The sequence below is a fragment of the Paenibacillus germinis genome (assembly GCF_013141785.1).
GTDB classification, from domain to species: domain Bacteria; phylum Bacillota; class Bacilli; order Paenibacillales; family NBRC-103111; genus Paenibacillus_E; species Paenibacillus_E phytorum.
Genome location: NZ_WHOC01000183.1, coordinates 230686 through 288356 on the forward strand (window position 1 = coordinate 230686; position 57671 = coordinate 288356).

The following is a 57671-nucleotide window of genomic DNA, read 5'->3' on the forward strand; positions in this document are numbered from 1 at the left end:
AGCACATCTCGAAGAACAGAAGCAAGCGTTTAAATAAATTAGGCTTACGATGCCAGTTTTTCTGGCGAAAAACTCAGCTTAAGCTTACGAAGCAAGTTTTCTCACGAAAACAATTAGGAGGCACGGAGAAGTCATGGCACAAATGACGATGATTCAAGCGATAAAAGACGCAATGCGCGTTGAACTGGAAAGAGATCCTAATGTAATTTTGTTCGGCGAAGACGTTGGCCATGTTGGTGGCGTATTCCGTGCTACGGAAGGTTTACAAAAAGAATTCGGCGAAGATCGCGTATTCGATACGCCTCTTGCTGAATCTGCTATTGGCGGACTCGCTGTTGGTCTTGGGATTCAAGGCTTCCGTCCGATCGCTGAAATTCAATTCGTAGGCTTTATTTATGAAGCGCTTGACCAAATTTGCGTGCAAGCAGCTCGTATGCGTTACCGTTCTGGCGGACGTTACAACTCACCAATCGTATTCCGTACACCATTTGGCGGCGGTGTAAAAGCGGCTGAGCTCCATACGGATGCACTTGAAGGCTTACTTGTTCAAACACCAGGTATTAAAGTTGTTGTACCTTCCAACCCTTATGATGCGAAGGGACTGCTCATTTCCGCGATTCGCGATAATGACCCTGTCTTCTTCATGGAGCATTTGAATTTATATCGCGCATTCCGTGCTGAAGTACCGGAAGGCGAATACACCGTTGAGCTTGGTAAAGCGAATGTTGTTCGCGAAGGCTCCGATGTAACGATTATTACTTACGGGGCTATGGTTCACACATCTGTGAAAGCCGCTGAAGAGATTGAGAAAACACAAGGTGTGAAAGTTGAAGTTATCGATCTTCGTACCCTAATTCCGCTTGATATCGAAACCATTGTAACTTCTATTAAGAAAACAAACCGTGCGATTATCGTACAAGAAGCGCAAAAAACATCCGGGGTAGCCGCAGAAGTAATTGCACAGATTAATGAAAAGGCGATTCTGCATCTAGAAGCTCCTGTTTTGCGAATTGCTCCTCCAGATACAATCTATCCGTTCGCACAAATCGAAGACGCTTGGTTGCCTAGTCCAGCAAGTGTCATTGCAGGCATTAATCAAGTACTCGAATTCTAATCACAGTCGAAGGTAATAGGAGGTTGTGCACGTGGCTTTGTTTGAATACAAGTTCCCAGAGCTTGGTGAAGGCATTCATGAAGGCGAGATCGTAAAGCTGTTGGTTAAAGCGGGTGACACCGTAACAGACGAAACGATTCTTATGGAAGTACAGAACGATAAAGCGGTTGTTGAAGTTCCTTGTCCGGTTGAAGGTAAGGTTGTTGCTGTTGCCGTTAAAGAAGGACAAGTTTGTAATATTGGCGAGCTCGTTATGACGATTGAAGTGACAGGCGAACTGCCTGCTGAATCGATGCATCACAAGACCGACAGCCACGCTGCGCCTGCAGCGGCTCCAGCTCCAGCTGCTGCCCCTGTGGCGGCAGCACCGGCACCTACAGCAGCGCCTGCAGCAGCCGCGCCAAGCGCAGGCGCAGGCCGCGAAGTGCTTGCGACGCCTAGCGTACGCAAGCTGGCAAGAGAGCAAGGCATCACACTCGCAGAGGTGACGCCTACAGGTAAGCACGGCCGCGTAACACGTGAGGACGTGCTTGGCTTTAACGGAGCGGGCACGGCCGCAGCTCCAGAAGCAGCAGAACCAGCTGCGTCATCAGTAGCAGCTGGTGAAACGGCACCTGCGGCGGCAGCGCAGCAGGTTGTCGTAGGCGATCGCGTTGAAGAGCGGGTTCCGTTCAAAGGAATCCGTAAAATTATCGCGAACGCCATGGTTAAATCCGTGTACACGGCTCCGCACGTGACATTGATGGACGAAATCGACGTATCGGCACTTGTCGCTCTGCGTGAGCGCACGAAGCCACTCGCCGAGAAAAAAGGCGTGAAACTGACTTACCTGCCTTTCATCGTGAAAGCATTAGTTGCGGCTTGTCGCCAATTCCCAGCGCTCAACGCGATGATCGACGAAGAGAAACAAGAAATCGTCTACAAAAAGTACTACAACATCGGAATTGCAACAGATACAGACAACGGATTGCTCGTTCCTGTTATCCATGATGCAGACCGCAAAAATATATGGTCGATCGCTTCTTCGATTAAGGATCTAGCCGTTCGCGGACGCGAAGGCAAATTGGCTCCTAACGAAATGAAGGGCGGGACGATCTCCATTACGAACATTGGTTCCGTAGGCGGTATGTTCTTCACACCGGTTATCAACTTCCCTGAAGTTGCAATCCTAGGTGCAGGCCGTATCACAGAGAAACCAGTTGTGAAAAACGGACAAATCGTTGCAGCACACGTTATGGCGCTTTCCTTGAGCTTCGACCACCGTATCGTGGATGGGGCGACAGCACAAAGCTTCCTGAACTACATCAAACAGCTTCTGGCTGATCCAGAGCTTCTCGTCTTGGAGGTGTAACAGCATGGTAGTAGGAGATGCTTCTTTAGATATTGATTTGTTGGTCATTGGTGCAGGTCCCGGCGGTTACGTAGCCGCTATCCGTGCTGCTCAGCTTGGGCAAAGCGTTCTGATTGTTGATAAAGCGGAATGGGGCGGCGTGTGCTTGAACCGCGGCTGTATCCCTTCCAAAGCTTTGATCTCTGCCGCTCACACGTATGAACATGCACAGCACGCTGACAGCATGGGTATCTCAGCCCAGAACGTGAAAGTGGACTTTGCGAAGGTACAAGCATGGAAAAATAGCATTGTTGCTAAACAAACAGGCGGCGTTAGCGCGCTGCTCAAAGGCAACAAGATTCAAACGTTCCAAGGCGAAGTGATGTTCATTAATGAGCATGAAGCACGTGTGTTCAATGATGCAGAAGCTCCTCGCTACCGCTTCAAGCATTGCATTATTGCGACGGGTTCCCGTCCGATCGAGCTGAAAGCATTCCCTTACGGCGGAAGAATCATCTCTTCCACGGAAGCGTTGAACTTGCCTGAAATTCCGAAAAGCATGGTCGTTATCGGCGGCGGCTACATCGGAATCGAGCTCGGTCAAACGTATGCGAAGTTCGGTACAAAAGTAACCGTGCTTGAAGGCTCCGATCATGTGCTTCCAGGCTTCGAGAAAGAATTGACGAAGCTTGTAGCGCGCAATCTGGATAAAGTCGGCGTTGAGGTTCATACCGAAGCACTGGCACAATCCTGCACGAAGACGGAAAACGACGTTACTGTCACGTTCACAGTAAAAGGGGAAGAGAAACAAGTAACAGCGGATTACGTATTAGTAACCGTTGGTCGTCGTCCGAACACAGATGGCGAGCTTGGTCTTGATCTCATTAACTTGAAACTGACAGATCGCGGTTTGATCGAAGTCGATAACCAAGGTAGAACGAGCATTCCCCATATTTTCGCGATTGGTGATGTTGTACCTGGTCTTTCATTGGCACACAAAGCTTCCTATGAAGCTAAAGTGGCTGCTGAAGCGATCGCGGGTCACTCCAGTATCGTAGATTACAAAGCAATGCCTGCTGTTGTATTCTCGGATCCGGAAATTGCTGGCGTAGGTCTAAGTGAAACAGAAGCCAAAGCACAAGGCATCAATGTTACAATTGGTAAATTCCCTTATGCCGCTAACGGTCGCGCTAACTCTTTGAACGCAGGTCAAGGCTTCGTGAAGCTTGTCGGCGACAAAGAAACAGGCCAACTGCTTGGTGGCCAAATCGTTGGCCCAGAAGCATCGAACTTAATCGGAGAGCTTGCTCTTGCGGTTGAGATGGGCGCTAACTTGGAAGACATCGCACTTACGATTCATGCACATCCAACATTGACAGAAATGATCATGGATGCCGCGGAAGGTGCGCTTGGTCACCCGATTCACCAACTTGGCAAATAACTAGCTTTATTCCTTTATTTTCCCTTACCTTTAGATAAAAAGTCCCGAGAGTTAGGCATTTGCCGCTCTACGGGACTCTTTTCTTTTTATTCTTTAAAGCTTGGGTTTTTGATACCCTGCAGCAGCTTCTCAACCGTCTTGGCGACTCGCGCGCTGCGTGTTTCCTCACGTTTGGCTTCTGTAATCCACTGCACGTATTCCTTGCGGTTGCTGTAGGAAAGCGTTGCAAAGAAATCAGCTGCATTAGGATTCTCGCGAAAAGCTCCTGTAAGATCATCCGGTACAATAACCACTTTCTCACCGGGAGCTGATTCTGCTTTAACATTTGCCCAGTTAGCTAATCGTTCGCTGCGCGGCGTCTTAACGAGGCCGATAGGGCGAAAACGCATAGCTGACCACGTCTCATCAATGGACACCAGACTCACGCCTTCAAACTGTAAATCGGTGACCGTTTGCCAACCAGAGTCGCGATTAATGTCCGTTTTTATTTTAGAGGTTCCTTTGGGATAGTTAATCCATAACATGCCCTCAGGTGTTACGGCCTCAATGGCTTTGGGAGCCAGCTGCTGGACCTCAGTAAGCGTGTGGACGAATACCTGGACAAAGTCATAAGCCTCACTGCCTTCTATTTGGTCCGTCAGAAGAATGCCTTCAGGGAGGGGATTCAACATGTCCAGATACCCCTCCGGCGCGTTCATGATGAGTGCTCGTTTACAACTTCCTAAACGTAGCTTCTTAGCGAGTGCGTTTTCCACTGAACTTCCTCATTTCTTAATGATCTAACCATTTCTTCGCGCAAAATCTACCATGAAATCAGCTAAAGCCTGACAGGCTTCAAATGGAACAGCATTGTATGCCGAAGCACGCAGCCCCCCTACACTTCGATGACCGGCTAAACCTTCAAAGCCGTTAGCTTCTGATTCTTCGATAAACCGACGTTCGATTCCTTCATTGGCCATGCGCCAAGTGATATTCATATGCGAGCGATCGTTAACTTCAATGATTCCGTTGTAGAATCCGCCGCTATGATCAATAACATCATAAATTAAGCCAGACTTTATGCGATTAAGCTGTTCTAATTGCTCTACGCCGCCTTTATTCACTACCCATTTAAGTACTAAATTCATCATGTAAATGGCATGAACAGGTGGCGTATTGAACAGTGATTTGTTTTTGGCAAATGTTTCATAGCGCATGATCTCAGGGATCTTCTTGGACGCTTTCTCCAGCCAATCTTCACGGATGATGGCAACTGTGACACCTGCTGGTCCCAGATTTTTCTGGGCGCCGGCATAAATCATCGAAAACCTCTCTAGATCCAGCTTTCTGCTGAGGATTTCACTCGTTAAATCGGCTACAAGGGGCGTGCTGCCCACCTCTGGAATTTCATTGTACCGGGAACCTTCAATCGTGTTGTTCATGGTGATGTGAATGTATGCCGAATCAGGTGCTAGTTGGGCTGCAGATAACTCAGGAATACTGCGCCATTGCTGGTCTTTGGAGCTTGCCGCGACATGTGTGAGCCCGAGATAAGCAGCTTCCTTATAAGCTTTTTCCGAAAAGCTCCCAGTCAATGCATAGTTGGCCGTCTGATTCGTGTTTAAAAAGTTTAATGGAAGGAGAGCGAACTGTGTGCTTGCCCCTCCACCCATAAAAAGTACCTCATACCCGCTAGGCAGGCCGAGTAGTTTCAGAAGAAGCAGCTGGGTTTCTTGATTCAGCTCCTCAACCGTGTGGCTTCGATGAGACATTTCAAGCAAAGAAATACCTGTCCCTTGATAGTCCACAAATTGCTCTTGTGCTTCTTCAAGTACCTCCAAAGGCAGTGCAGCGGGTCCTGGGTTAAAATTGTACAGTCGTTTCGTCATTTTAGTTACCTCCCGAATGTAAGTGGTAAAACGAACAAAAAACGCCCTCATCCATATTGGGACGAGGAGCGTTTGCTCGCGGTGCCACCCAATTTAAGAAACATTCTGGTGAATGCTTCTCCACTTGGTTCCGCGGTAACGGGCGGTGCCGGTTAACTTAGAATGACTGACTTTGCTGAACGCAAAGGGTTGTTCTTGGCGAAAACGCCTCCGAGTTGGAATCTCTTCATAGGCACGGTCAGGTATGGATATTGAGTAGAAGTATAAGCCTATTCGCAGAAAAGGTCAATCATTTTTGAGAGTTTCTGGACGTTCCGTTTTTCGTACAGGGGTTGAAGTTCATACTATTGTCCTGTACTCTTGTCATTGAAGAGAATACTTTGGATAAAGATAATTACGATTGAAATAAACGGAAGGAGTGAGGTTATGTTCAACTTACGAAATCGACTACAGAACTATTTACTTGGAACAAGCCTTCAGAAAAAGCTCATTATCCTATTCCTTCCGTTAGCTATAATCCCCTTATCTATTCTGGGAACCTTCTCCTATTACAAATCGTCACAGGTCGTACAAACGCAAGTGAGTAAGACGATTCTTGAAAGCTTGTCTCAAGTGAATTACAGCTTGAACTATTTCGTTAAAGATATCGAACAGTTGACTATGTACATTTATAGTAACAGAGAAATACAAGACGTACTGTCTAAAGATCAGGGCAGAACGCTAGCGGAGAAGCAGCAGGATGAGAAAAGGGTCAATGATATTCTCGATACCTTCCTGGGCTTCAAAAACTGGAATATCGCCATTTACTTGCTTGGGGAGAACGGGGATCGTTATTTTACAGGTAACCTTCTGCCTAATCAGTACGACGATTATAACTTGAATTGGGGATTGTTTCGTAAAATGCGGCTAGCAGGCGGCAATATCATCTGGGATACGCATTACAGCATGAAGAAGACGGAGGATTTTGGCATTGTTTTAAGCAGTGGCAGGCTGCTGAAGAAGATTGAAACGAACAAACCGCTTGGTTTCATGGTCGTGGATATTATGGAAAATGCTTTGGCGGACAAGTATAACAAGGCCCATTTACAACCAGGCGGACAAATGTTGCTGTTGGACCGCAATGGGTATGTCATTTCGAGTACGCCATCCAAGCATATCGTGGGTACGAAGTTAAACGAACCTTATTTAGATAAAGTATTAACAGGTAATAAAGGTTTTTTTGAACCAGCTAACAAAGGCTCTGCTCCTGTTATGGTCGTGTATGATACTTCTGAGATTACGGGATTTAAGCTGGTTAGTATTGTGCCGGTTGCCGTTTTGACAAAGGAGAGCAGCAGCATCCGCAATTTGATGTTATTTATTATCATCTTGTTCGGCGTTGTGTCCTGCTGGGTTGCCTATGTGTTATCGGTGACGATTACGAATCCGCTGCGCAAGTTGAAATCTCTGATGTATCTAGTGGAAAACGGCAACATGGACGTAGCATTTTCTTCTAAATATAGGGATGAAGTTGGGCAGCTAGGTCTCAGTTTTAATAAAATGGTACAGCGGATCAAGCAGTTGATCGATGAGGTCTACAAGAAGCAATTAATGTTGAAGGAGGCGGAGATCAAAGCGATTCATGCCCAATTCAACCCGCATTTTCTCTATAATGCTCTGGATTCGATCAATTGGATGGCACGTATAAATAAAATGACGGATATTAGTCAAACGGTTATTTCACTTGGAGAGCTGCTGCGGTTTAGTATCCGCAAAGGACAACCCTTCATCCAAGTGAAGGAGGATATGCATCAAATCCGCAATTTTCTTTTCATTCAACAGATGCGCTATGGAGATAAGTTGGAAGTCGAGATTCAAATCGATGAAGAAATCGAATCCTTATACACGCTCAAGCTGTTGATTCAACCGATCGTGGAAAATGCCATCACACATGGATTAGAGATCAAACCCGGAAAAGGGCAGCTTTCCATTAGGGGATGGCGGGTCCGGGAATGTGTCCGCTTCGAAATCCGAGACAACGGTGTAGGTATGTCATCAGAAATGGTGGAACGTGTCCTTAGCGGCAAATACGTATCGGATAGTGAGCAGAATACGGGTATTGGACTGGAAAACTCGATCAAACGGCTTCAGCTATACTTCGGCTCGAACTATCGTTTCGAAATCGAGAGTGAGATCATGCAAGGAACGACAATTCTTATCGAAATTCCCATTATGCGCTCAGGAGAGGATCATCGTGTATAAACTATTCATAGTGGAGGATGAGTGGCTCGTCTTGCAAGGGCTGAAACTAACAATTCCTTGGGAAGAAATGCGCTGTAACGTGATTGGCGAAGCAAGGGACGGACAAGCAGGTTTAGAAGGAATTATTGCTAACCCGCCAGACATCCTACTGACGGATATTCGGATGCCTGCGATGGACGGCATTCAGCTTGCTGAGAAAGTGGCGGAGCTTCTGCCACAAGTGAAAATTGTATTTCTTACCGGCTTCGATGATTTTATATATGCCCAGAAGGCAGTTAAGCTGGGGGCTGCTGATTTTGTGCTTAAGCCCACCAATCCGGATGAGCTCATCCAAGTTATTGGACGCATTACGTCAAAGCTTGATGAGGAACGTCGATTGCAATCACAGCAGGAGCGATTGAAGCTTAAGTATGGTTGGGAGCAGCCGCTGATTGAAGAAAAGGTTCTCTATGATCTTATGCTGGATTATGCGGGAACGCTTGAAAGAGAATGGTTTGTAGAGTTTGGCACGGGTATAAAAAATAATGAAGACGGAGCTGTTATCCCTCCTTATCGCGTTTTACTGCTTCAATTGGACGGTCTTAAGGATATGGGGACGGATAGCACCAAGCTTCGGGATCAGATCAAGGAACGGATCAAAGAGCTGTCCACCCTTACTTTGGTGCGAATAAACGAGACGCGATATGCGCTTTTGGCCAATCGTCAAGTCGAACGAGACGATCTGGCCGTCTTACTTGATAACTTAATGGTGTTATTGTCTTCCTTTGCGCAAAGATGCGTTCTAACGGTCAGCCACTCGTTTACAACGATCGATTTGATTCCAGCTGCCTATATTCAAGCCATGCGTGCCTTGTATCAAACTGTTTTTTTAGGCGGCGAGAAAATGATTTGGTTTGAAGATATCGAACGGCAGCAAGAAACGGTCAGTGTAAATCACACCGTACTTAAGGAATTGATCGAATTGGTCAAATGGGGAAGTCCTTCATCCATCGAAGCCCAAACACGGTTGTGGTATTCTCATCTCATACACCTCCATGCAGATGGACTTACGGCAAGAAGAAGCTTTTTCGAATTTATCGTAACGTTAAATTCCCTCCTGCTGCGAGATAACGAATTGCATAACATCGTTATTGATAGCGGATTTCTCTTAACATCAGCTGAGCGAGTGGATGACTCACTTGAACAATGGCTGATTCGCTTAAACGAAACGTTATTTGAGTGGAACCGGCAATGTACAGAGCAATCCGATCCTCAGAAGAAGAGCGGGTTCGAAGAGATCGAGCTGTTTATCCGAGAGCATTACGCTGAGGATATTTCTCTGCAAGGTATCGCGGAGCGCTATCATATGAGTGAAAGCTACTTCAGTAGACTGTTTAAAAAGCAGGTTGGAACCAGCTTTCTCGAATACGTGACTTTGATTCGTGTACGACAAGCAAAGGAGCTTCTGACGAATCCCCGTCTTAAAATTTATGAGGTCTCCGTACAAGTCGGTTACCAGGATCCGCGATATTTCAGCCAACTATTTCGCAAGTATACAGGGGAAACTCCTACAGAGTTTCGCAAACGGCTTGGGATTGAGAGCCTTCCGCTATAGGCATAATAGGAATTCTCCACTTCATCACTTGGTGGAGTTTTTATTTTGAACAAAAATTTCAACAAATACGAAAATTCGTCACATTGAGAGTGCTTTCATCTGAACGTATAGTAAAACTAGAAAGATAAAGACACAAAACATATGGAGGGTTAACAAAATGAAAAAATCACTAACCAGTCTTCTATCCCTGCTGCTTGTCGGTTCTCTGATCGGATGCAGTGCAAAAGAGACCCCAACGGCGAAACCGACAGATAGCTCTGGACAACCTGCGACTAGTAAAACCTCACCAAAGACAGGCGGAAAGCTTACCTTGTATTCCCCGAATGCAGCTGAGCTCAATAACCCGATTATTAAAGAGTTCCAGGATCGTACAGGCATTGAGGTACAGTTGATTTCCGGTGGTACAGGTGACCTCCTGAAGCGTGTACAAGCCGAGGCTACCAATCCGCTTGGCGATGTATTTTGGGCTGGCGGTGCTGATTCCCTCGAAGCATATAAAAAATATTTTGAACCTTACAAAACAAAAGAATACGACAATATTTCTCCGCAATATGTAGACAAAAACAATGTATGGACTCCATTTGCTGCACTGCCAATGATCATCATGTACAACAAAGAACTGGTTAAAGCAGGCGAAGAGCCTAAAGGCTGGACAGATCTGACGGATCCGAAATGGAAAGGGAAGATTGCTTATGCGGATCCTGCAAAGTCCGGTTCTTCCTATACGCAATTAATTACCATGCTGACAGCAAACGGAAAAGACCAAGGGTGGGGTTTTATTAAGAAGTTTGTAACCAACCTGGATGGTAAAGTATTGTCAGGTTCCGGCCAGGTTTATAAAGGGGTAGCTGATAAAGAATTTGCGCTTGGAGTTACACTCGAGGAAGCCGCGTATCGTTATGTTGAAGGTGGCGCGAAAGTCGGCATTATTTATCCAACTGAAGGAACTTCAGCTGTACCTGATGGAGCTGCAATCATCAAAGGTGCTAAAAATATGGAAGATGCGAAGAAATTTATCGATTTCCTAGTAAGTAAAGACGTGCAGTCTCTCATTCAAAAGGAATTCAAACGCCGTTCCGTTCGTAAAGATGCGGAAGTGATTCAAGGTATCGCACAAGCCAAGGATATCAAGCTCGTCGACTATGATTTTGATTGGGCTTCCAGCAAGAAAGACGAAAATATTAAACGTTTTGGCAAAATTGTATCTGGACAAGAATAAGATTTGATCAAATGAGCGGTGCCTTACTTTAACGGTCTGGCACCTTTTTCTTAGACATCGGAGGTAAATAACATGCAAAAAATCGTCTTTGACCACGTGACCAAATATTTCGGAACCGCCAAGGCGGTCAATGATGCTCATTTAACAATCCAAGAAGGGGAATTCTTCACCTTGCTTGGACCAAGCGGATGCGGAAAAACAACGCTGCTAAGGACAATTGCCGGTTTCTACCGTCAAGAAGAAGGCGATATTTACTTTGGAGATCGTAAGATAAATGATGTGCCGACGCATGAAAGAAACATTGGGATGGTTTTTCAAAACTATGCGATTTTTCCACATATGACCGTGTTTGAAAATGTGGCTTATGGATTAAAGGCTCGGAATGTGAATAAGAAAGAAACGGAACAGCGCGTAATGGAAGCGTTGGAGATGGTTCAGCTGCAGCACTTGCGAGATCGTGTTCCTTCTAATATGAGCGGCGGTCAGCAGCAGCGGATTGCATTGGCACGAGCTATCGTTATTCGTCCAGGCTTGCTGTTAATGGACGAACCTTTGTCCAATCTTGACGCCAAATTACGCATCAAGATGAGATCGGACATCCGGAGACTGCAAAAGGAACTGAACATTACAACGATTTATGTGACGCATGATCAGGAAGAAGCTTTGGCTGTTTCCGATCGCATTGCCGTAATGAGTGAAGGTATCATTCAACAAATTGCTCCTCCAGAGGACATTTATGCCTATCCAGCTAACCAATTTGTAGCTAACTTTATCGGTACATCGAACTTTATCGAGGCTGAGTGCCGCGGCAGTAAAAGCGATCAAAGCGAAGCGGAGATTCGGCTGCTTGGAACGTCCTTTCGACTGCCTATTTTGAAGCCGTACGAAGGAAAATCGATGTTCTCTCTGCGTCCCGAACGTATTCGGCTTGAATCCGAGAACACAGGCGAGAATTTGATTCGAGGTACTGTCGAATCTGTTACTTTCCTTGGAGAAAAAGTAAGCTATTTAATCGAGCTTCCAAATGGTTTTGTGATCGACGTTCAAGAGCATGCTGTTGAGCCCCATCAGCTGCGTAAGGTGAAACAGGTTGTTTATGTGAATTTACAGCTAGATAAAGCAACGATGTTTGATGAAAGCGGCAAGGAGGCGGTCTACCGTGCAAGCCGTTAAGAGAAGCCGGTGGTTCTCCTTCAAACAATGGGACTTCTGGTCTTGGGTGACATTGTTTGTGTATCTCTTTCTACTCGCTTTTATCGTTTACCCTTTGTTCTCCTTGCTATTCAACAGTTTTTTTAATGACCAAGGGATGTTCTCATTAGCTAATTACGCGAATTTCATCAAGCTGAAGTATTATTACAGTGCGCTGTGGAACAGTTTGAAGGTATCCGTACTTACAACTGTGTTCTCTATCCTAATAGGTGTTCCTCTCGCGTATATCACTACTCGCTATAATGTGAAATTTAAAGGCATTATTCAAATTCTTGTTATTATGTCCCTACTTTCCCCTCCTTTTATCGGAGCTTATTCTTGGATTTTGATGTTAGGGAATAACGGATTTCTAACACGCTTCCTGCATGATATTGGGATTCCATTTTCCTCTATATATGGATGGAAGGGCATTGTGTTCGTCTTTACACTTCAGTTCTATCCGCATATTTACTTATATGTTTCTGGTGCACTGAAAACGATTGACACTTCGCTCGAAGAGGCGGCAGAAAGCTTGGGACGTTCAAGCTTCCACAGGCTGCGTACGGTTACGATTCCGTTGATTTTTCCTACACTGTCAGCTGGCGCATTAATGGTTTTCATGGCGTCGTTTGCAGATTTTGGTACGCCGATGCTGCTGGGCCAAGGTTTCAAGGTATTGCCAATCTTAGCTTATGAGCAGTTCATCAGTGAGATGGGCGGAAACCCAGCCATGGCTAGTACGTTAAGCGTGATCCTTATCATTTGTTCTACGAGTATTTTGTTTCTTCAACGGTACTTTGTCTCCCGCAAAAACTATACGATGACGGGTATGCGTACACCGAAAGTTGAATTACTGGGGCCGCTGAAGAAATGGCTGTTTACTGGCTTTGCTTTGTTGGTCGCATGTGTATCGATTATTCCTCAGGCGACGGTCATTGTGACCTCCTTCATCAAAACGAAGGGACCGGTATTTCAAAATGGATTTAGTTTAGATAGTTATAAAGAAATTTTGTTCCGCGTACCAAAGGCTATCTTGAATACGTATACTTACTCCTTAATATCCATCGTGATCATGGTCGGAATGGGGATGCTCGTAGCCTACGTGTTGGTGCGCAGGAAATCGAAGTTGACGGCGATGCTTGATTCCTTGATCATGATACCTTATGTCATGCCGGGAACTGTTCTGGGGATCAGTATGATTATTGCTTTTAATAAGCCTCCTGTAGTTCTAACGGGGACATGGGTCATTCTAGTCATCGCTTACGTGGTGCGTAAGCTGCCATACACGATTCGTTCCAGTACGGCGATCCTGTATCAATTGGATCGCAGCGTAGAAGAAGCTTCAATCAGCCTTGGCGTTCCACCGATGAAGACATTCTTCAAGACCACGGGACGTTTAATGGCACCCGGCGTTTTGTCCGGAGCCATTCTGAGCTGGGTCACGACTATTAATGAATTAAGTTCTACGATTGTTCTTTATTACGGGGCGACAGCAACCATTACTGTGACGATTTACAGTGAGGTCTTTACCGCTAACTACGGTACAGGTGCAGCTCTAGCATCGATTCTGTCCCTCACCACGTTAATTTCTTTGATCATAGCTAATAAGCTAAGCAAGAAGGGGCTGCAATTGTAACGGTTTGCGTGAGGAGCCTCTTTCATGAAGGCTCATGATTTCGGGAACTTGTCGTGCTACAATGAAAATGATTGTCATGATGAGCTTACCGGGAGGAACCATGAAGCTAAATAGATGGATAATTTGGGGCATAGCAGTACAACTGATCCTTATAATTGCAACCTCTTTTATGTTTAATAATAAGAAATTGACGACTACAAGCGGAGAATCTGTTCGTGGAACGGCTCTATCCATCTGGGTTTACAGTCAAAGCTTGGAAACCTCTATTAATGAGTTTCATCAAACCTATCCGAATATTGATGTGGATGTGAGATACTTCCGCTCGAGTGATCATTTATTTACCGAGTTGATGGCAGCAATATCCGCTAATGCTGCGCCACAGATCGCTGAAATTAAAAGTTATTATGGGATTGCCCAGCTAGTGGATGCCGGAGCGGTGCTTCCCGTAGATAATTTAACCATACCGGAATGGAAGAGCCTGCAGCCTACGTTTACCGAACCTTTTCATTATTCGGACCTGGATTGGGCAGTGCCGATCGGTGGGAGCATACCAATGCTTTATTACCGGGAAGAACTGTTAAAAAACTCTCAAAAAGGCTCGTTTACCGGATGGGATGAAGTGTCGAATGCTGCATTGGAAACAAACCTGATTGGGAACGACGGAGGTATCAAGGGGCATTGGGGAATTGCCATCGACAAGGAATTGCCTTGGTATCTGGAAAGTTTACACGTAAAGGAAAACCATGGCGAAACCGAGGAATATGGTAAATTCGACTCCGCTATATCCATGTGGGGAGAGTGGGTTCATAGCTTGCAAATTATGAAGCCGCTCACTCACCGTCGGGCTGCGAGTGATTTTATTAATGGAAAAATCGGTTTATTCCTAAGTACTTCTGAAGAGCTGATGACCGTAGAACGATATATTGGAGGTAAGTTCCAATATAATGCCCAGTTGTTACCCGGGTTGGAGCAACAGGGAATTGTGCCTAGCATCGATGGGATGATTGTTTTAAATTCAACAGCAACCAAAGTGAAGGCGGCTAACAGCTTTATTTCTTATATGATCCATGAGAACACGCAAAATGCTTTATGGCGCAGCCATGGTTTAATTCCTTCGCGGTCCGATGTTCTACTAAAGCTGCAAGAAGAAGGACAGTGGAATGCGAGTCAAAAGATGATTCTTGATTCGGTGCGTATGTTCTCGGCAAAGAGGCCCGCAAAGATGGACTTCGAGCGGTGGAGTTACACCCAATCCATGCTGGAGCAATTAGAACAAGAACCAAATGATACGAAGGAAAAACATTTTGAGGATGAATACGAGACTTGGTTTCGCAAATAGACGAAGAATATACAGACATGAGATGAAGGTGGCGTACAACTATGCATGTAGAAAAAATATCCTTACCGGGTAGCGGTGAATGGAATGAAGATGCACTCGTTGACAATGAACAGTTACATTTATTTGGGGTACTGGACGGTGCAACTTCTCTGCATCCCTTTCGTGGTCCTAACAACGAAACGGGGGGGTACTTGGCCTCACAAGTGATCAAACAGTATTTGGAGTCGCTTCAAGCGGAGGATGTCGCTGATTTGGATCTCAAGCAGCTGGTTGTTCAAGCTAATATCCGGTTGAGGGAGAAAATGGAAGCAGCCGGGATCCATACATCGGATAAAGGTGCTTTGTGGACGAGTTCGCTCGCTCTCATCCGAATTGAGGATAACTATATCGATTATGCACAGGTTGGAGATTGTATGATCGTGGCAGTTTATCAGGACGGGTCGCTTCGGACGATATCGCGTGATCAGGTCGCACATATTGATCTTGAATCCAAACACATTTGGGAGCAAGGCATCGAGAATGGCATTGTGAAGCGAGAGGACCTTTGGGAACTCGTTAAACCGATCATTTTGCAAAATAAATCGAAAATGAATACGATGGCCGGCTACTCTGTTATGAGTGGTGAACCGCATCTGGCCGAATTCATCGAATACGGTAGAATCAACCGTATTCAGTTGAAGTCATTGCTGCTTGTTACTGACGGTCTTTTCCCGCATACAGAACGCGGAGGCGAGCCGATTGACGTCATTCAGGAGTTAACTACTTCCATTACAAATAGCACATTGGCCGGTTATGCGGATTGGTTGTTCAATCTTGAATTAGATGATAAGGATTGCCTGCGTTACCCTCGTTTCAAGGTGTCGGATGATAAGACAGGGATATGGATTCAATTTGAATAGAGTGAGCAGCCATTTTATTTTATGAATAGAAGGTAGTTGATATATGAGATTATCTGTCGGAAAAAAAATCATGCTCGGGATTGCCATCATTTTTGTGTTAATGCTTATCATGGCTCTATTTTCAATCAATCGAATGAATATCATGAAGGAACGGATTGATTCTATAACGGCTGTTTCTTTGCCCGGCGTAGAGTTAATCAATGAGTTGAATTTCGAGGTGGAGCATGTCATGCGGTTGACCGTCATGCATCTAGATGAAACGCTTAAGACTGGTAAAGACAGACAGGAAAGCAGTATTGCTCTCGTATACCGTAAAATCGATCAGACATTGGCCGAGTATGAAAAAAAGGCTGTTATGGAGGAAGATCGCAAAAATCTGGATGAATTTAAAGACAAGTGGAAGGAATTTAAAGACGTCAATAAACAGACTTTAGAAGCAAGCCAAGCTAAAAACGGCGCCAAGGCTGCGCAATTGCTTGCACAAGCGGAAGAGTTGAATGTGACGATACAGGCTATCTTTGACAAAATGAAAATATACAACGATAGCGAGGCCGTCCATGCAACGAATGAAGCAATCGGCGCCTTCTCTTCAGCGAAGACAGGTCTGACCTTATTGTTGATCTTTAGCTTGCTTGCAGCGGCAGCAGTCATTGTGAGTGTTCATCTGCTAGTTTCCAAAACCTTACATAAGGTTACTTCCCATATTGTCCAAGTAGCCAAAGGGGAACTAGATGTACAGCCTTTAAAAGTAAGAAGCAAGGACGAGTTGGGGCAATTAGCCAAAGCAGCGAACGACATGGTTGTTCATTTGAGGGAAACTTTGCAGCAAACGGCAACAACCTCCGCTCAGGTTGCTGTTTTATCCGAAGAGCTTGCAGCAAGTGCTAATCAGACAGCAGCCTCGTCGAGACAAGTGGCCACCGCTGTTCAGGAAGTTGCTGGAGGGGCCGCCGATCAGCTCATCAGTACAGAGGAAGCAGCTAAGGCGATGGAAGAAATGGCAATAGGAATCGGACGAATTGCAGAAACGTCTTCCGTCGTTTCGGAAAAGTCCGTTGAAACCTCGACACAGGCTGAGCAAGGAAATGAAGCTATCCGACAAGTCGTTACTCAAATGGGATTCATTCAAGATTCAGCAACCACAACGGCAGAATTTGTTGGGCGGCTGGGGCAGCGATCAGAGGAAATTGGCGCGATTGTATCGATGATATCTGACATTGCAACCCAGACGAACTTATTGGCACTTAATGCCTCCATTGAAGCAGCAAGAGCGGGTGCAGGAGGAAGAGGGTTTGCGGTCGTCGCGAATGAAGTGAAAAAATTATCTGCACAATCTAGTTCATCCGCTAACGAAATTGCTGCGTTAATCCATGAAATTCAATCAGAAACAAGGCTTGCTGTAGAAGCCATACGATCCGTTACTCGTGAAGTTACGATAGGGATCTCTGTGGCTGAAACGACTAGTGAAAAGTTCGGCTCTATACTCGATTCCATTCAGCATATCAACAACGAGATTCAAGAGGTTTCAGCTATCTCAGAGCAAATGGCTGCTTCATCTGAGGAAATTACTGCATCTATTATCTCTACTGCATCCATTGCTAGAAATGCTAACGATAACACCCAGGCTGTAGCCAACGCATCTGATCTGCAGTTGGTTTCCATGGAAGGTATTTCCTCATCCGCCTCACATCTGTCTGGTATGGCTGAAAGTTTGCAGCACTTGATCCTCAAGTTCAAGCTGTAGTTTCAAACCATCTAAGAACAAGTTGAACTCAAAAAGCGCGCACCGATAAGTATCGGCACACGCTTTTTGAGTTTATTTCTATTAGTCAAATCGTTGTTTCCATTTACTTCACTGTCTTATTATAAGCGCCAATTTTCTCTGTGATGCTCTTCGCAGCAGCGTCCAGTGCTTCTTTCGGCGCTTTCTTACCTGTAAGAGCTTCTTCGATCGCCGTTTCTACAAGCTGACGTGCTTCTGGGAATACACCCATTACAGCACCTTGTGTGGCTTTATTAGCTTTTGTATTGTGTAGTTGATCAATTGCGGTTTGGAATTGCGGATATTTGGCAAGGTTATCCTTAACCAGCTGCTCGTCGTAAGCTTTCTTCGTAATTGGGAAGTAACCAGTGTTAACGTGCCACCAAGCTTGTGTTTGTGGGTTTGTCAGGAATTTAATGAACTCCCATGCACCTTTTTGCTCAGCTTCGGATTTGTTGTTTAAGATGTAGAGACTTGCACCACCGACAACAACTCCGCCATCCTTCGCATCAGCTGGCTTAGGCAGGGTGCTGGTTCCGACTTGGAATTTGCCGTCAGCACCGCTTACGATCCCGCGGAGTGAGGCTGTGGAATCTAATGTCATAGCGACTTGTCCAGCCAAGAACGCTTTCTTCGTATCGTCTGTTTTGCGTCCTAAGTTAGTAGCTGTTTTGCTGTCGACCATTTGCTTCCACCACGTCAAAGTTTTCACGCCCGCTTCACTGCCCACCATAGATTCCGAAGCTGCGGTCGTACGACCGTTACCATTGTTAAGGTACTCGGCACCTTGTCCAGCAAAGAATTGCTCCATGAACCATCCGTAGATGGCGAAGGATGCACCTGCTTTACCGTCTTTGCTTAATGCTTGAGAAGCTTTGGCGACGTCTTCAAAGGTTGTTGGCGGCTTTTCAGGATCAAGACCGGCAGCTTTAAACATGTCTTTGTTGTAATAGAGGATCGGATTCGATGTGTTGAAAGGCATGGAATACAGTTTGCCATCGAATTTGTAGTAATTCAGAATATTATCTTCAAGTTGAGAGAGATCGAATTTATCAGCATCGACATACTTTTGGACTGGCGTAATGGCCTTGGAGTCAATCATGAAACGGGAGCCGATTTCGTATACTTGAATAAGAGAAGGACCGCTTTTGCTATCCATAGAAGCTTTCATTTTATTTAAGCTTTCATCGTATGTACCTTGAAAAACAGCCTCAACTTGCACCTCTTTTTGGGAAGTATTGAAGTCTGCAACAAGTTTATCTACAGCTTTGCCGAGCTCACCGCTCATGGAGTGCCACCAGATAACTTTAACTGGTTCTGCCGATTTTTTAGTTTCTGCGGCAGCGGGAGAAGCGGATGATTTGGTATCTGCTGTACTGCCAGATGTCGTCGGTTCAGCTTTGCCGCATGCGCTAGTCAATAGCACCATGAGTGCTGTAATTGCGATAGCAGTACTTCTCATTTTCAATGTCTTCATTTGTTTTGTTTCTCTCCCTTTTGGTTTCTTTATTTTTTATTTATGGAAATCTGGGTCAGCTTATTGCTGAACAGAGCAGCCATCACACATGGGGACTAACCTTTCACAGCACCAGCAGTAAGCCCTCGAACGAGCTGCTTCAACCCAAGTACTAAAAGTAATAGTGAAGGCAGCAAGACGATAGTTACACCTGCTAAAACCAAGTTCCAAACGGTTAATTCTTCGAATTGAAGCATAGCGATGCCAATCTGAACCGTTCGCATTTCCTCGCTATTCGTGATGAGAAGCGGCCATAAATACATGTTCCACGAGTTTAGGAACGCATAGACGGCTAGCGTTGCAAGTGCTGGGCGGCCTAGGGGCAGTACAATTCGGAAAAAGCAGCGGAAGTGCCCACAGCCATCAATTCGTGCTGCTTCGAACAGCTCCTTAGGCAGCTGTAAGAAAAATTGGCGCAGTAAGAAAGTGCCGAAAGCAGTCGCCAGGAATGGAACGGTTAAGCCCTGAATGCTATCGAGCCAGTCCCACTTTTTGACCGTCAAATAGTTGGGAATGATGGTGACTTCCCATGGAATCATCATGGTGGCCATGAATATCGCGAAGAAAATAGCTTTACCCTTGAAACGAATGTTAGCAAAGGCGTAAGCGGCCATGCTGGATGTAATGAGCTGTCCAGCCGTAATGATAATCGAGACGACCAAGCTGTTGGCTATAAATTTGCCGATGGGGACTAATTGGAACACGGCGACGATACTACCGAAATACAAGCTGCTCGGCCAGAAGCGGGGCGGATAGGCCGATGCTTCCTCCGGTGTCATGAATGCTGCGGTAAACGTATAGAAAATAGGATACAGAACGAGTGCAGCGAATACGACAAGTAGTACATATACGAAGGTATTTAGTAATCGATGGGTCATTGATAGTGCACATTCCTTTCAAAAACTTTAAATTGTATAACAGTGAAAATAAGGATGATGGTGAACAGGACGAGGGCTTGAGCACTACCAGTCCCGAATCGGAAGTTAATGAAAGCATCCTGATACAAGCTGTATACAAGGACATCTGTGGAATTAACAGGTCCGCCTTTGGTCAAAATGTGAATCTGTCCGAAGGACTGAAAAGCTCCAATGATCGACACAATGGTGACGAAGAACACCGTCGGTGAAAGCAAGGGGAATACGATTTGGATAAAGGTACGGAATGGACCTGATCCGTCGATTTTGGCGCTATCATAGATTTCTTCTGGAATTCCTTGTAGGCCACTTAGAAGAACGATGTAAGTAAAGCCGAGATTCATCCAGACTGTCATCATCGAGACGGAAAGCAGTGCCCATCTTGGATCTGTTAACCAGGCCACTGGCTCTAAGCCAACCATGCTCAGTAAGTAATTCAACATCCCGACACTCGGGTGAAATAGCATCATCCAGATCACCGCAGAGGTTCCTACGGATAGAACAACAGGCAGCGAGAAGATGAATTGAAAAATCCTCATGCCCTTCAAGTGATTGTGTGTAAGTGCGGCGAGTAAAAGCGCAAGAGCAATGCCGGTTGGCACGGTAAGAAGTGTAAAAAGACTGGTGACTTCCAAACTTTTATAAAATCGCTCGGAAGTGAAGATAGCAATGAAATTATCGAAACCGACGTAAGAAGCAACTCTGCCTCGCGGATCCGTCTCGTGTAAGCTCAGATAAAAGGTTTGAATCAGGGGGTAAAAAAGAAAGATAGCAAACAGCAAAATCGAAGGGAGTAAGAAAACATAACCAAGCAGCGTTTCCGCCAATTTTTGATTGATAAGCGCACGGGGAGGTTGTCCCGCTTTTGCTTTTGGCTTAGTTGTTGTAAGCGGTAAATCTCTATCCATCGTATTCATGTGGTGCTCCTTCACGAACATTATTAGACTAGTACTATGTTATTAGCTTAACGATGCATTATTTGACCCGTGTTAAATAGGGATTAACTTATTGTGTATTTTTCCAACATATTTACGTAACCTTTACGAATAAATACTGGGCAAGAGCGAGTCATTTCATCTATAATTTGAGCATAGTAGAAGAAGCTTACATGTTGGGAGTGTTAACAATGAACAAACATAAACCGATTGTAATTGGACATCGCGGAGCGGCTGGGGAAGCACCGGAAAATACGTTAGCTTCTTTTGCTTTAGCTATGAAGCAAGGGGCAGAAGGCATTGAGCTAGATGTACATATAACGAAAGACGGAGAGATTGTCGTCTGTCATGATGCTGCGCTCGATCGAACGACGAATGGCTCCGGACTTATTTGCGAACACAGTTGGAGTGAGTTGAAGTCGTTGGATGCTGGGTCTTGGTTCTCAGAGGCGTTCACGGGGGAACGGTTACCACTTTTGCGTGAAGTATTCGATTTATTGCCACGAGGGTTGTTCATTAATGTGGAAGTGAAACATGCTTATGAAGGGAGAATGGAGAAGGCGCTTCTAGCATTTTTGCGTGAAAGCAGCAGAATGGAGGATGTGGTCATTTCTTCTTTCGATCACAAGGTGATTCGCCGAATTAAGCAGGCTGAGCCTGGGGCGAAGGTTGGTTTGTTGTACGCTGCAAACCTTATTGATCATGCTGCTTATGCAGAGCAAATGGGTGTAGATGTGTTTTCGTTGCATCCTCATCACCACTGCATAGAACAAGAAGATGTTGCTGCGGCAGTATCCTCTGGACTTGCTGTTTATCCTTATACGGTAAATGACTTGGCCGATTATCATAGGATGATTGCTTCCGGCGTTTCAGGCATAATTACCGATTACCCAGCTAGACTTAGGGAGCTATTAAACCTGTAGTATGGTAGAATATGGGTATCAAAGTTTGGAAGGGGAACCGTATGAGCGAAAACAGCTTAACTCAAATTGGGCAAATTTCAGTAAATGCAGTTGACATTCCTAGAGCCGTCGCTTTTTACCGCGACACATTAGGCATGAAGTTTCTGTTTCAAGCTTCTCAAATGGCTTTTTTTGATTGCAATGGTATTCGATTGATGATAAGCCTTCCTGAAAAACCTGAATATAATCATCCTGGCTCTGTCATTTATTATAAGGTTGAGGACATTAAGCAGGTCTATGAGGCTTTTCTAGAACGAGGAGTGTCCTTTATTAGTGAGCCGCATATGGTAGCTAATATGGGCAGCTTCGATATTTGGATGGCTTTCTTCCAGGATACAGAGGGAAATACCTTGGCAATTACCAGTGACGTCCCTAATGGAAATTAAAAATGTTTGTAGAGAGACCTATGCAGTTGGATGCATGGGTCTTTTTCATTGAAAATAAATCCTCCAAGAGCGGGTACTACGCAAAGTTAGTACTATCAGATTCCAGGCAAATGCATACAATGGAATTATGATCAGGTATTAATAGAAGCCCAAAAAGCTTATGCGTACGAATCCAGTTTAGCCAAAGCAAAGCTCAGTCGATGCTTACGAAGATAGCTTTGCTAAAGCAAAGCTCAGCCCATGCTTACGAAGATAGCTTTGCTAAAGCAAAGCTCTTAGGAGGAGTCCCAATGATCAAATGGTTGTTTGTTGCTCTGTTAAAGCTGTTGCTTCCCCTATTGCGTCCAGTCTTGATGACAAGCTTTAAGGTTAAAGTTAGGGGGATGGAGCGGCTCGATTTGACGGAGAAAACGGTGCTTATTCCTAATCATGTCTCTTTACTGGATGCTGTGCTCTTAGCTTTGATCCTGCCGAAGGAAGTGGCATTTGTAGTAAACACCAAGATTGCAAAGCAGTTTGCTTGGTTGCTCCTTTTTCGGACGAATATCGCGGTAGATCCTTTGAATCCCTACTCGGTACGGACGATGCTCAGAACCGTTCAAAGCGGAACGCCTCTTGTAGTATTTCCGGAAGGACGAATCACAACAACCGGGGGCATGATGAAGGTATATGGTGGGATTGGCTACATTGCGCTGAGATCACAGGCACGCATGCAGCCAATTGCGATCAATGGACTGGAGCATTCGAAGCTATCTTATCTTCGCGGCAAATTGAAGCAGTTCTGGTTTCCGGCAGTGAGCATCACGTTTGGCGAAGCTTTTCAAGTACCCATGAGTGAACATATCTCGAGACGAATTCAGAAGGAGCGGGCAACGGATATCATTCGCAGCCGCATGCAGAATCATTTGCTGGACAGCCGGATGAAGCCTGAGCTTAATTTATTCAACGAGATGCTGATAGCTGCTAAACTTCATGGCATTTCTACGGTTATTTGTGAAGACATCATAAGTGACTCCGCTTTAACATACCGCAAATTACTGCTCACAACGTATACGATGGCGGGGGTTCTAAAGCAGCTTCTTAAGGAACAGAACCGTGCTGCAGTTTTATTGCCTAATGCTGCTGCACATGTGGTCACCTTGTTTTCATTATTCCGATTAGGAGTAACACCGGCGGTATTGAATTATTCGGCTGGTAAGCAGACGATGTTGGATGCTTGCGAAACAGCCGCTGTGAAGACGATTATTACGTCCAAAGCGTTCATCGACAAAGCGGGACTTGCCGATTTTATCGATACCGCAAGCGGCGCTCTCAAGATTGTTTATCTCGAAGATGTTAAACAAAGTATCACTTTTAAACATAAATGTGTCGGGATTTTTCACTATCTACGGAAAGTTCAAGGACCTGTTGGCTCCGGAAAGAATGAAGTTGTTCTTTTTACATCAGGCAGTGAGAGTAAACCGAAGGGGGTCGTCCTTACACACCGCAATGTATTTGCTAATATTCAGCAGGCTAAGGCTGTAATTGCCTTTAACGGGTCGGATATTGTGCTTGGCGCGATGCCGATGTTTCATTCCTTTGGATTGACCGCAGGAACGATGCTGCCCATCCTTTCCGGTATGAAAGTGGTGCTTTACCCTAATCCCTTACATTATAAAGTCATTCCGGAGCTAGTCTACGATCGCAATATTACGATTCTGTTTGGGACTTCAACTTTTCTATCGGCTTATGCGAGAACCGCGCATCCGTATGATTTTGCCCACTCGCTGAAATATGTCGTGGCTGGTGCTGAGAAGTTGAAGGAGGAAGTCCGTCAAACCTGGTCTGATAAATTCGGGATTCGTATTCTAGAGGGGTACGGGACAACGGAGACAGCGCCCGTCATTTCGCTTAACACACCTATGTACGCAAAGAAGGGTACAGTGGGGCGAATCCTGCCAGGTATGGATTACCGTTTGGAAAAGGTGGAAGGAATTGAGCTTGGCGGTAACTTGTTGGTGAAGGGGCCGAATGTGATGAAAGGTTATCTCATTCATGGTCAAGGCTTCGTCCCATGCCCAGAGTGGTATAGCTGCGGAGATGTTGTTCAAATGGATGATCAAGGGTATATCTCGATTCAAGCAAGGTTGCAGTCTTTTGCCAAAATTGGTGGGGAGAAAGTGTCACTGCCGATGGTGGAGGAGCTTGTGACTGCAAGCTTGCCGCCTGAGGCGATATGCGCAGCGGTTAGTGTGCCAGATATGCGAAAAGGGGAGCGAATTGTTGTCTATCATAATATCCCCGGTGTCCAGCTTCAGCAAATCAGAGAGTCGATGAAACAGCAGGGTCATCCCTCCTTCTACATGCCTTCGGAGCTTCGTTATGCAGAAAAACTGCCGCTTCTAGGAAGTGGAAAAGTAGACTATGTGACGATCAAACGATCGGCTTTGAAGGATCATCAGGAAACCTAAAAGGAGCGAAAAGTTATGAAAATGAATCCACTTCAGACGCTGTATGTGACGCAATTTCTTTCCGCTTTTGCCGATAATATGATTCTCTTCATTACCTTGGCGATCATTAAACAACAGGCATTCCCTGATTATTATATTGGCGTTGTGCAAGCCTGCTTTCTTATTGCCTTCGTCATTTTCGCACCGTTCGTTGGGGCCTTTGCAGATAAAAACGCGAAATCACAGGTCCTTCTCGTCGGAAACGCCATCAAAGCCATTGGAATTATAGCCCTGTTCCTACATCTTGATCCTGCTGTCAGTTACGGAATTGTCGGGATAGGAGCCGCGGTATATTCACCTGCCAAATATGGCATCCTGCCTTCGCTTACGCATTCGGAAAGCGAACTGCTGAGAGCCAATGCACGTATTGAGGGCTATACGATTATGGCTATTCTCATTGGCTCTGTGTGTGGCGGCGTTTTGGCGAAAATCTCGCTTACTGGGTCTATTGTTGCTTGCTTCGCGCTATACTTGATTTCATTACTTTTAACGCTGCAAATTCCTAGAATTTCAGGCAATTCGAGTATACGCTACGTCAAAGAGGCCAGAGCATTTCTAACGGATATGAAGCTCTTGTTAAAAGATCGCACGACTCGCTTTTCTCTGGTAGGTACGGGTTCATTCTGGATGACTTCCTCCGTCGTCCGTCTTGCGATTATCGCATGGGTGCCGGCGCATCTAGGCATACAGTCTGTTGATCAGATTTCGATGCTCGTTGCCGTCACAGGCATAGGTATTATGGTTGGAGCACTCATGACGCCCAAATTGATTCCGGCACGTAAATATTATAATTCCTATGTATTTGGGATTGTCATGATTATCAGTATATTGCTGTTCCCGCTTATTACTAACTTATATCTCACCATATGTCTTCTACTTCTCGTAGGCTTCAGCGGCGGCGTATTTATCGTACCGATGAATACAGTACTTCAAGATAAAGGACAGGGAATGGTGGGGGCAGGCAAAACAATTGCTGTTCAAAATTTCCTCGAAAATTCCATGATGCTTGCAGGTGTAGGTATATATACACAAATATCCAAGGATGGTTTATCACCTGATATCTCGATCATGGGAATTGCTGTTATACTTGCTGGCTTCGTAGGATACCTGATAATACAGCGTCAACGCTTGAAAATCGTCGTGTAAGTTAACCTTCACTCAGAAATGACCCGATAACAGTTAATGCAGAAGGTACAATCTCGATTTGGAGCGGTGTTGATCCGGAGAATTCCCCGTCCGCTTGGACGAGTAAAGGAATTTGTGTACTTAGTGAAATCGACGTCCCTTTATAGAAAGAAACAGCGGGATGATGAATATGCTTACCTTGATAAACTGTGAAAAGAATCGGCAGCAATCGGTATCGCCCTCTGCTTTGAATCACGGCAACATCGGCTACGCCGTCGTGAGGAGAGGCAGCAGGGCATATTTGTATGGAGCCACCGTAAAAGGGGATATTGGCGACAGCTGTCAGCCACATGTTTGGCAATTCATGAACCGTGCCGTCAACTTCTAACCATGCTGTGCAAGGCTGATAAGTGGCGAACACTCTTAGGATCGAGATAAAGTAGGACAGCTTACCGAGTCCAATGCGATTGAGAATTTTTTTGTAGCCAGCCTCGTTTGTCAATTTAGCCACCATGCCATCGAAACCTGCCCCAATGCTATTCACAGCAATCATTCCGTTCTTTGTACGCAGAAGATCAATTTGAACTTTCGTAGTCTCCGACAATGCGGCTTCCAGGGCTTGTATAGGTTGAGTAGGAATGCCATAAGCCTTGGCGAAGTCGTTACCTGTTCCAGCAGGAATGACCGCAAGTGGACAGTTAAATCCGGTATTTTGTATTTGCCATAACCCTCCGGCTGCCTCATGAATCGTTCCATCCCCACCGATCACGATCAGCTTATCGACACGGTGCTCTTGAACAAGTGTGATGGCGTGCTCAGTGGCTTCTCCTGCTTTTGTCGTTATTTTTGCCATATAAGAGATATGGTTTAACTGTAGATAAGTCTCTATTTCTCTCCAAATGCTAGCTCCTCTACCATCCCCCGAAAGAGGATTCACGATAATTCCGATCAACTTCATTTCATTTAGCTCCGATCTATCCTGAAAATGGAATAAATTGTATACGAAATATGATACTTTTTACCTAATTTTGTCTTTACATCGGGAACGCTGTTTTGTAGAATAAACCGTAGGTTAATTAAAATCTTTTGTGTAAGGTTTTATTACATCATGGAAATGAAATGGTTTAGTAGTGCAGTGGACAAGTAGTTAGACTACAAGATCTATCACTCGGGAGGAGAACGGGAGACTTTGAAATTCAAAACGAAATTGAATGCGGGTAACTTGAAGAACGTAAGAAATATGAGAGCTAACCTGTCCATCCTTCGAAACCTTAAATTACGTTTTAAACTGCTGCTTATGAACGCTATCGCTATTTTGTTCCTACTAATTGTAGGTATTACGGGTTATTATTATATGGATAAGATGTCTAGTAATTCTACTAAAATGTACGAGGAAAGTCTGCTATCTGTCAAATGGATTAATCAATTGAAGTCAAATTTTAATGAAACCGAAGCCAATCTGCTAGAGATGATGCTTTCGACTGATGTGAAATACAAGGTCAAATTAAAAGTTAAATTAGATGAAAACAGTGCCAAGAATAAAGAGTTGGTTACTAAACTAGCGGGAATTGCTTTAAATCAAGAGGAAACTGATGCTTTTAAAAGCTTTGAGGAACTGAATCTGAAGTACCGCGATGTTATCGTTAGAACGATTGAACATGCTACCCAAAATAATCAAGTAGCTTACCAAGTGTATAACAATGAGGTTTCACCTCAAGGTGATAAAACGATTGAAGCATTGGACAAATTGGTTCTGCTCAAAGAATTTGCTGCTGAACAATTTCAGCGTTCGAGCAGCGCAGACTCAAAGACTTCTCACTGGGTCATTATCCTTACCATTGTTATCGCAATCATCGTAATGACAGCAAATGCACTCGCTTTGAATATGATTATTACGATGCCAATTCGCAGACTGCAAGAGCATATGGAGAAAGCGGCGAGCGGTGATCTCTCTATAAAAGGTGACTATCCTTATGAGGATGAGGTCGGTAAATTAACAGGCTCCTTTAATGTCATGACCGAAAGCTTGCGCAGCTTAGTCAAACAAATTGCTGAGAATGCGTTGACACTCTCAGCGAGTTCAGAAGAACTTCTAGCGAGTTCGGAGCAAAGCTCCATGGCTGCGAAGCAGGTAGCGGCATCCAGCCAGAAGCTATCCGAAGATTTCGATAAGCAGTTTGCTGGCGTGAATCAAGCGAACGAGGCTGTTCACCAAATGCTTACAAGTACGAAGCTCATTGATGAGTCAGCCCAAGAGGTTGCTGAGCTCGCAGAACAAGCAACCCAAGCCGCACAAAACGGCAAACAATCCGTTGTCTCGATTGCCGGTCAAATGACGGAAATCTCCGATGCTGTTCGCGAAGTCAACGATGTGATTGAAGCATTAGGTAAAAATGCATACAAAATCGGTGAGATTGTCAATGTGATCAACGAAATTTCTACTCAAACGAATCTTCTCTCTTTGAATGCTGCAATTGAAGCAGCACGTGCTGGTGAAGCGGGTCGCGGCTTCGCGGTTGTAGCAGGAGAAGTGCGTAAGCTTGCTGAGCAATCATCATCGTCTGCACGCAACATTACACAGCTTGTTTCCACGATTCAAAGACAAATCAATCACGCTGTAAGTTCCATGCATGCAGGAGCAGGCAAAGTGGAAGTTGGTTTATCAATTTCGGGGAAGGCGCAAGAATCCTTCGTCCATATCGAATCATCCGTTGAGAAAGTGAATGCGAAAGTGGAGAGTGTGAACACGAATATTCACCAACTTGTTGATGCTAATTTACGCATAGAACAAGTGATGGGTATCGTGAGTGCTGTTTCGGAAACAGGGATTTCCGTCAGTCAAGAGACATCGGCTGCCAGCCAACAGCAAATGTCGACGACCGAGGAAATTGAGAATTCGGCCAAGTCCTTGGCAGGACTTGCCGAGGAATTACAAATTTCTTTGCAGAAATTTACGGTGTAGAGAGATGACCGCGGGCGGTTTGCCTGCGGTTTTTTTGTTTGGGCCGCCGCGGAAACGGATGTATTCATCGCTAAAGTGTGGGGAGCGCGTGGAAGTGACTTGATAGTGAGAAAAACACGCTTAAAATCGGAGTATCCGTCCTGAACCTCCGTAATGTCTGCTGAGACGATGAGATTCATTGCTAAAGTGTGGGAAGTGCGAGAAAGTGACTCCATAGTGATGAAAAACATTCTTAAAGTAGGTGGATACGGCCAAATCCTCTGGATGAGTTGCTGAGACGATGAAATTCATCGCTAAAATGTGGGAAGTGCGAGAAAGTGACTCCATAGTGATGAAAAACATGCTTAAAGTAGGTGGATACGGCCAAATCCTCTGGATAAGTTGCTGAGACGATGAAATTCATCGCTAAAGTGTGGGAAGTGCGAGAAAGTGACTCCATAGTGATGAAAAACATGCTTAAAGTAGGTGGATACGGCCAAATCCTCTGGATGAGTTGCTGAGACGATAAATTTCATCGCTAAAGTAAGGGGAGTGCGAGAAAGTGACTTCATAGAGATGAAAAACATGCTTAAAGTAGGTGGATACGGCCAAATCCTCTGGATGAGTTGCTGAGACGATGAAATTCATCGTTAAAGTGTGGGAGGTGCGAGAAAGTGACTTCATAGAGATGAAAAACATGCTTAAAGTAGTTGGATTCGTGCAGAATCGTCCTAATGTCTGCTGAGACGATGAATTTCATCACTAAAGTGAGGGGATTGCGAGAAAGTAACTTCATAAAGATGAAAAACATGCTTAAAGTGTCATATTAATTAAAAATATGTAAATTTTGAAGTACCGCGGGCGTAAGACGGTAAGTGCGAATTCGCTTTGTTCCTTTACCTGCGATTTGGATCAACTCTTTTTCTAGCATGTCTTTCAAAATCAGTCGTGCCTTTTGTTTTTCTACGGAAAGAACATCGCATACATCTTGAGGTGTAAGTGATCTACTTAGTGTAAGTGCAAAGCGAAACACTTCTTTTTCTATGTAATTCATCCTCAAGTTTTGTGGCGACGTTCCGCCGAGGTAACGCCCCATAAACTGCTGCAGGGTTTGTTCACACATGCGAGGGCGATCTTTGACATCATCGTATGAGAAGCGTAGAATTTTCCATCCATCGATAATGAGGTGGTTTTGGCGATTGCATTGGTCGGCAAATTGAGTGCGGCTTATTTGGGAAGAGTGTGTACCGTAACCATCAATTTCGATGGCTAGTTTAAGGGAGTGACGTAGAAAAGCGAAGTCTAGGAATCGAGTTCCATCGCGAAAGTCTTTCACTTCATACTCGGGGTGTAGGTCGTTAAAGTTACCGAAAGCTGGCCACCAAACCTGATGAAGAAATGCTTTTTCAGCATGACCGTGGCCTTCTTTGAGTCTTCGAAATCGTTCCCCTTTTCGGATAGCTAGATGCTGAGATAGGTAATTTTCATGTGTAGTGTTCATAATATCGTTCATTATAGATGACCTCCCAAAGAAATAAATAAGCCGCTTTTCGAGATCAGCAAAGTGCTGAACTCGAAAAGCGGCGTGTGCTTCACGGCCGTATTTTAGAGTGAATGTGTAAGTGTATGTGTCTATTGAACCCAATTGTTCTATGTGCTACATGTCTATTGTCTTAAACAGATAATATCATAAGAACCTTTAAAGAGATAGTATCAGCCTTCATTTTTGAATGTATATTGGTCGATGGCAGGTAACTCTGTTTTAAGTGGTGAAGTTAGGCAGTATGCTTTGATGATGAGTTAAGGTTAACATGTTTGAATGTAAGAAGTTAGGGTTTAAATTTTGATGCGCTAAGCAAAAGCGCAGCCCCGTAGATTGGTGTGTACGACTGCTAAAAGAAAAAAATGTTGAAAAATAAGTACATCTGTATGTTGACATTTCGCGTTATTCCATATATAATTTATGAATTGATTGAAATGAACCATATAAACACTTAAAACCAAACCTCATTTACCCCACACGAACGATTAGCGAGAAGAAAGTAACCCCCTCTCCTTGTTTGTTTTTCTCCCAATGTGCAGTAAAAATCAGCTCATTTATGGTAAACCCGAGGCTACGTCAAGTGTTTCGGCAGCAGGTGTTTGTTAAGCAATTCGTACTGGCGCGGTCATTGGAGCCGCAAGGATGGAAGAGAGGTAGGGCTTTCATTGTTTTGATTCCAACACATTAATTATGCATTTTCATAGATATCAATGATAGCAAGTATAAGGCTGTTTTTATCTATTTTAGGGATAAGGATGGCCTTTTTCTATTGTAAAAAAATAAAATCGTTCTCGTCCTGACACCAGGAGTGAGAACGATTTTTGCTTACTGGTGAAACAAAGCGCATTCCTTTACAATTATAATTAACAGTGTATATGTAAAGGATGGTTGCTATGATTTGGAATATGAATTGGACTTTTTTACTGCTGGCAATACTATTTGAAACCGTAGGAACGACGGCCATGAAGATGTCGTCAGGTTTTACAAGATTAGGTCCTGCTATTGTTATGGGCATCTGCTATATTCTATGTTTCACTTTGCTGACGCTGGCTCTGAAGCAGCTCGATGTCAGTTTGGCTTATGCCATATGGTCTGGTGTAGGGACAGCACTTATCACAATAATCGGTATCTGGTGGTTCAATGAATCGGTTTCTACTCTGAAGGTGATTTCCATTGTTCTCATCATCTTAGGGGTAATTGGTCTACATATAAGCAGCACTGGGGACGAAGATCAATCGAAGGTCTCGCAAGCGCAAAATTCTTCAACGGCAATAAACTCGGACACGAAGGAATAGATGAAAGTGAGGCTCAAAAACCTATGAGCGAGCATCGTTTTGAACTAAAAGCGGAGTGGTCCGGAGGCTTGGACGGCACAGGTCACATCCGAGCGGGTAACCTGGTCTCGGACATATCAGTGCCAAGCCAATTAGATGGTCCTGGCATAGGGACGAATCCTGAGGAGATGCTGCTTGGCGCGGCAGCGACCTGTTATTTAATCACACTCGGCATGCTGCTGAAGCGTCAAGGCATTTTAACAATCGAGCTAAACTCAGAGATATTCGTCCATAGCAGTCCAGCAATGAAGGTTGATAAAATCATTCACCGGCCGCGAATCTGTATCCCAGCTCATACTTCACAAGAGATTACGGATAAAATAAGCAAAGCCGCCTATCGTGCTGAGCAGACTTGTATGATCAGTAAAGCTTTAAAAGGAAATGTTGAGGTCATCGTGGAACCTGAGATTCATCTATCGAAGGAGTAGAGGATTTTATCCCTATTGCATCCAAACCTATCCCTAGGATCATAAAATGCGGGTCATTTATAATCAATAGTAAGCAATGTAAAGGCGCCAACACTAGGATGGTGCCTGATTCGGTTTGGAAGGAGTCTGCCTCGACGATGAATTTGAACAAAAAAGTGTTTATCGGTTTTTTAATGTTCATTATTATTCCTTTGTTCGTACTAGGCTCCGCAGTTTATACGGTATCTCAGCAGCTAATTGAGAAGAAGTACGGCGATTTGACCGAGGTCACTTTGCAGGCGATTTCCCGTAATATTTATTACATGTTCAAGGAAGCCAATTACTTTTCGGACTTTTGGATGGTAAAAGAGAGTATTCAGGGTATTTATCGAACGATCGATGAGGTGAAGCCGAATGAAAACACGCTCTCGTCTTATGACTTGAATACCTTTGATACCTTGCTGCGCGGCTCCATATTGACCTATTCACCTGTGCAGTCCGTCGCGATATATAATAATGCCGGCAAATCGTTTAGTGCGGGGCGCGGGGGTGGAAGCGCTTTGCCATGGACAGCGCTGACGCAAAGTACCGCATTCCAGCACATACAGGAACTGAACGGAAGCCCACTCTGGATTGGACCTTCCGAATATAAGGAGTTCGGGACGGGCCGCGGGGAATTTTATCAAGCGAGATTGGTCAAAGATTTCTGGACGATGGACAACCTGGGGTTCATGCTGCTGAAGTTCAAATTCAATGAGCTTGATCAAATTTTCAAATCATTCAATACGAATGAGGAAAGCTCGAAGCGTTATTTACTCGTCAACAAAAGCGGACTTATTTTTTATGATAATAAGCAAAATCTAGAAGGTGCCAATGTGCTGCAACTGCTGCCCGGCAAATTGGATTTGCAGCTAAACAATAACAGTTTCCAGGCGAATTTTCAGAATGAAAAAAGCTTAATCTCACTCTATCATTTAAATATTAATCAGATGGGTGTTCAGGATTGGAGCGTCGTATCAATCACCTCCTGGAAGTATGTGGCCGGGGAAATTGAGACGATTATGAAGCTGGTCGCTGGGATTACGTTCGTCTGTTTATTTTTTGCACTTGTGTACAATCTGGTTTTCGTAAGGCGAATTGTTCAGTTGATTTTGCGTATGCTTTCCTCAATGAAAAAGGTTGAACGCGGTGATTTGACGACTCGCATGGAGGAAAGCGGGAAGGATGAAACGTCCGCTCTCGCTAGAGGATTCAACAGCTTGGTTGTGCGTGTAGAGGATCTTCTGGAAGAAGTCAAACGTCAGCAGGACCGTAAAAATAAGGCCGAGCTTATGCTGCTGCAAGCCCAGATCAAGCCGCATTTTCTTTTTAATACACTCGAATCCATCAATGTGCTAGCGATCCAAAATCAAGGGAAGAAAGTCAGTCAAATGGTGTATCGACTTGGGAATCTGCTGCGCATTGGAATGGAAAACAGAGAAGAGATTTCACTAAAGCAAGAGCTTGAGCATCTGAAAAGCTACCTCGAAATTCAAGAATTCCGATTTGAAGATCAATTTCAATATGACATTCAAGCTCCGCCTGAGCTTTTGGATTATTGCATTCTCAAGCTTACTCTCCAACCATTGGTAGAGAATAGTTTGCAGCATGGTTTTGAACCCATTGATTATATGGGCATGATCGCCATAAAGGTTGTGGATGAAAGAGAACGGATTGCTCTTTATGTGACGGATAACGGCATCGGTATAAGTGCGGAGAAATTAGCTAAATTCCATTACAAAACAGAGCTTGAGACGCCATTTCACGAAATATTGGGCGCAAATGAAGAGCGAAGAGGACTTGGAGTCAGCAATGTAGCTGACCGTATCAGGATCCAATATGGCGCAAATTATGGCATGTTCATTTGCAGTCAAGAAGGTCACGGTACGACGATGAAGATCGTGATCCCAAAAAATAAGGGGGAAGGCTTATGAGGCTAAAAGCGATATTGGCAGATGATGAGCCTAACATTTTGCGTAATTTGCAGGCGGTTATTCCTTGGGATGAACTGGGGATTGATATTGTTGGAACGGCCAAAAACGGTGTGGAAGCACTGGAACTTAGCAGTCAGCATGTGCCTGATCTAGTTATGAGTGATATTCGTATGCCGCTAATGGATGGGATTACGTTCGTTCAGAAGCTGCGTGATATCAATGAGAATTGTACGGTGCTTATGGTGACGGGTTATCAGGATTTCGAATATGTACGCTCGTTGATGCGAGTTGGCGTTAGCGATTACATATTGAAGCCTATTAACTATGAAGAGTTAGAGAATTCTATAAGCAAATTGGCGAATGAAATCAGGGTTAAGAAGCTAAGTGAGCAAGAGGAGCAGCAAAAGTGGGGAAAAATGAAAAATTTGGCCTATGAGAAGATCCTGCAGGACGTTTTGATGAATTATACGGAAATTACGCCGAAGACGCTGCTTCCGATTGATGATATGGACCTAGAAACATTGACCTATTTATTTGCGATGATCGATGTCGATGATTACTCACAGAAATCACTGCCTTGGACCGAGCAGGAGCGGAAACTATGGAATTTCGCAGTACGAAATGTATTACAAGATTCGTTAACGGATGAGAAATTGAAGTTCACAGTACTCCAGATCCGAGAAGGCGAGTGGTGTGTAATCATCCAATGGGATGAAAAGGGCGAAAGCACTGCATTGGTGAAGTTAAATGAAATAGCTGCTCAACTGCAGCATAACGTTTCCCAATCGGTTAAATTAGGCATTAGTGTCGGCATCTTCCCGTCAGCGGTGGGACTACGTCAGCTCTCTGAGGCCTATCGGAAGCTTCAGCGATTCATGCAGCTTAATTTGGGGAAGCAGGAATCCGTGCTGTTGTATAAAGAGTCCAGAGAGCCAGCTGATGCGAACAGCTCCTTATGGTATTTAGTAGAGGAAATTGTAACAGGTCTTAAACAGCTGAACCGTCTCAAAACGGAAGATGCCTTAAAACGCTTGAAATTACTGCTTGAAGGTTTGTCTGACAGCTCCTTTGCCAGAGCCTATCAGATGCTGCATTTCCTCATTCTTCATCTGCTCCGCGAACTGCGAGAAATGAATTCCCTTGATTTTCAGGAGGAAGAACAGATCTGGTGTCAACTGGATAAGAGCGAGAGCATTCAACATTTGCTTCAGGTTATGGTACAGCTTGTAGCACTTGGGCTGGAGGGGACGAATAAGAAGAAAAACAGCGAACTGCTCATGACAGCGGCGAAGGAATACATAAGAACGCACTATTCAAATGATTTCGGGATCGAGGATATAGCGAGCTCCCTAGGGATTAGCTCCAGCTATTTTAGTTTATTATTTAAGCAGCATTTTGGAGAAACCTTCGTTGAATATGTCACGAAACATCGGATGGAATTGGCGAAGTCGATGCTGCTCCACAGTGATAAAAGTATTACGGACATCGGAAAATCAGTAGGATACATCGAACGGCGATATTTTACCAAAGTATTTCAAAAGTTTACTGGCGAGATTCCATCGGAGTTTCGCGAAAAGCGCAAAGAAGCAAAGTAGAGGATTTTGCCCCTTTATAAGGAATTTGTCGGTCTTTAGGACAAACAACCGTTATTTTATACTTAGATGGCAAGCAAAAAAGGAGATCAATAAATATGAGAAAAGGAACGTTGATTTCGGTAGCAGCGGTAGTGGCTATGACGTTCATCGTGTCTGCTTGCAACAGCTTAACTTCGAACAATGAACAAAGCCTTCATGCAGGCGAGACTCCCGACCCCTCGGGGACAAAAGGAGAGCCGATCCTACTGACACTTCGTCATACGCAGGTGAAAGATACGCAGAAGAAGCGCTTCGCGATGCTGCAGGATGTTGTGAAAGCAACGGAGTCGAAGGTGCCTGGCTTATCGATTACGTTAGATGGGGTGGAGGATAAGGTCAATCGTTTCGAGAAGCTGAGAGCGGAGATGGCAGCTGGGAATCCACCGGAAATATTCGACTTGTTTGGCGGAACGGATACGAAGGATTACGTCAAAGCGGGTAGGCTGCTTGATCTTACGCCTATCCTGAATGAGCTTGGATTAATCAATAAGTTTTATAGCTTCGAGGAATTTACGGTTAACGGTAAAATTTATGGCATTCCAATGGCAGGGTACGTCGAGGGCTTGTACTATAACAAAAGGATTTTGGCGGATCATCAAATAAAACCACCTCAAACGTGGGAGGAACTGCTCGCTGCTGCCGCGATACTAAAAGCACAGAAAATAACGCCATTTGCGATGGCGGCTAAAGATTCATGGGTCATTAACATGATGAGTAATACCATGTGGGTACGCACGGCCGGGCCAGATTCTGTTCAGGGCTTATTGGATGGAAGTAAACGATGGACGGATCCGGATGTTGTGGATGCTTTTGAGAAATATCATACGTTGATTCAAAAAGGGTATCTCCAGGAAGGCAGCTTAGCACTGGCCTATGCCGAGCAGCAAAATAAATTTAGCAGCGGTGAAGCGGCTTTCATGTTCGATGGCAGTTGGGCGAATACGCCGCTGCTTGACCCTGAGAAGTCATCCATCGTAAAGGATGTAGGCTTCATGAGTTTCCCAGCTATGGGGGGCCTAGGAGATGGTTATATCAATGGAGGATGGTCTAATGCCTATGGATTCTCTAAAAAAGTGACGCCAAATCAGCTAGTGGCCATCAAGGAGTTTATCAGGCAAATGTATAATGAATCCATGCAAAAAAGACAGCTCGTCGAAGAAGGTATGCCACCTGCCATGAAGCTGCAGGATACGAGCAATGTAAACCCGCTCATTACGGAAATTTTGAATGTATTTGCAAGCAGTAAAGGTGCTTTCCCCGCATTCGACTCACGCATTCAAACGAAAGTTCGAGAAAAATTGGAACGCGGTATGCAAGAATTAATAGGCGGAAGAACAGACCCATCCACCTTAATGGCAGACATACAGAAGCAGCAAGAGGCTTCGAATAAGGAAGAAACCCATACCAAATAGTAGGATGAGACATGAATAAGATAGGAAGAAACCCATTTGCTTATGCGATTTTTACGTTACCAACACTGCTGCTATTCGTGATCTTTTTCTTATATCCCATGATCATGTCGCTGCGCTACGGATTCACAGAATGGAACGGAGTCTCGCCGGCGAGATTTAATGGTTTGGATAATTTCGTTACTGCTTTTCAAGACAAATATTTCTGGGTTGCAGTGCGGAATAACCTGTATTTCATTGGTTTTTCAGTTGGATTGCAAATCCCCTTTATACTCGGTTTAGCACTTCTGGTGAGCAAAGTTAGGCGATGGACTAGCTTCTACAAAACGATGATTTTCCTCCCGACAGTTCTTTCTACAGCTGTGGTTGGTGTATTGTGGGGGTTCATCTATCACCCGCAGGCGGGGCTGCTCAATCAAGCATTGGAAGCTGTAGGGTTACTGACTTGGCAGCACGTTTGGTTAGCAGAGGAAGCGACAGCGATGCTCTCTGTACTTGTTACCAACGCATGGCAGTGGATTGGATTCTATGCCGTGCTGGTTTTATCGGCAATCTATGCAATCCCCAAAAATATCTTGGAAGCGGCTGAATTAGACGGGGCGACAAGCCTGCGAGAGGCTTGGTCGATTACGCTTCCGCTGCTGCGTCCCGTCATCATGGTCATGATTTTGCTATCGATTACTGGAGCTATGAAGGCCTTAGACATCGTCTTTGTGATGACTGGCGGCAATCCGTATGGGATTACAGAAGTGATGGCCACTTATATGTATAAAAAAGCTTATCGCATTGGTGAATATGGGTATGCAAATGGAATTGCCGTACTTATTCTCCTTTTAACCGGCATGTTAACATCCTTGTTTGGCTGGTTCACAAGGAAGCAGGAGGAGGTGCGATATTGAAGGGAATTCCCTATCGCCGTGTCTTCCTGCATGTTGTACTCATGTTGTACATAGGCATTATTTTGTTTCCTCTTCTTTGGGTATTGAACTCCTCTTTTAAAACTAATAAAGAAATCATTGCCTCGCCGTGGTCCCTTCCAGAGCAACTCTCTTTTTCGAATTATTGGAATGCCTGGACTGGAGCACATGTAAGTCACTATTTTACGAACAGTTTGGTGATTTCTGTGATATCCGCCATGGTAACACTACTTCTTGGTTCGGCAACGGCATACGCCTTAACACGAATGGAATTTCCACGATTAAGCAAGTTCTTGAAGCGTATATTGATGCTCGCATTGCTTGTTCCCGCGGGATCCTTGCTTGTTCCTTTATATATGCTGCTTCGCAGCATGTACTTATACAACACACCGCTAGCCTTGATCCTGCCCTATATAACGATGGGTTTACCTTTGACTGTGTTTATTTTTAGTGCTTTTTTGAAATCCATACCGAGTGAGTTAGAAGAAGCGGGAATTATGGATGGATTATCGATCTATGGACTTTTGTGGCGAGTCATTATTCCAATTACGTTACCTTCACTCGTCATGGTTTTTATGCTCAATTTCCTCAGCAATTGGAATGAGTTTATGATGGCCAATCTGTTTCTAGCGAAGGAAAAGTTTAGGACACTTCCTGTGAGCATGGTAGCCTTTTACGACCAATTGAATATGAACTACGGTTCGCTCTGCGCGGCAATCATGTTTAGTGTTATTCCAGTCGTGCTGATGTATTTTATTTTGCAGAAACGTATCATTGAAAGCATTAAATCTTAACTTACTCAAGGAGCGTGTCATTATGTCATCTTCATCGCCCAATAACCAACATCCTTTAACCTTGCGTCAAAAAGTGGGTCAAATGTTTATTTGCGGCTTTGAATCTTTAGAACCCAATGCGTCCATTACCCAATTAATTGAGGAATATGGACTTGGCGGTGTTATCTATTTTCGTCGAAATGTAAATGATGCGCACCAATTGGCTCATTTGTCAGCCGAATTGCAAGCGATAAGTCTCCGCAGCGGCGGACAGCCGTTATTCATTGCAGTAGATCAAGAGGGAGGTATGGTTTCCCGTATTGAAAAAGGAGCAACTCTGCTGCCAGGGAACATGGCTTTAGGGGCTGCTTTTGCGCCCGCGGGTGTTTATGCCAGCTCCAAAGTGATGGGTAAAGAATTACGCCAAATGGGCGTGAACATGAACTTCGCCCCTTGTTTAGATATCAATAATAATCGATTAAACCCTGTTATCGGCGTGCGCTCTTATGGTGAAACAGCTGCGCTAGTGGGTGATTTGGGCACACATGCGGTGAAAGGCTTGCAGGATATGGGCGTTATAGCCACAGTCAAGCATTTCCCAGGGCATGGTGATACATCAGAGGATTCTCATCATGACCTTCCCGTTGTGCCACATAGTATGGAACGATTGATGGAGCTAGAGCTAGCCCCTTTCATTAAAGCGATTGAAGGTGGTGTAGACGCGATTATGACGGCGCATGTCGTCTTCGCGGCACTGGAAGAGAAAGGTGTTCCATCGACGTTGTCGTATCGCATTTTAACGGAATTGCTTCGTGAGAAGCTTCATTTCAAAGGGTTAATTGTAACAGACTGCCTGGAGATGAAGGCGATCTCAGAAGGGATTGGTGTGGCGGAAGGAGCATTTCGTGCCATTGAAGCTGGATCGGATCTGATTCTGGTTAGTCATTTGCTGGATCGCCAAGTGTCTGCAATTGAAGCGGTTATTGCTGCGGTGGAAAGTGGACGGATTCCGGAGTCGCGAATTGATGAGTCCGTGCTGCGGATTATGACCTATAAATATAAGCGAGAGATTCGATATGATACGTTAGAACCCATCCCGACCGAACCTATCTCTACACCCGAGCATCAACTGCTGGCCAAAGAACTGAGCCGTAAAAGTATTACAAGGGTTAAGGATGAAGTAGGTAAAGTGCTGGATCTGAACGAGCCGACCTTGGTCATTTGGACGGAAGTACAAACGGGAACTGAGATTGATGAAGTTGTGGAACGGAGCGGGACACTGGGCATTGTCTTATCTGAGATAGCCGGAAAGCTTATTAAGGAGGTTTACTTGGGGCTATATCCTTCGGATGCGGAGATTGCATCGGTTCTGGAAGCTTGTGAGAGTAACAAGCAAATTGTCATTGTCACATATAATGCAACATTCTCAGCAGGACAAACCAGGTTGGTTAAAGAATTAGTTCAAAGGAAAGAACCGTATGTTATCGTGGCTGCCGGGAGAAATCCTTATGATTTACTTGAATTTCCTGAGGTAAAGACTTATTATGCATGTTATGAAAACCGTCCGCTTGCGATGGTTTCTCTCGCGAATGTGCTTCTTGGGAAAGAGAAAGCGGTTGGAAGGCTGCCTGTGACATTGTCGGAGGAGTATCCGCTTGGTTGGAGGTTAGATTGATGGGGAAAGGGGAAAAAGAGATGACATTGGAGCAAGACAATCAGCAAGATGTTTTTGTAAAGGGTAAAAGCATGGAACAAGTTGGGGGAGAACAAGATGTCTTCGTTCGGGAGTACTTTATTGGGGTAGATCTGGGAGGCACGAAGATGTTGGCCGCCTTGGTTGCGTATGATGGCAGCATCATCGCAAGAGAAGAGATCCCCACCCTTGCGCAGCAGGGAGAGGTAGCTGTGCTCGATCGACTGGGTAACTTGATCGAGGGAATTCTCGCGGCTGTGCCCGGCAGCCGCAGCGCTCTGCGCGGTATTGGCGTCGCCACCGCGGGCACGCTCGATACGGCGAACGGTGTCGTCACCTTCGCCACGAATCTCGGCTGGCGCGACGTTGCCGTCGCCGCCGTGTTGTCGGACCGCTTCGCTTGCGAGGTCCGGCTCGAGAACGACGCCACCGCCGCAGCGGCTGGCGAATGGCTGGCCGGCGCGGGCGAGGGCGCGCCGGACTGTATCTTCGTGACGATCTCCACGGGGATCGGCGGGGGCATCATCTCCGGCGGCCGCTTGATCGCCGGAGTCAACCATAACGCAGGGGAGCTTGGCCACATTTCCATAGATGGAAATGGGCCACGCTGCCTCTGCGGGAATGTGGGGTGCCTGGAGCTCTACGCGTCAGGCACCGCCATTGGCCGCCGCGGCGCCGAACATGTGCGCCGCGTTGCGGGAGGCGACGGCGATGCAGCCGGCGCCCTGACAAGGCTTGCGGGAGGCGACCCAGACCGCGTCGATGCGCGGTTGGTCGCGGCCGCAGCCGCGGAAGGGGATGCCGAAGCAAGCGGCATCCTGCGCGAAGCGGGACGAGCCCTCGGCATCGGGCTCGTGAGCATCCTTCACCTGCTCAATCCGCAGGTGGTCATTCTTGGCGGCGGAGCTTCGCACATCGGCGAGCCGCTCCTGGGTCCGATGCGTGAAGTTATCGAGGATCGCTGTCTGCCTTCGATTCTTAGCCCGGTCCGATTCGTAACATCCGCTCTTGGTTCCTCCGCAGGAGCTGTAGGCGCAGCCCTGCTCATGTCGAGGGATGGACGCTAAGTCATTTCACTTTATGACCGGTCATATGACAAATTGCACTAGACGTTAGACACCTTTTTCGTTACATTTGATGAGGCTTATGAAACTTTCTTGGTTCCGATTACGTCGGAATGAAGTTGACGTTTTATAGACCAATCTATTGTCGAAGGGGTGTTTTTTTTCTATGTCTCAAACCGTATCTAATTCTGCGCCAACGATGCGATCTTTTTTTGCTAATCGTTTCGTGCAGTCCATTATGTTATCGGGTCTTTTCCTCCAAATCGGGATTTGGATTCGTAATTTCGCGATTCTCCTCTATGTAACCGACATGACGAACAACGATCCTTACTCGGTTTCCTTGATTTCTGTTGCCGAGTTTGCGCCGATATTTATTTTCTCTTTCATTGGCGGTGCCTTTGCAGATCGATGGAGACCTAAGCTCACGATGGTCTGGTGCGATATTCTCAGCGCTGCCTCGGTGTTTGTCATTATGGTTACCCTGTATTATGGTTCATGGAAGGCGATCTTTTTTGCCACATTAGTGTCGTCCATCCTGTCCCAATTCTCTCAGCCGTCCGGGATGAAGCTGTTCAAGGTTCATGTGCATGAATCCCAAATGCAAATGGGGATGTCATTATTTCAATCGATGATGGCTATCTTTATGATTTTGGGTCCAATTATGGGGACTTTCGTGTACTATACCTTTGGAATCGAAGTCGCTATAGCAATCATGGGAATTTGCTTCGTGCTTTCCGCTCTTGTCCTAACGTTTCTACCATCTGACCGTAAAGCTGAAAAAGGATCCGCTGGACCATCCACGCATATTTTTGCTGAGATGGGTGAAGGTTTCCGGTATGTGCTCAAGAATAAAATGCTTGTCACTTTGGGAGGCTGTTTTGCCGTTGCCGGTCTTGCGATTGGTCTAATCAGTCCGCTTGGTATCTTCCTTGTTACAGAAAATTTAGGCTTGCCTAAAGAGAACTTGCAATGGTTTATGGCCACGAATGGTGTCGCGATGATTATCGGCGGAGGCTTGACGATGGGCTTTTCCAAAAAAATGTCGTCGCAAGGGCTCCTTATACTCGGGATGTCAGTCAGTGTCGTGGCGTTTGCGGTTATTGGCATGACACATCTACTATGGGTAGCACTTTTGATGCAATTTATGTCCGGTCTCGTTATGCCTGCTATTCAAATTGGTATCAATACAATGATTCTTGGCAACACGGAGGAGTCGTTCGTGGGTCGTGTGAATGGTATTCTGAATCCATTGTTCATGGGTGCCATGGTCATCACAATGAGTTTGGCTGGAAGTATCAAAGCTTCTTTCTCGCTTGAAACGATTTATCTCACTTGTGCAGCTTTGTTTCTAATCGGAGTCTTCATTATGGTGCCTTCGTTGAAATATAAGCAAAATGTGGTGCCGCAAGCTAGTAGTGAGTGATGCATAAACCCTCCCGATATTCGGGAGTGCACGGAATAAGGACCATGTTTTCTACAAACCGAGCAAAGACCCGGAGGATGGACACTTTGAAAAAAGTGGCTTCTCTCGGGTCTTTTACGTTTATGTTCGATCTTCCTTCACAAAGCTGCTGAACGACTCTAAAATCGAATTTTGGAGTTTGCCTACAAGTTACTGCAAGGACACCCGATTTCTGCTAGGATTATTTTAAAAGAAGTTAAAAGAATGTAAAAAGGTGTGTGAAAGATGCTTCAGTTGTTCGTCGATATGATTGAAAGGGTTGGATTCTTGATAGCACTTGCTTTTGCCTTTTCTCGCAGCCGTTGGATGCGCAGTTATATGAGCTATCAAGGTAATAGGACCTATCAATGGCGTTTTCTTTTCTTTTTCACTGCTTATGCAATTCTAGCCACCTACTCGGGTGTGACGGTATCCGACTATACGTATCGACCGGCTCCATGGATCGGCGAAGTTTCCCCAACAGCGGCCATAGCCAATGCACGAACCGTTGGTGTCGTCATTGCCGGTTTGCTTGGCGGTGTGAAAAGCGGGTTCATCGTTGGTGTCGCAGCCGGCCTGCATCGATACAGCTTGGGTGGATTTGTTGCCGTAGCCTGTATGATTGCGCCTATTCTGCAAGGTGTCTTGGCTGGACTTTGCCGCAATGCGTTCAAGAAACGCTTCCGCAAGGTGTCGTCGATTAAACTCGCCTTTCTTGTAGGCTTCATGGCTGAATCTCTGCAAATGGCACTCATTCTAGCGCTAGCTAAGCCCTGGGGGGATGCTTTAAACCTGGTTTCGCTCATAGGTTTGCCTCAGACCCTCGCTAACAGCATCGGGGTGGCGCTTTATTTCGTTCTGTACAACACGATGGAGCGAGAAGAGGATCGCATCGGCGCAGAGCATGCTCACAAAGCACTGCAAATCGCGGATATGACGATGCCGCTTTGGCGATTGGAATTCGAGAAGGCGGTACGTGAAATCGCGAAAGTTTTGAATGAGGAAATGAAGGCCGTTGGTGCATTTTTCAGCAAGAATGGCTCGGCATGGGTAGCGGAAGGAAGAAAAACAAAGCATTGGATCGACCTGTTCATTCATATTCCGAATCAGCGTCCGATTGGGCAATTTCGCTTGTATTTCGAACGAGAGCAGGATGATAATCCATCTCGTAGACGAATGTTGTCCTCGCTTGCCGGTCTGCTTTCTCAGCAGTATGCGTTTGTCGAGTCCGAGAGACAGTCGCAGCTGCTGGCCGATGCGGAGATTCGTTCGCTGCAGGCGCAGATGAATCCCCACTTCCTGTTTAATGTGCTGAATACAGTCAAATCGTTTATTCGTACTAAACCGGAAGAGGCCCGTCAGATGGTGATGCACTTGTCTAAGTTTTTGCGCAAAAACATGAGCCATAGTAACCAGCGGATGATTACGATACGTGACGAATATGAATTGGTCATGTCTTACCTTAGTTTGATTAAATCACGTCTTGGGGATCAAATGGAATTTTATGCTGAAATCGATGAAAGGTTACTGGATCATCAGATACCACCTTTTACGATTCAACCTCTTGTCGAGAACGCCATTGTTCATGGCATCAAAAACAGGAAGGGAATCGGTGTGATCAAGCTTATTGTGAAGGAGGAACTGGACGATGGAAAGCGACATGCACGTATTACTGTCGAGGACAATGGAGTTGGCCTAGAAACTGCCCGGCTTCACAGTCATGGGGAACACGCCGGTATGGCATTGCGGAATATCGAACAGCGGCTACTCTACCATTACGGAAGAGAGCATCCGCTCGAGATAGAGAGTAAATCAGGCGAAGGCACAAAAATAAGATTCTGGGTGAGGTGATGGTAGGTGGGCTGGAATATCGTGATTGCTGATGATGAAGCGCCAGCAAGGGAAGAATTAGTATATCTCTTAGAGCAGTGCGAAGATGTAGACAAGGTGACACCGGCTTCCAGCGGAATGGATGCAATTAAGAAGGTAAAAGAGCAAGCACCGGATGTCTTATTTCTCGATATGGACATGCCGGATCTTAACGGGCTTCAAGTGGCGGAAATCGTAGGAGAGATCAATCCGCAGGTGAAGGTTGTGTTCTCCACTGCGTACGATCAATATGCTGTTCATGCGTTTAAGCTGCGTGCTTTTCATTATATGCTCAAGCCCTACGACGAAGAAGATATAGCTATCGTCTTCCGAGAGCTGCGTAAAGTTCGCATGCAGAACGGATCAGGCGTCCTAGTCCATCCTTCCACCGGAATGACAAGTATAAAGCTAGCGCTAGAATTGGATGAAGGTATTACCTATGTGTCACCGAAGGATATCATGTATATCAGCAAAGAACTTAAACATGTACAGGTTCATCTTCGTGATAAAGCCTATAGCGTTTCCTACACATTATCAGAGCTGGAACAAAAGTTGGAGCCATTCGGTTTTTTTCGCTGCCACAAAAGCTATCTCGTCAACCTGGCTTCCATTGCTGAGATGAAGACCTGGGTCAACGGCGCTTACAATCTGCTGATGGATGACGCCAGGCGAAGCTGCATACCTGTTAGCCGAAATTATGTGAAGCTGCTGCGTTTGAAACTCGAAATTTAACATCATAAGGCCCCAAAATGGCATGATGCGTTCCAGCTGTTTCACTCGGAAACCAAACAAGCTATACTCCTTGTAAGCGTTATCAACCAATAGTCAATTGAAGAAGAAAACACTTACTAGGAGTGATAGGTATGAAAAACAAATTTACTTCGTATGTGCTCTGGGGTGCGATTGCAGCGTTAGGTGCAGCTGGTTTCGCTATGCTCGCGCTTTCGAATGGCGAGAAAATTTCGGCAGCTTGGCTAATCATTGCCGCTATCTGTACGTATGCTTTTGGTTACCGTTTTTACAGTCGGTTCATTGCTAAGAAAATTTACGAGTTAAATGATCAACGGGCAACCCCAGCCCATGTTCATAACGATTCCAAAGACTACGTTCCGACCAATAAATATGTCCTTTTTGGCCATCATTTCGCGGCCATCGCCGGAGCAGGACCGCTTGTTGGTCCGATATTAGCCGCGCAAATGGGGTATTTGCCCAGCATTCTCTGGATTATTGTCGGGGCCGTTCTTGCTGGCTGTGTACAAGACTTTGTGACCCTTGTTGGATCCATGCGTCGGGATGGAAAGTCACTGGGGCAAATGGCCAAAGACGAAGTCGGTCGATTCAGCGGTACGTTAGCATCCATTGCAACGTTAGCGATTCTCATTATTATCGTAGCCGTACTTGGACTCGTCGTCGTGAAAGCGCTAGCAGAATCACCGTGGGGCTTGTTTACGATCGCCATGACCATGCCGATTGCCATATTTATGGGCTTTTATATGCGTTATATTCGACCTGGTAAAGTGATCGAGGGCTCCATCATTGGTTTCGTTTTGTTGATGATTGCTTTATGGTCAGGACAGTACGTAGCGGAAAGTCCTATGCTGTCCCAAATGTTTACCTTCACAGCTCCGCAAATCGCCATTTTGATGGTTGTCTATGGCCTAATTGCTTCTATTTTGCCGGTTTGGGTCCTTCTTGCGCCGCGTGACTATTTGAGTTCTTTTCTGAAAATCGGTGTTATCATCTTACTTGCTGGCGGCATCATGGTCCTTTTACCGGATCTGAAAATGCCGGCGGTGACCAAGTTTATTGATGGAACCGGGCCTGTATTTTCCGGTAACTTATTCCCTTTCCTATTCATTACGATCGCTTGCGGCGCGGTTTCCGGATTTCATTCCTTGATTTCTTCCGGTACGACTCCGAAAATGATCGATAGAGAAAGTCATGCGCCTTTTATCGGCTTTGCCGGTATGGCTGCCGAATCCTTCGTCGCCGTTATGGCATTGATCGCGGCGTGCTCCTTAGAGCCCGGCATTTACTTCGCGATGAACTCTTCACCTGCTGTGATTGGAACAGATCCGGCTGCCGTCGCGGCCAAAATCTCATCATGGGGCTTCACGTTGACTCCTGATCAGATTACAAGCACGGCAAAAGCAATCGGAGAAAAAACGATCCTTTCGAGAACAGGCGGGGCACCAACGCTTGCTGTAGGTATGGCTGAGATTTTTTCAACGTTCCTAAATGGAGCCAAAGCATTCTGGTACCATTTCGCAATATTATTTGAAGCTGTCTTTATCCTAACAGCAGTAGATGCCGGTACGCGTGTTGGCCGGTTTATGCTGCAGGATTTGATCGGTAACTTCTACAAGCCATTTGGCCAAACGAAAGATTTTAAATACAATTTCATTGCTTCGCTGCTTGTTTGCTCGGCTTGGGGTTACTTCTTGTATCAAGGAGCGATCGATCCATTCGGGGGTATCAATTCCTTATGGGCGTTATTCGGGATCGCGAATCAAATGCTAGCTGCCATCGCCTTAGCCGTAGCTGTAACGATTATGATTAAAATGGGCAAAGCCCGGTACGCTTGGGTAGGTATCCTTCCTTTTGTGTTCCTCTCCGTGACGACATTGACCGCTGGCTTCCAAAAAGCATTTTCCGGTAACGCAAGTATCGGGTTTTTAGCGGCAGCAAAGAAATACCAAGAAGGAATTAACAAAGGCCAAGTCATCGCGCCTGCTAAGAACATGGATGTCATGCATCAGATTGTGACGAATAACTATATTGATGCAGGGCTGACGATCTTCTTCGGTATTGTAGTCATTCTGATGATTATCATCTCTTTACGGGTATGGTACAATATCTTAATTCAAAAGCAGAAGCCTAAATTGAATGAAGCACCTTTTATACAATCCACATTTGGAGCCTGATGCCATGAAAAAAATAACAAGCTTTACAAACAAGGTCAGCACGACAATCAAGGTCATTTTCAATATACCGGACTATGAAAGATACTTGAAGCATCAACAGGATCATCATCCCAATGATACACCAATGACTGAAAAAGAATTTTACATGCTTTCCCTTTACGAACGTTATGAAAGCGGCAAAATTAATCGCTGCTGCTAAAAGAGAAACGGAGCATTACGGGAGGAATGAACCCGAGATGCTCCGTTTTATTTTTTTATAAAAATGGAGCTCCAGCATCTTTAAAGGCTGCCTTCATTTCCTGTGTTATGGCAGAATCGCTGATAATTCCGATGGTTTCTTGGACTTCCCCTATCACAAACAGGGAGCTGCGGCTGAACTTGGAATGATCGGCAACGAGGTAAGTTTCCATGGACTGCTTCATCATGCGCCGATTGGTCTCGGCTTCCAGCTCATTATAGATCATCATGCCGCGGGATAACGAGACACCGTCCACACCCATGAAAGTTTTGCGAATGCTGAGATTTTCTAACGTTGCATTGGCGAGTGGTCCCGATAGCTCGAAAGTTTGGGTGCGAATCACGCCACCCGTAAGAATGAGCTGAAGCCCTGGCGTTCCGATCAGTTCATAGGCGATATTAACCGCATTCGTGATTACGGTAAGGTTCTTGAATTGGTTAAGCTTTTTCGCGATAAATGTGGTTGTCGTACCACCGGTTAAACCGATAATATCGCCATCCTCAATGTAACGCAGCGCCTTGTCGGCGATTTCTTTCTTCTCATCCGTGTAGAGGTCCATTTTGTTGAAAAAAGGGACTTCGACCTTCAAGCTTTCAAGCACGGCGCCTCCAAAGGTGCGGATGCAGCGCTTTTCTTGTTCGAGTATCTCAAGATCCCGCCTAGCCGTTGCTTCGGATACAGCAAACTGCTTGACGATATCGGTCAAGGCAATGGAACCTTTATCTTTAATGGCTTGCATAATCGCATCGCGGCGAATGTCTGTCTTTCCCATGGTACCTCCTAAAGCAGATCCTTATTCTTCCTGTAGGTAACGCTTTCTTATATCTTATCATGTCAACGGATAAGCCGTCCATTGGATGGCGTCGAAGATTGGAGGAGCGGAGCGTGATCCACCGCATAAGGGATGCTAGAGACTTCTATTTGAGTGGAAAGTGCCAGAAAAGCAATAATAGCAGTCTCTAGAGACTCTTATTTGCTCAGATTTAATCCAATTTAAGCTCAATTTGCTAAATAAGAGTCCCCAGAGACTCCTATTTGAGTGGAAAGTGCCAGAAAAGCAATAATAGCAGTCTCTAGAGACTCTTATGTGAGTAGTTGTTGTTGTCATGTGTTACTTTAGCGATGATTTACATCGCTAAAGTGAGTGTGAATGCGAAATTTGTTGCGGTAGCGATGATTTATAGCTTTAAAGTAGCTGGAAGTGGGTAGTATGGTTGTCATGGGTTGTGTTAACGATGAATTACATTGCTAAAGTGAATGTGAATGCGAAATTTGTTGCGGTATCGATGATTTATAGCTTTAAAGTAGCTGGAAGTGGGTAGTTTGGTTGTCATGGGTTGCGTTAACGTTGAATTACATCGCTAAAGTATATGTGAATGCGAAATTTGTTGCGGTAGCGATGATTTATAGCTTTAAAGTAGCTGACAGTGGGTAGGCGGTAGTGGATAGTGAGTAGTTTGAGAGTCTGGAGGGGTGAGCGGCTGATATCCATCGTTTGGGCTTAACACAAAACACACAAAACCCCCGGCCCAATACAGGCCGGGGGCTTCAAGCGGCACACAAGCGGTGCCGCAAAGGATGCGCAGCTGTTACACAGTCGCTGCCGTCAGATCAAGCCATGCCAACTCCTGCGGAGTCAGCACAAGCTGCGCGCCGTCACGGCATGAGAGCATTTCGGCTTCGCTGCGCGGGCCAATGAGCGCGCATGCCGGGAACGGCTGGCTCAGCACATAGGCGAGCGCGATTTGGATCGCGCTGACGCCTTTTTCCTGCGCCAGCTGTTCGGCGCGGCGCAGCCGCGTCCAGTTCTCGTCGCTGTAGAAGACGCGGACGAGGTCGGCGTTGTCACGGTTCTCCGGTGTGAACCGTCCAGTGAAAAATCCGCGTGCCTGCGAAGACCAGGACAGCAGCGGAAACTGCTTGGCTTCATGCCAGCGCAGCGCCTCTTCATCAGTCGATACGCAGCCGGCCCAGAATGGCTCGTTTGCTTTGGCGAGGCTAAGGTTAGGGCTGCTGAAGCTGAAACCGATTAGATCATGCTTCTCGGCATAATCGGCTGCTTCTTGCAGACGTTCATGTGTCCAGTTGGACCCGCCAAAAGCGCGGATTCTTCCAGCTTCCACATGTTCATTCAGCGCTTCGAGGATAACGCCAACTGGTGTTGTCGGATCATCACGATGAAGCGCATAGAGATCAATATAATCAGTGCGAAGTCTCTCGAGACTGGTGAACAGGTCACTGCGAATTGCTTCCGCGTTCACTCTGGGCCCGCTAGCATCATGATGTGCGCCCTTGGTAAAGATATTGATGTCATCTCGATTACCCATTTCATCCAGCCAAATCCCAAGCGCTTGCTCACTCTGGCCGCCACAATAGATGAAGGCTGTGTCAATCGTATTTCCGCCGATAGATAGATAATGCCCGAGGATATCGCTGACTTCTTGACCATTATCCAGTCTAAAAAAGTCGGATCCCATGATCAGTTTGGATACTGGTTTATCTAATCCTTTAATCTGAATGTGCTTCATATGATATCATCCCTGCTTTCTTTTTATGAATGATTATTGATTAATCACAATTCGCGAGCGCTCTCTAGCTGACTTCAGACACGCATCAATCACTTTCATGTTGCTAATAGCATCACTCGCTGGGAAGCGAGGTGATTTCTCACCCCAAGCAGCATAAGCCATGTCGTCCGCTTGCAGGGAGTATTGGTTCAGGAATGGAACCTCTTCTACGCGCTGGTCATTTCCTACAAATACGTTAAAGTGACCAGATTCTTCAGTTGGCGTTACAAAAGCCGAAGGGATTTCAATGCGTCCCAGCGTGCCTAGCACTTCAACATTATTTCGGAAAGCCGCCCACATCCCGCAGTCAAAGGTTAGCGCGACATTGCCGCTAAATTCAACTAAACCGGACATCATCATATCGACGTCGTCATGCTCAGGTGAGAAGAAAGCATGGGTAGTTACAGCTTCTGGTTCTCTGCCTAAGAGCATTCTAGCTGCGCTCAATGGATAACAGCCTACGTCATAGAGTGCGCCGCCCCCCCATTCGCGTACGAAGCGAACATTTTTGCTATCACCTGGATTACAGAAGGTAAAAACACCATGAATTCCGCGAATATCACCGATTTCACCGGAGTCCATAATGGCTTTGATCCGCTCGTACCGTGGATGGTGTCTATACATGAAGGCTTCGGCAAACTGCACCCCTGCTTGTTCGCATGCCGTGACCATTTCTTGAACATCATCTGCTGTAAGAGAAGCTGGCTTCTCACACAGAACATGCTTACCAGCCTGGGCAGCACGAATCGTCCACTCTTTGTGCAGATGGTTCGGAAGCGGTATGTATAAGGCATCAATATCTGGGTCCTCGATTAATTCTTCATAACTGCCGTAAGCCTTAGGAATATCTAGCTTAGCTGCAGTTTCCTGTGACTTCTGCAAATTGCGGCTGGCAATAGCGCTTACAATGCCAGTTTGAGACTGCTTGATACCAGGAATACAAGCCCTAATCGCAATATTAGCGCAACCTAAAATTCCCCAACGAAGCTTTGTCATTACAGCACTTCTCCTTTTGTAAAATAGTTGATAACGGTATATTGTTATTATAAAACGAGTTATTTAAAATGAATATGATAATATATTGCACCAAGTATCGGAATATTGTCATTAGAAGAGGAGGCGTAAAGATGCAAAGGCAAGTCATGCTGCCAAGGCTGCAGCAATCTTCTTATTTCATTTTTCCAGAATCTGTTGGCTGGTATCGTGATTTCCCCAGTCATTCTGTCTATCGTCCCGAAGGGTTATGTGAAACCTTCAGCTTGCATTTCATCGTTTCAGGTAAAGGGTACGTCGAAATTGAGGGGGAGCAGTATCCCATTCAAAAAGGGGATGCTTTTCTGTATTTTCCGTACCAAGAACAAAAATACTACTGCTCGAAGGAAGATCCTTGGGATGTCCGGTGGTTTCATTTTTATGGCAATCATGTAAAGGAGTTTATGCTGGAACGAGGATTTCTACGTACCTTGTGGACGTTAAAGCGATGGAATGAGCTTGAAGAAGCATTTCATGAGCTGCTGCTAGAGGCGGAGACGAATAACATTCTTCGGACAACGAATCTCTCGACGCTGACGTATAAGATATTGTGCGAATTCATGAGCTATGCGGCGCCTTTAACGGGAAATCGCGGGATGGAGTCCGTGGATCGCATTCTCGCCTTACTTCCCTCGATGCAGCAAAGAGCCTGTGAACCGTTCATCTTGGAAGAATGGGCGGAGCTCACAGGCGTAAGCACATACTATTTCTGCAAACTATTTCGGAAAGCCATGTCGATGACACCGCTCTCCTTCATTACACTTTGCCGCATTCAATTTGCTAAGCAGCGCTTAATTGAAAAGGAGAACTGGCCGATCAAAGATATCGCCAAGGAATCAGGTTATTCCAGCGCGAGTTATTTCAATCAGCGGTTTCAAGAGCATGAAGGAATGACGCCTAGCGAGTTTCGAAGCTTTTATGCCAAAAGCTTATTTGGATAGGCGAGAACGAATCGGTTTTCCATCCCAAATGATTTCGGTCACCGCTTGGCGCGCTTTCACTTCCGGTTCTTCCAGCAGGAGGAAGAAGTTTTTTGTAGGCAATTCACCGAGTTGATGCTTGGCCGAGAGCATGTCCAGAAAGGGACGCATATTGTCTAATTGACCCGACATGTTGCTGCTGCCTTGCTGCGAAAATGCATAGAGTACACTGGCGATTGGCGCACGTTTCACGCGGAATTGTTCAGCCGCTCGTAAGAAGAAATCCCAGTCCCAATAATGAAATACGTCCGTGTCAAAAGCGCCCAAAGCGTTGATAACCTCAGGACGAAATATACAGCCAGAAGAAAAGAAAGTCGAAAACCTGCGCATCGCAGGCACATCGAATTCATAAGCAAAAACGAACCGATCTGTGATGGAACGGGCGTTGTTTTCATAAACGTAATCGAAAATTTCTACGTCTGGATAGACGAGATCATAGCCTTCAATTTCTTGCAGCATACGCTCGATATGGATCGGGAGCAGCAGATCGTCGTCATCACAGAGCATGATGTAGTCGCCTTTCACCTCTTGCAATCCGCGGTTGCGCGCATGAACATGCTTCAAGTTTTGCGGCATATTAACGATCTGAATAGCCAGCTCCGGGTATAATTCCTGAATGAAATCGACGGAGGGGCCGCAATCGTTAACGATGATGATTTGCAGGTTTTTGTACGTTTGGCGGTATAATGATTCTGCGAGCTCAGCGAGTTCAATTTGGCGATTATACGTAGGGATAATGATGGACACTAACGGCTGATAGGACATGAAAAAGCGCACCTCCGAATTATGGTATTTTAAGCTTACCTCAATTTTGGTGTACTTCTCAAATATAAGTAATAAAAACTCTAAGATTATGCTTAAGAGGCTAGTTTTCTTCGAAAACTCTAAGGAGGTTCCTAATGCTGGAGGTACCGCATACAATTATAAGCTCATCTGATATTCATTTATGGAAAAAGGATCGCTTTCTAAGCGGTTTGATTGGCGAAATCGACGCTATTGAGCTGCTCAGTTTGGATATTTTCGACACGCTATTATTTCGCATTTGTGCGAATCCCTCAGACGTTTTTGTTCTTGTTGCTGAAAAAGCACACCGTGTTGGCAGCCTGAAGGCCTCCATATCGTCGGCAGCTTTTAAAGAGATGCGGATTCGTGCTGAGAACAATGCTCGTGATCGGCAAGCTGCCGTGACGGGCTTTGGCGAGGTCACTTTGGAACTCATTTATGCTGAGATGCCGGAAGGGGTCTGTATCAGGGACAAGATGGCTCAGATAGAAGTCGAGACCGAGGCGGAAGTTTGCTATGTGAATCCGCATGTGGCGTCATTGTTAGCTGCTTGTAAAAGCAAGCAGATTCCGGTAGCGCTGTTATCGGATATGTATTTATCCTTAGCGCAGCTGCGCTGGATTCTTGCATCAGCAGGTCTAGATTTATCAAGTGTGGATACGCTGCTTGTTTCTTCGGAGGAGCATGAAGGGAAGTCATCGGGACATTTATTCGCCCGGTTGAAGGAACTTTACCCACAGATAGAGAGTCACGCTATTGTACATATTGGCGATAATATAGCCGCAGATGTGGAAGGTGCCTCCAAAGAAGAGATAAGGAGCGTACACTACAACGTCGTTCCTGAACATTTCGAGAGCTTGCATCATTGGGAATATGTTAGACACGGACATGTATTGCCGGAATGGAAATCCCTGCGGAAGTTAGCAGAAGCCTCGGATAAGACGGTTGGAATGGGCGAGCTGGACCGAGTATTTTATAAGATGGGTACCAGTGTAATAGGACCGTTCTTGCAAGCCCTGTGTGAGTGGGTCATTGATCAATGCGTGGTTGAGGGCATCCGGACTGTACATCCTTTAATGAGAGAAGCTTATTTGTTAGCGCCAATGCTTGAAAATGCTGCGCATATTCGAGGTGTTGACCTCCAGATAAAGCCGATCTATGTTTCCAGACAAGCTACTTTATTGGCGGGACTGGAGAGCTTTGGTGATAATGAGCTAGCGCTTTTACTAAGCATTCACGGTTTGAAAATAGGCGAGCTATTCGAGGTACTCGATATCAGCGAGGAAGGCGTTCATTTCGAACCATTTTTGGAAGAAAGAATTGAGAATTGCAAGTATATAATAGGTGAAAATGGAAGCTCAATCTATGATCAAGTTGGTGGTTTTCTACGAAGTGCACCCATACAAACTAAAATTTTGGCGTCTGTGCAGCGGCATAGGCAGCTTTTTGTAAGTTATTTGAAGCAAGAATTTGGTCAGCCTGAACGGCTAGTAACGGTCGATATTGGCTTTCATGGAACCATTCAGAAAGCATTAGAAAAAATCGTAAGCTTAGCGGGACATAAGCCACAGATGATGCATTTGCTTGCTGTTGGCGCGAATCGGCTGGATGAGTTGAGCATGCGTGGTATGGATATCCGTAGTATGCTGCGCTCGGGCAGCGGGGGAAGTGATGAAGGGAAACGTATTGCAAGGACGCCAGCCTTTTTGGAGGAGCTCATGATGGGCGATTTTGGTTCGACGCTGCGTTATGCTGAAAATGAGCTCAGTCAAATCAGACCGATTACGGCAGAACTGAAACGTACGGACGAAGAGTACGCGATGAAACGGGCGTGTCAAGAAGGGGCATTGGCGTTCCAAGGTTACTATGCCTATCTGCTGCAGCAGAAAGAGGGGCGATTGCAGCGCGCATCCTTACAGCCAGTGGAGTGGAGCAAGCCGCTGCACCGTGTTCTCGATATGCCGAGGCCTGAGGAAGCCAGATTGTTGGGGGATTTGACGCATCAGGATAATTTCTGTACCGAGTACATTGCACCGATTTGTGAAGATGTGGCCGAAGAATGGTTCGTACAAGGGCCAGAAGCATTTTTGAATAGCTGTAACTATGGGCCCTCGATTTTGAATGCGAATTGGCCGCAGGGTCTTGTCACCAGACGATTTCCGTATTATTTATATAAATTCTATTTGCGGCTTAAAGATGGGTTCGGCAGCCAGGCGATGCTGTTTGAGACGATCCAAAGGGTCAAAGAGGATGGCGTAAGTGCCGTTCATCTTTATGGAACGGGCGCTTTTGCCGAGCAGGCCTTGAAAATGGCTTGGTTTCATGGACTTCAGATCCGTTACTGGATTGATCCGCATGTGGGATTTACTGCTGCGCCTTGGGGGCGGTTTGCTTATGTTACTTTGGAAAAGGTGAGGGATGGGCGTAGTAAAGCAGAGATAGGGACAGGGACAGGTGAAGGTGCAGAAATTGCCTCTCACGCTTTCTTGATCGCGACGTTGTCTGAGATGAAGGAATATAAGAACCATATTTTGCATGTATATGAAGGTAGTGGGGTAACGCCGATCTTTTACGAGCTTCGTCCTTAGGAAAATTACACCTTCAGTCATTGAACCAAATCGATGGATGGAACATCTTAATTAGTGAACTATTTACTTGAAGGGTGAACCTATTTTGGTTGAAAAAGGAAGGTGAATGGGATGAAGCAAAAGTTACTAAGCTTGTTTCCCGTACTTTATCGCTTGCGAATTGTTCAGTTGAGACTTAAACGGCATTTCTTGAATTTGAATCCATCGATTACCTACGCTAAGCATAGAGTTGTCCATTCACTTCCCTATACGTGCAAAAAGCACCAATCCTTACTGCGAAGAAAGCTCGGTTCTTCCGATCCTATTTTACAAGAAAACAAAATTACAAATCTGCGGATCAGCGTTGGACGTATGGACGGCATTGTGATTCGACCGGGGGAAACCTTTTCCTTCTGGAAATTAGTTGGGAAAACTACGTCGGCTAAAGGCTACATCGAGGGCCTGCTGTTATCGCAAGGTGGTGTGAAGCGAGGTGTCGGAGGCGGGATATGCCAGTTGGGCAATTTACTGTTTTGGATGGCTTTGCATACCCCACTTCAAGTCGTGGAGCGGCATCACCATAGCTTTGATCCATTTCCGGATGATCATCGAGTTCTGCCTTTTGGGAGCGGAGCGAGTGTATTTTACAATTATATAGACCTGCGCATTTATAATCCTACCCAGCATACTTTCCAGTTCCGGTTGTGGCTGACGGATGAGCATTTGAAAGGCTCTGTTCATTGTGACGTGCTTTTACCGCATGCTTATCATATCGAGGAGAGAAACCACCGTTTTCTTGCGAAAGAGGGCCGGAACTATCGTGAAAATGAGATTTGGCGCAAAGTGATTGATAAAAGAACTGGAAACATAGCTGCGGAAGAGCAAATGATTCATAACTTTTCGGAAGTGAAATATGACTTGTTCAATACGTCTTAAGAAGGTACTAGTTGAAGTTAGTACTTTTGGAAAAGATAGTGGCGAGGTAACCTGAGTTTATAGGAAATAACAAGGGGGACTAAACCATGCAGACCATTTCATTCACTAAAAATTGGTTTTTGCAATTGATGATCGTTCTGTACGTAGGGATATGGATTTGGCTGGCGGTGGAGCCTTACAGCAGGTATGACTGGGTACTGGAAAATCTACTGATTTGGGCTGCGCTAATTGGACTTGTAAGTACATATAAGTTTTTTTCATTTACAAATCTGTCTTATGCATGGATTGCTTTATTCCTGGTGCTGCATACGTTTGGGGCTCATTATTCGTATAACGAGAACTGGGTGGATGTTTGGTTGAAGCTAATTTTAAACTCGGAACGTGATGATTATGACCGTTTGGTACATTTCAGCTTTGGATTGCTGCTCGCCTATCCGATTCGGGAAGCGATGAGTTCATGGACGCGGCTAAGCAGTAAATGGCTTTATGTGATTACCTGTGTCATCGTTTTGGCAATGGGGGCTTTTTATGAGCTAATTGAAATGTGGGTGGCGCTGCTTGTGGCTCCTGAGATTGGAACGTTGTTCCTCGGAACACAAGGTGATCCATGGGATACGCACCACGATATGGAGCTTGCTCTGTATGGGGCGGTGATTGCGATGGTTGTAACTGCGGTTTGGCGTAA

At 45.5% G+C, this 57671-nt stretch carries 46 protein-coding genes (2 of these 46 only partly in view); 35 read left to right on the forward strand and 11 right to left on the reverse strand.

The features are described from left to right. The 4 genes from pdhA to lpdA form a co-directional block, all read left to right on the forward strand. On the forward strand, positions 1–37 hold the 3' portion of the coding sequence (gene pdhA, locus GC102_RS36295) for a pyruvate dehydrogenase (acetyl-transferring) E1 component subunit alpha (RefSeq protein ID WP_171693795.1). It extends 1046 nt beyond the left edge of the window; 37 of the gene's 1083 nt are visible here — the last part of the coding sequence; its start codon lies beyond the left edge, outside the window; the stop codon is at positions 35–37. A gap of 96 nt (positions 38–133) precedes the next feature. Then, on the forward strand, positions 134–1114 hold the full coding sequence (locus tag GC102_RS36300; protein WP_171693796.1) for an alpha-ketoacid dehydrogenase subunit beta: 981 nt from the start codon (positions 134–136) through the stop codon (positions 1112–1114). Between the two features lie 31 nt (positions 1115–1145). Further along, positions 1146–2465, forward strand: coding sequence for a dihydrolipoamide acetyltransferase family protein (locus GC102_RS36305; RefSeq protein ID WP_171693797.1), 1320 nt, complete (start codon positions 1146–1148; stop codon positions 2463–2465). A gap of 4 nt (positions 2466–2469) precedes the next feature. Further along, positions 2470–3885, forward strand: coding sequence for a dihydrolipoyl dehydrogenase (lpdA, locus tag GC102_RS36310; protein ID WP_171693798.1), 1416 nt, complete (start codon positions 2470–2472; stop codon positions 3883–3885). A gap of 86 nt (positions 3886–3971) precedes the next feature. On the opposite strand, the gene GC102_RS40450 is transcribed toward lpdA, so the two are convergent. Both GC102_RS40450 and serC read right to left on the reverse strand, forming a co-directional pair. After that, a complete protein-coding gene (locus GC102_RS40450; protein WP_171693799.1) occupies positions 3972–4640 on the reverse strand; it encodes a YdeI/OmpD-associated family protein in 669 nt (222 codons plus the stop codon). A 24-nt stretch (positions 4641–4664) separates the two neighbouring features. After that, positions 4665–5753 carry a 3-phosphoserine/phosphohydroxythreonine transaminase gene (serC, locus tag GC102_RS36320; RefSeq protein WP_171693800.1) on the reverse strand — a complete coding sequence of 363 codons (1089 nt, stop codon included), beginning with the start codon at positions 5751–5753 and terminating at the stop codon, positions 4665–4667. A 426-nt stretch (positions 5754–6179) separates the two neighbouring features. Here serC and GC102_RS36325 point away from each other — a divergent pair, with 426 nt between their 5' ends. The 8 genes from GC102_RS36325 (at position 6180) to GC102_RS36360 (ending at position 17616) form a co-directional block, all read left to right on the forward strand. Continuing rightward, complete coding sequence (locus tag GC102_RS36325; protein WP_171693801.1) at positions 6180–7994, forward strand: sensor histidine kinase; 1815 nt, start codon at positions 6180–6182, stop codon at positions 7992–7994. Then, complete coding sequence (locus GC102_RS40455; protein WP_171693802.1) at positions 7987–9588, forward strand: response regulator transcription factor; 1602 nt, start codon at positions 7987–7989, stop codon at positions 9586–9588. The genes GC102_RS36325 and GC102_RS40455 overlap by 8 nt, the downstream gene beginning before the upstream one ends. Before the next feature lie 157 nt (positions 9589–9745). Further along, positions 9746–10807, forward strand: a complete 1062-nt coding sequence (locus GC102_RS36335; protein WP_171693803.1) for an ABC transporter substrate-binding protein — start codon at positions 9746–9748, stop codon at positions 10805–10807. A 72-nt stretch (positions 10808–10879) separates the two neighbouring features. Continuing rightward, entirely contained in the window at positions 10880–11980 is a 1101-nt protein-coding gene (locus GC102_RS36340; RefSeq protein WP_171693804.1) for an ABC transporter ATP-binding protein, read from the forward strand. Continuing rightward, positions 11967–13634, forward strand: a complete 1668-nt coding sequence (locus GC102_RS36345; RefSeq protein ID WP_312883485.1) for an ABC transporter permease — start codon at positions 11967–11969, stop codon at positions 13632–13634. Before GC102_RS36340 ends, GC102_RS36345 begins: the two co-directional genes overlap by 14 nt. A 100-nt stretch (positions 13635–13734) precedes the next feature. Continuing rightward, positions 13735–14973 carry an extracellular solute-binding protein gene (locus GC102_RS36350; protein ID WP_171693806.1) on the forward strand — a complete coding sequence of 413 codons (1239 nt, stop codon included), beginning with the start codon at positions 13735–13737 and terminating at the stop codon, positions 14971–14973. A 41-nt stretch (positions 14974–15014) separates the two neighbouring features. Further along, positions 15015–15872: a protein phosphatase 2C domain-containing protein gene (locus GC102_RS36355; RefSeq protein ID WP_171644645.1), complete on the forward strand. Its 858-nt coding sequence runs from the start codon at positions 15015–15017 to the stop codon at positions 15870–15872. Positions 15873–15915: 43 nt separating this feature from the next. Continuing rightward, positions 15916–17616 carry a methyl-accepting chemotaxis protein gene (locus GC102_RS36360; RefSeq protein ID WP_171693807.1) on the forward strand — a complete coding sequence of 567 codons (1701 nt, stop codon included), beginning with the start codon at positions 15916–15918 and terminating at the stop codon, positions 17614–17616. Between the two features lie 103 nt (positions 17617–17719). Here the strand turns inward: GC102_RS36360 and GC102_RS36365 are convergent, their stop codons facing one another. From GC102_RS36365 to GC102_RS36375, 3 genes are all read right to left on the reverse strand, one after another. Continuing rightward, positions 17720–19111: an ABC transporter substrate-binding protein gene (locus GC102_RS36365; protein WP_171693808.1), complete on the reverse strand. Its 1392-nt coding sequence runs from the start codon at positions 19109–19111 to the stop codon at positions 17720–17722. A gap of 95 nt (positions 19112–19206) precedes the next feature. Further along, positions 19207–20028, reverse strand: a complete 822-nt coding sequence (locus GC102_RS36370) for a carbohydrate ABC transporter permease (protein ID WP_171693809.1) — start codon at positions 20026–20028, stop codon at positions 19207–19209. Continuing rightward, positions 20025–20981 (reverse strand): carbohydrate ABC transporter permease, encoded by a 957-nt coding sequence (locus tag GC102_RS36375; RefSeq protein WP_171693810.1) that lies wholly within the window; start codon positions 20979–20981, stop codon positions 20025–20027. The genes GC102_RS36370 and GC102_RS36375 overlap by 4 nt, the downstream gene beginning before the upstream one ends. 209 nt (positions 20982–21190) lie before the next feature. Here GC102_RS36375 and GC102_RS36380 point away from each other — a divergent pair, with 209 nt between their 5' ends. From GC102_RS36380 to lplT, 4 genes are all read left to right on the forward strand, one after another. Continuing rightward, positions 21191–21922: a glycerophosphodiester phosphodiesterase gene (locus tag GC102_RS36380; protein ID WP_171693811.1), complete on the forward strand. Its 732-nt coding sequence runs from the start codon at positions 21191–21193 to the stop codon at positions 21920–21922. A 41-nt stretch (positions 21923–21963) separates the two neighbouring features. Further along, entirely contained in the window at positions 21964–22347 is a 384-nt protein-coding gene (locus GC102_RS36385) for a VOC family protein (RefSeq protein ID WP_171693812.1), read from the forward strand. 290 nt (positions 22348–22637) lie between these two features. Continuing rightward, positions 22638–24797: an AMP-binding protein gene (locus tag GC102_RS36390; RefSeq protein WP_171693813.1), complete on the forward strand. Its 2160-nt coding sequence runs from the start codon at positions 22638–22640 to the stop codon at positions 24795–24797. Between the two features lie 15 nt (positions 24798–24812). Then, positions 24813–25982 (forward strand): lysophospholipid transporter LplT, encoded by a 1170-nt coding sequence (lplT, locus tag GC102_RS36395; protein WP_171693814.1) that lies wholly within the window; start codon positions 24813–24815, stop codon positions 25980–25982. 1 nt (position 25983) lies between these two features. On the opposite strand, the gene GC102_RS36400 is transcribed toward lplT, so the two are convergent. After that, complete coding sequence (locus GC102_RS36400; protein WP_171693815.1) at positions 25984–26919, reverse strand: diacylglycerol/lipid kinase family protein; 936 nt, start codon at positions 26917–26919, stop codon at positions 25984–25986. Between the two features lie 231 nt (positions 26920–27150). Here GC102_RS36400 and GC102_RS36405 point away from each other — a divergent pair, with 231 nt between their 5' ends. Next, positions 27151–28923, forward strand: coding sequence for a methyl-accepting chemotaxis protein (locus GC102_RS36405; RefSeq protein ID WP_171693816.1), 1773 nt, complete (start codon positions 27151–27153; stop codon positions 28921–28923). Positions 28924–29728: 805 nt separating this feature from the next. Here GC102_RS36405 and GC102_RS36410 read toward each other — a convergent pair. Beyond that, on the reverse strand, positions 29729–30415 hold the full coding sequence (locus tag GC102_RS36410) for a DUF559 domain-containing protein (protein WP_246321309.1): 687 nt from the start codon (positions 30413–30415) through the stop codon (positions 29729–29731). Positions 30416–31338: 923 nt separating this feature from the next. Between GC102_RS36410 and GC102_RS36415 the strand changes: the two genes are divergently transcribed. From GC102_RS36415 to GC102_RS36480, 14 genes are all read left to right on the forward strand, one after another. Further along, the gene (locus GC102_RS36415) at positions 31339–31740 is read left to right on the forward strand and encodes a DMT family transporter (RefSeq protein ID WP_246321310.1); all 402 of its coding nucleotides are present in this window, start codon (positions 31339–31341) and stop codon (positions 31738–31740) included. 23 nt (positions 31741–31763) lie between these two features. Next, positions 31764–32207, forward strand: coding sequence for an OsmC family protein (locus GC102_RS36420; protein WP_171693817.1), 444 nt, complete (start codon positions 31764–31766; stop codon positions 32205–32207). 137 nt (positions 32208–32344) lie between these two features. After that, on the forward strand, positions 32345–34159 hold the full coding sequence (locus GC102_RS36425; RefSeq protein WP_171693818.1) for a sensor histidine kinase: 1815 nt from the start codon (positions 32345–32347) through the stop codon (positions 34157–34159). Beyond that, the gene (locus GC102_RS36430) at positions 34156–35754 is read left to right on the forward strand and encodes a response regulator (RefSeq protein WP_171693819.1); all 1599 of its coding nucleotides are present in this window, start codon (positions 34156–34158) and stop codon (positions 35752–35754) included. The genes GC102_RS36425 and GC102_RS36430 overlap by 4 nt, the downstream gene beginning before the upstream one ends. A gap of 95 nt (positions 35755–35849) precedes the next feature. Next, positions 35850–37205, forward strand: a complete 1356-nt coding sequence (locus GC102_RS36435) for an extracellular solute-binding protein (RefSeq protein WP_171693820.1) — start codon at positions 35850–35852, stop codon at positions 37203–37205. 11 nt (positions 37206–37216) lie between these two features. Further along, complete coding sequence (locus GC102_RS36440; protein WP_171693821.1) at positions 37217–38101, forward strand: carbohydrate ABC transporter permease; 885 nt, start codon at positions 37217–37219, stop codon at positions 38099–38101. After that, the gene (locus GC102_RS36445) at positions 38098–38913 is read left to right on the forward strand and encodes a carbohydrate ABC transporter permease (RefSeq protein ID WP_246321311.1); all 816 of its coding nucleotides are present in this window, start codon (positions 38098–38100) and stop codon (positions 38911–38913) included. Before GC102_RS36440 ends, GC102_RS36445 begins: the two co-directional genes overlap by 4 nt. A 22-nt stretch (positions 38914–38935) precedes the next feature. Next, positions 38936–40567: a beta-N-acetylhexosaminidase gene (gene nagZ, locus GC102_RS36450; protein ID WP_171693822.1), complete on the forward strand. Its 1632-nt coding sequence runs from the start codon at positions 38936–38938 to the stop codon at positions 40565–40567. After that, the gene (locus GC102_RS36455; protein ID WP_171693823.1) at positions 40567–41652 is read left to right on the forward strand and encodes an ROK family protein; all 1086 of its coding nucleotides are present in this window, start codon (positions 40567–40569) and stop codon (positions 41650–41652) included. The genes nagZ and GC102_RS36455 overlap by 1 nt, the downstream gene beginning before the upstream one ends. A gap of 163 nt (positions 41653–41815) precedes the next feature. Further along, positions 41816–43072 (forward strand): MFS transporter, encoded by a 1257-nt coding sequence (locus GC102_RS36460; protein ID WP_171693824.1) that lies wholly within the window; start codon positions 41816–41818, stop codon positions 43070–43072. A 264-nt stretch (positions 43073–43336) separates the two neighbouring features. Further along, positions 43337–44941, forward strand: a complete 1605-nt coding sequence (locus tag GC102_RS36465; RefSeq protein ID WP_171693825.1) for a LytS/YhcK type 5TM receptor domain-containing protein — start codon at positions 43337–43339, stop codon at positions 44939–44941. 6 nt (positions 44942–44947) lie between these two features. Continuing rightward, positions 44948–45691, forward strand: coding sequence for a LytR/AlgR family response regulator transcription factor (locus tag GC102_RS40460; protein WP_171693826.1), 744 nt, complete (start codon positions 44948–44950; stop codon positions 45689–45691). Between the two features lie 131 nt (positions 45692–45822). Continuing rightward, entirely contained in the window at positions 45823–47883 is a 2061-nt protein-coding gene (locus GC102_RS36475) for a carbon starvation CstA family protein (RefSeq protein WP_171693827.1), read from the forward strand. Positions 47884–47887: 4 nt separating this feature from the next. Then, the gene (locus tag GC102_RS36480) at positions 47888–48082 is read left to right on the forward strand and encodes a CstA-like transporter-associated (seleno)protein (protein WP_171693828.1); all 195 of its coding nucleotides are present in this window, start codon (positions 47888–47890) and stop codon (positions 48080–48082) included. Between the two features lie 55 nt (positions 48083–48137). Here the strand turns inward: GC102_RS36480 and GC102_RS36485 are convergent, their stop codons facing one another. The 3 genes from GC102_RS36485 to GC102_RS36495 all read right to left on the reverse strand — a co-directional run bounded on the left by GC102_RS36485 (position 48138) and on the right by GC102_RS36495 (position 51684). Further along, positions 48138–48893: a DeoR/GlpR family DNA-binding transcription regulator gene (locus tag GC102_RS36485; protein WP_171693829.1), complete on the reverse strand. Its 756-nt coding sequence runs from the start codon at positions 48891–48893 to the stop codon at positions 48138–48140. Positions 48894–49710: 817 nt separating this feature from the next. Then, entirely contained in the window at positions 49711–50649 is a 939-nt protein-coding gene (locus GC102_RS36490) for an aldo/keto reductase (RefSeq protein WP_171693830.1), read from the reverse strand. A 33-nt stretch (positions 50650–50682) separates the two neighbouring features. Beyond that, positions 50683–51684, reverse strand: a complete 1002-nt coding sequence (locus tag GC102_RS36495) for a Gfo/Idh/MocA family protein (protein ID WP_171693831.1) — start codon at positions 51682–51684, stop codon at positions 50683–50685. A 131-nt stretch (positions 51685–51815) separates the two neighbouring features. Here GC102_RS36495 and GC102_RS36500 point away from each other — a divergent pair, with 131 nt between their 5' ends. After that, positions 51816–52661: a helix-turn-helix transcriptional regulator gene (locus tag GC102_RS36500; protein WP_171693832.1), complete on the forward strand. Its 846-nt coding sequence runs from the start codon at positions 51816–51818 to the stop codon at positions 52659–52661. Here the strand turns inward: GC102_RS36500 and GC102_RS36505 are convergent. Continuing rightward, positions 52650–53465: a glycosyltransferase family 2 protein gene (locus GC102_RS36505; protein ID WP_171693833.1), complete on the reverse strand. Its 816-nt coding sequence runs from the start codon at positions 53463–53465 to the stop codon at positions 52650–52652. The genes GC102_RS36500 and GC102_RS36505 overlap by 12 nt on opposite strands. 134 nt (positions 53466–53599) lie before the next feature. On the opposite strand from GC102_RS36505, the gene GC102_RS36510 reads away from it, so the two are divergent. The 3 genes from GC102_RS36510 to GC102_RS36520 form a co-directional block, all read left to right on the forward strand. Then, positions 53600–56071: an HAD family hydrolase gene (locus GC102_RS36510; protein ID WP_171693834.1), complete on the forward strand. Its 2472-nt coding sequence runs from the start codon at positions 53600–53602 to the stop codon at positions 56069–56071. Positions 56072–56182: 111 nt separating this feature from the next. Beyond that, complete coding sequence (locus GC102_RS36515; protein WP_171693835.1) at positions 56183–56986, forward strand: VanW family protein; 804 nt, start codon at positions 56183–56185, stop codon at positions 56984–56986. Between the two features lie 86 nt (positions 56987–57072). After that, positions 57073–57671: the 5' portion of a DUF2238 domain-containing protein gene (locus tag GC102_RS36520; RefSeq protein WP_171693836.1), read on the forward strand. Its footprint extends 40 nt past the window's final position; only the first 599 of its 639 coding nucleotides appear in the window; its start codon is at positions 57073–57075; the stop codon falls past the right edge of the window.

What these genes read in the sequence shown, in the direction of transcription:
- GC102_RS36300 (WP_171693796.1), top strand. Translation starts at nt 134, where the DNA reads ATGGCACAAATGACGATGATTCAAGCGATAAAAGACGCAATGCGCGTT.
- lpdA (WP_171693798.1), top strand. Translation starts at nt 2,470, where the DNA reads ATGGTAGTAGGAGATGCTTCTTTAGATATTGATTTGTTGGTCATTGGT.
- serC (WP_171693800.1), bottom strand. Translation starts at nt 5,753, where the DNA reads ATGACGAAACGACTGTACAATTTTAACCCAGGACCCGCTGCACTGCCT.
- GC102_RS36325 (WP_171693801.1), top strand. Translation starts at nt 6,180, where the DNA reads ATGTTCAACTTACGAAATCGACTACAGAACTATTTACTTGGAACAAGC.
- GC102_RS36335 (WP_171693803.1), top strand. Translation starts at nt 9,746, where the DNA reads ATGAAAAAATCACTAACCAGTCTTCTATCCCTGCTGCTTGTCGGTTCT.
- GC102_RS36340 (WP_171693804.1), top strand. Translation starts at nt 10,880, where the DNA reads ATGCAAAAAATCGTCTTTGACCACGTGACCAAATATTTCGGAACCGCC.
- GC102_RS36350 (WP_171693806.1), top strand. Translation starts at nt 13,735, where the DNA reads ATGAAGCTAAATAGATGGATAATTTGGGGCATAGCAGTACAACTGATC.
- GC102_RS36355 (WP_171644645.1), top strand. Translation starts at nt 15,015, where the DNA reads ATGCATGTAGAAAAAATATCCTTACCGGGTAGCGGTGAATGGAATGAA.
- GC102_RS36360 (WP_171693807.1), top strand. Translation starts at nt 15,916, where the DNA reads ATGAGATTATCTGTCGGAAAAAAAATCATGCTCGGGATTGCCATCATT.
- GC102_RS36365 (WP_171693808.1), bottom strand. Translation starts at nt 19,111, where the DNA reads ATGAAGACATTGAAAATGAGAAGTACTGCTATCGCAATTACAGCACTC.
- GC102_RS36370 (WP_171693809.1), bottom strand. Translation starts at nt 20,028, where the DNA reads ATGACCCATCGATTACTAAATACCTTCGTATATGTACTACTTGTCGTA.
- GC102_RS36375 (WP_171693810.1), bottom strand. Translation starts at nt 20,981, where the DNA reads ATGAATACGATGGATAGAGATTTACCGCTTACAACAACTAAGCCAAAA.
- GC102_RS36380 (WP_171693811.1), top strand. Translation starts at nt 21,191, where the DNA reads ATGAACAAACATAAACCGATTGTAATTGGACATCGCGGAGCGGCTGGG.
- GC102_RS36385 (WP_171693812.1), top strand. Translation starts at nt 21,964, where the DNA reads ATGAGCGAAAACAGCTTAACTCAAATTGGGCAAATTTCAGTAAATGCA.
- GC102_RS36390 (WP_171693813.1), top strand. Translation starts at nt 22,638, where the DNA reads ATGATCAAATGGTTGTTTGTTGCTCTGTTAAAGCTGTTGCTTCCCCTA.
- lplT (WP_171693814.1), top strand. Translation starts at nt 24,813, where the DNA reads ATGAAAATGAATCCACTTCAGACGCTGTATGTGACGCAATTTCTTTCC.
- GC102_RS36400 (WP_171693815.1), bottom strand. Translation starts at nt 26,919, where the DNA reads ATGAAGTTGATCGGAATTATCGTGAATCCTCTTTCGGGGGATGGTAGA.
- GC102_RS36410 (WP_246321309.1), bottom strand. Translation starts at nt 30,415, where the DNA reads ATGAACGATATTATGAACACTACACATGAAAATTACCTATCTCAGCAT.
- GC102_RS36415 (WP_246321310.1), top strand. Translation starts at nt 31,339, where the DNA reads ATGATTTGGAATATGAATTGGACTTTTTTACTGCTGGCAATACTATTT.
- GC102_RS36420 (WP_171693817.1), top strand. Translation starts at nt 31,764, where the DNA reads ATGAGCGAGCATCGTTTTGAACTAAAAGCGGAGTGGTCCGGAGGCTTG.
- GC102_RS36425 (WP_171693818.1), top strand. Translation starts at nt 32,345, where the DNA reads ATGAATTTGAACAAAAAAGTGTTTATCGGTTTTTTAATGTTCATTATT.
- GC102_RS36430 (WP_171693819.1), top strand. Translation starts at nt 34,156, where the DNA reads ATGAGGCTAAAAGCGATATTGGCAGATGATGAGCCTAACATTTTGCGT.
- GC102_RS36435 (WP_171693820.1), top strand. Translation starts at nt 35,850, where the DNA reads ATGAGAAAAGGAACGTTGATTTCGGTAGCAGCGGTAGTGGCTATGACG.
- GC102_RS36440 (WP_171693821.1), top strand. Translation starts at nt 37,217, where the DNA reads ATGAATAAGATAGGAAGAAACCCATTTGCTTATGCGATTTTTACGTTA.
- nagZ (WP_171693822.1), top strand. Translation starts at nt 38,936, where the DNA reads ATGTCATCTTCATCGCCCAATAACCAACATCCTTTAACCTTGCGTCAA.
- GC102_RS36455 (WP_171693823.1), top strand. Translation starts at nt 40,567, where the DNA reads ATGGGGAAAGGGGAAAAAGAGATGACATTGGAGCAAGACAATCAGCAA.
- GC102_RS36460 (WP_171693824.1), top strand. Translation starts at nt 41,816, where the DNA reads ATGTCTCAAACCGTATCTAATTCTGCGCCAACGATGCGATCTTTTTTT.
- GC102_RS36465 (WP_171693825.1), top strand. Translation starts at nt 43,337, where the DNA reads ATGCTTCAGTTGTTCGTCGATATGATTGAAAGGGTTGGATTCTTGATA.
- GC102_RS36475 (WP_171693827.1), top strand. Translation starts at nt 45,823, where the DNA reads ATGAAAAACAAATTTACTTCGTATGTGCTCTGGGGTGCGATTGCAGCG.
- GC102_RS36480 (WP_171693828.1), top strand. Translation starts at nt 47,888, where the DNA reads ATGAAAAAAATAACAAGCTTTACAAACAAGGTCAGCACGACAATCAAG.
- GC102_RS36485 (WP_171693829.1), bottom strand. Translation starts at nt 48,893, where the DNA reads ATGGGAAAGACAGACATTCGCCGCGATGCGATTATGCAAGCCATTAAA.
- GC102_RS36490 (WP_171693830.1), bottom strand. Translation starts at nt 50,649, where the DNA reads ATGAAGCACATTCAGATTAAAGGATTAGATAAACCAGTATCCAAACTG.
- GC102_RS36495 (WP_171693831.1), bottom strand. Translation starts at nt 51,684, where the DNA reads ATGACAAAGCTTCGTTGGGGAATTTTAGGTTGCGCTAATATTGCGATT.
- GC102_RS36500 (WP_171693832.1), top strand. Translation starts at nt 51,816, where the DNA reads ATGCAAAGGCAAGTCATGCTGCCAAGGCTGCAGCAATCTTCTTATTTC.
- GC102_RS36505 (WP_171693833.1), bottom strand. Translation starts at nt 53,465, where the DNA reads ATGTCCTATCAGCCGTTAGTGTCCATCATTATCCCTACGTATAATCGC.
- GC102_RS36510 (WP_171693834.1), top strand. Translation starts at nt 53,600, where the DNA reads ATGCTGGAGGTACCGCATACAATTATAAGCTCATCTGATATTCATTTA.
- GC102_RS36515 (WP_171693835.1), top strand. Translation starts at nt 56,183, where the DNA reads ATGAAGCAAAAGTTACTAAGCTTGTTTCCCGTACTTTATCGCTTGCGA.